The sequence below is a fragment of the uncultured Ligilactobacillus sp. genome, assembly GCF_948826705.1.
Lineage (GTDB): Bacteria > Bacillota > Bacilli > Lactobacillales > Lactobacillaceae > Ligilactobacillus.
The window spans coordinates 1-57,671 of the sequence record NZ_CAQLEL010000114.1 but is presented as its reverse complement, the minus strand read 5'-3'; the positions used below and the strand labels follow the sequence as shown (position 1 = coordinate 57,671).

48 protein-coding genes and 1 pseudogene (1 of these 49 running past the window's edge) are annotated in these 57,671 nt (G+C 38.2%); 43 read left to right on the top strand and 6 right to left on the bottom strand.

Annotation, left to right across the window (positions count from 1 at the left end; genetic code table 11):
• Positions 1-43 carry the end of a DNA translocase FtsK gene (locus Q9Q35_RS08300; protein ID WP_304652944.1) on the top strand. It extends 2,114 nt beyond the left edge of the window, so only the last 43 of its 2,157 coding nucleotides appear in the window; its start codon lies beyond the left edge, outside the window; the stop codon is at positions 41-43.
• A gap of 81 nt (positions 44-124) precedes the next feature.
• Here the strand turns inward: Q9Q35_RS08300 and Q9Q35_RS08295 are convergent, their stop codons facing one another.
• Positions 125-949 (bottom strand): alpha/beta hydrolase, encoded by an 825-nt coding sequence (locus Q9Q35_RS08295; protein ID WP_304652943.1) that lies wholly within the window; start codon positions 947-949, stop codon positions 125-127.
• A 258-nt stretch (positions 950-1,207) separates the two neighbouring features.
• Between Q9Q35_RS08295 and Q9Q35_RS08290 the strand changes: the two genes are divergently transcribed.
• From Q9Q35_RS08290 to murC, 3 genes are all read left to right on the top strand, one after another.
• A complete protein-coding gene (locus Q9Q35_RS08290; protein ID WP_304652942.1) occupies positions 1,208-1,954 on the top strand; it encodes an esterase family protein in 747 nt (248 codons plus the stop codon).
• Between the two features lie 19 nt (positions 1,955-1,973).
• Positions 1,974-3,146: an acetyl-CoA carboxylase biotin carboxylase subunit family protein gene (locus Q9Q35_RS08285; RefSeq protein ID WP_304652941.1), complete on the top strand. Its 1,173-nt coding sequence runs from the start codon at positions 1,974-1,976 to the stop codon at positions 3,144-3,146.
• A gap of 115 nt (positions 3,147-3,261) precedes the next feature.
• The gene (gene murC / locus Q9Q35_RS08280; protein ID WP_304652940.1) at positions 3,262-4,593 is read left to right on the top strand and encodes a UDP-N-acetylmuramate--L-alanine ligase; all 1,332 of its coding nucleotides are present in this window, start codon (positions 3,262-3,264) and stop codon (positions 4,591-4,593) included.
• Positions 4,594-4,678: 85 nt separating this feature from the next.
• Here murC and Q9Q35_RS08275 read toward each other — a convergent pair whose 3' ends face one another.
• Positions 4,679-6,409, bottom strand: a complete 1,731-nt coding sequence (locus Q9Q35_RS08275; RefSeq protein WP_304652939.1) for a glycerophosphodiester phosphodiesterase — start codon at positions 6,407-6,409, stop codon at positions 4,679-4,681.
• A gap of 164 nt (positions 6,410-6,573) precedes the next feature.
• On the opposite strand from Q9Q35_RS08275, the gene Q9Q35_RS08270 reads away from it, so the two are divergent.
• The 9 genes from Q9Q35_RS08270 to thrS all read left to right on the top strand — a co-directional run bounded on the left by Q9Q35_RS08270 (position 6,574) and on the right by thrS (position 17,040).
• Positions 6,574-7,017, top strand: coding sequence for a MaoC/PaaZ C-terminal domain-containing protein (locus Q9Q35_RS08270; RefSeq protein ID WP_076150256.1), 444 nt, complete (start codon positions 6,574-6,576; stop codon positions 7,015-7,017).
• A 31-nt stretch (positions 7,018-7,048) separates the two neighbouring features.
• Positions 7,049-7,750, top strand: a complete 702-nt coding sequence (locus tag Q9Q35_RS08265) for a Bax inhibitor-1/YccA family protein (protein ID WP_137421675.1) — start codon at positions 7,049-7,051, stop codon at positions 7,748-7,750.
• A 94-nt stretch (positions 7,751-7,844) separates the two neighbouring features.
• Positions 7,845-10,517 (top strand): DNA polymerase I, encoded by a 2,673-nt coding sequence (polA, locus tag Q9Q35_RS08260; RefSeq protein ID WP_304652938.1) that lies wholly within the window; start codon positions 7,845-7,847, stop codon positions 10,515-10,517.
• A 19-nt stretch (positions 10,518-10,536) separates the two neighbouring features.
• Positions 10,537-11,367, top strand: coding sequence for a DNA-formamidopyrimidine glycosylase (gene mutM, locus Q9Q35_RS08255; protein ID WP_304652937.1), 831 nt, complete (start codon positions 10,537-10,539; stop codon positions 11,365-11,367).
• The gene (gene coaE / locus Q9Q35_RS08250; protein ID WP_304652936.1) at positions 11,364-11,969 is read left to right on the top strand and encodes a dephospho-CoA kinase; all 606 of its coding nucleotides are present in this window, start codon (positions 11,364-11,366) and stop codon (positions 11,967-11,969) included. The genes mutM and coaE overlap by 4 nt, the downstream gene beginning before the upstream one ends.
• A 17-nt stretch (positions 11,970-11,986) precedes the next feature.
• Positions 11,987-12,457 carry a transcriptional regulator NrdR gene (gene nrdR, locus Q9Q35_RS08245; RefSeq protein WP_304652935.1) on the top strand — a complete coding sequence of 157 codons (471 nt, stop codon included), beginning with the start codon at positions 11,987-11,989 and terminating at the stop codon, positions 12,455-12,457.
• A gap of 17 nt (positions 12,458-12,474) precedes the next feature.
• Entirely contained in the window at positions 12,475-13,845 is a 1,371-nt protein-coding gene (locus Q9Q35_RS08240; RefSeq protein WP_304652934.1) for a replication initiation and membrane attachment family protein, read from the top strand.
• Positions 13,846-13,862: 17 nt separating this feature from the next.
• Complete coding sequence (dnaI, locus tag Q9Q35_RS08235; RefSeq protein WP_304402317.1) at positions 13,863-14,792, top strand: primosomal protein DnaI; 930 nt, start codon at positions 13,863-13,865, stop codon at positions 14,790-14,792.
• Between the two features lie 295 nt (positions 14,793-15,087).
• A complete protein-coding gene (gene thrS / locus Q9Q35_RS08230) occupies positions 15,088-17,040 on the top strand; it encodes a threonine--tRNA ligase (RefSeq protein WP_304652933.1) in 1,953 nt (650 codons plus the stop codon).
• Positions 17,041-17,095: 55 nt separating this feature from the next.
• On the opposite strand, the gene bamE is transcribed toward thrS, so the two are convergent.
• Positions 17,096-17,767 (bottom strand): outer membrane protein assembly factor BamE, encoded by a 672-nt coding sequence (bamE, locus tag Q9Q35_RS08225; RefSeq protein WP_304402314.1) that lies wholly within the window; start codon positions 17,765-17,767, stop codon positions 17,096-17,098.
• Between the two features lie 233 nt (positions 17,768-18,000).
• On the opposite strand from bamE, the gene Q9Q35_RS08220 reads away from it, so the two are divergent.
• The 4 genes from Q9Q35_RS08220 (at position 18,001) to Q9Q35_RS08205 (ending at position 23,445) form a co-directional block, all read left to right on the top strand.
• Complete coding sequence (locus Q9Q35_RS08220; protein ID WP_304402313.1) at positions 18,001-18,714, top strand: hypothetical protein; 714 nt, start codon at positions 18,001-18,003, stop codon at positions 18,712-18,714.
• Between the two features lies 1 nt (position 18,715).
• A complete protein-coding gene (locus Q9Q35_RS08215) occupies positions 18,716-20,458 on the top strand; it encodes an ABC transporter ATP-binding protein (RefSeq protein WP_304652932.1) in 1,743 nt (580 codons plus the stop codon).
• A gap of 151 nt (positions 20,459-20,609) precedes the next feature.
• Entirely contained in the window at positions 20,610-22,838 is a 2,229-nt protein-coding gene (locus tag Q9Q35_RS08210; protein ID WP_304652931.1) for an alpha-galactosidase, read from the top strand.
• A 1-nt stretch (position 22,839) separates the two neighbouring features.
• Complete coding sequence (locus tag Q9Q35_RS08205; RefSeq protein WP_304652930.1) at positions 22,840-23,445, top strand: YitT family protein; 606 nt, start codon at positions 22,840-22,842, stop codon at positions 23,443-23,445.
• Positions 23,446-23,464: 19 nt separating this feature from the next.
• On the opposite strand, the gene Q9Q35_RS08200 is transcribed toward Q9Q35_RS08205, so the two are convergent.
• Positions 23,465-24,301: an AraC family transcriptional regulator gene (locus Q9Q35_RS08200; protein WP_304652929.1), complete on the bottom strand. Its 837-nt coding sequence runs from the start codon at positions 24,299-24,301 to the stop codon at positions 23,465-23,467.
• Positions 24,302-24,339: 38 nt separating this feature from the next.
• A complete protein-coding gene (locus Q9Q35_RS08195) occupies positions 24,340-24,777 on the bottom strand; it encodes an Rrf2 family transcriptional regulator (protein ID WP_304652928.1) in 438 nt (145 codons plus the stop codon).
• 143 nt (positions 24,778-24,920) lie between these two features.
• Between Q9Q35_RS08195 and Q9Q35_RS08190 the strand changes: the two genes are divergently transcribed.
• The 9 genes from Q9Q35_RS08190 (at position 24,921) to Q9Q35_RS08150 (ending at position 35,778) form a co-directional block, all read left to right on the top strand.
• Positions 24,921-25,112, top strand: a complete 192-nt coding sequence (locus tag Q9Q35_RS08190) for a DUF6007 family protein (protein ID WP_304652927.1) — start codon at positions 24,921-24,923, stop codon at positions 25,110-25,112.
• A 105-nt stretch (positions 25,113-25,217) separates the two neighbouring features.
• Positions 25,218-26,549: a M20/M25/M40 family metallo-hydrolase gene (locus Q9Q35_RS08185; RefSeq protein ID WP_304652926.1), complete on the top strand. Its 1,332-nt coding sequence runs from the start codon at positions 25,218-25,220 to the stop codon at positions 26,547-26,549.
• Positions 26,550-26,681: 132 nt separating this feature from the next.
• Entirely contained in the window at positions 26,682-28,376 is a 1,695-nt protein-coding gene (locus Q9Q35_RS08180; RefSeq protein WP_304652925.1) for an oleate hydratase, read from the top strand.
• A gap of 414 nt (positions 28,377-28,790) precedes the next feature.
• Positions 28,791-31,472 carry a sigma 54-interacting transcriptional regulator gene (locus tag Q9Q35_RS08175; RefSeq protein ID WP_304652924.1) on the top strand — a complete coding sequence of 894 codons (2,682 nt, stop codon included), beginning with the start codon at positions 28,791-28,793 and terminating at the stop codon, positions 31,470-31,472.
• A gap of 122 nt (positions 31,473-31,594) precedes the next feature.
• Positions 31,595-31,903 (top strand): PTS sugar transporter subunit IIB, encoded by a 309-nt coding sequence (locus Q9Q35_RS08170; protein WP_304652923.1) that lies wholly within the window; start codon positions 31,595-31,597, stop codon positions 31,901-31,903.
• 11 nt (positions 31,904-31,914) lie between these two features.
• On the top strand, positions 31,915-32,244 hold the full coding sequence (locus Q9Q35_RS08165) for a PTS lactose/cellobiose transporter subunit IIA (protein WP_304652922.1): 330 nt from the start codon (positions 31,915-31,917) through the stop codon (positions 32,242-32,244).
• On the top strand, positions 32,241-33,377 hold the full coding sequence (gene eis / locus Q9Q35_RS08160) for an enhanced intracellular survival protein Eis (protein ID WP_304652921.1): 1,137 nt from the start codon (positions 32,241-32,243) through the stop codon (positions 33,375-33,377). Before Q9Q35_RS08165 ends, eis begins: the two co-directional genes overlap by 4 nt.
• Before the next feature lie 33 nt (positions 33,378-33,410).
• A complete protein-coding gene (locus Q9Q35_RS08155; RefSeq protein ID WP_304652920.1) occupies positions 33,411-34,673 on the top strand; it encodes a PTS sugar transporter subunit IIC in 1,263 nt (420 codons plus the stop codon).
• A 16-nt stretch (positions 34,674-34,689) separates the two neighbouring features.
• Complete coding sequence (locus tag Q9Q35_RS08150) at positions 34,690-35,778, top strand: DUF871 domain-containing protein (protein WP_304652919.1); 1,089 nt, start codon at positions 34,690-34,692, stop codon at positions 35,776-35,778.
• 177 nt (positions 35,779-35,955) lie between these two features.
• On the opposite strand, the gene Q9Q35_RS08145 is transcribed toward Q9Q35_RS08150, so the two are convergent.
• Positions 35,956-36,552: a tyrosine-type recombinase/integrase gene (locus Q9Q35_RS08145; protein ID WP_304652918.1), complete on the bottom strand. Its 597-nt coding sequence runs from the start codon at positions 36,550-36,552 to the stop codon at positions 35,956-35,958.
• 121 nt (positions 36,553-36,673) lie between these two features.
• Here Q9Q35_RS08145 and Q9Q35_RS08140 point away from each other — a divergent pair, with 121 nt between their 5' ends.
• From Q9Q35_RS08140 to Q9Q35_RS08060, 17 genes and pseudogenes are all read left to right on the top strand, one after another.
• The gene (locus Q9Q35_RS08140) at positions 36,674-37,549 is read left to right on the top strand and encodes a restriction endonuclease (protein WP_304652917.1); all 876 of its coding nucleotides are present in this window, start codon (positions 36,674-36,676) and stop codon (positions 37,547-37,549) included.
• Position 37,550: 1 nt separating this feature from the next.
• A complete protein-coding gene (locus Q9Q35_RS08135) occupies positions 37,551-40,784 on the top strand; it encodes a DEAD/DEAH box helicase family protein (RefSeq protein WP_304652916.1) in 3,234 nt (1,077 codons plus the stop codon).
• Positions 40,774-41,838 (top strand): Eco57I restriction-modification methylase domain-containing protein, encoded by a 1,065-nt coding sequence (locus Q9Q35_RS08130; RefSeq protein ID WP_304652915.1) that lies wholly within the window; start codon positions 40,774-40,776, stop codon positions 41,836-41,838. The genes Q9Q35_RS08135 and Q9Q35_RS08130 overlap by 11 nt, the downstream gene beginning before the upstream one ends.
• 434 nt (positions 41,839-42,272) lie before the next feature.
• Positions 42,273-42,740: a DNA starvation/stationary phase protection protein gene (locus tag Q9Q35_RS08125; RefSeq protein ID WP_304652914.1), complete on the top strand. Its 468-nt coding sequence runs from the start codon at positions 42,273-42,275 to the stop codon at positions 42,738-42,740.
• Positions 42,741-42,869: 129 nt separating this feature from the next.
• The gene (locus Q9Q35_RS08120) at positions 42,870-43,142 is read left to right on the top strand and encodes an AbrB/MazE/SpoVT family DNA-binding domain-containing protein (protein ID WP_304652913.1); all 273 of its coding nucleotides are present in this window, start codon (positions 42,870-42,872) and stop codon (positions 43,140-43,142) included.
• Positions 43,142-43,477 (top strand): type II toxin-antitoxin system PemK/MazF family toxin, encoded by a 336-nt coding sequence (locus Q9Q35_RS08115; RefSeq protein ID WP_304652912.1) that lies wholly within the window; start codon positions 43,142-43,144, stop codon positions 43,475-43,477. The genes Q9Q35_RS08120 and Q9Q35_RS08115 overlap by 1 nt, the downstream gene beginning before the upstream one ends.
• A gap of 169 nt (positions 43,478-43,646) precedes the next feature.
• Positions 43,647-44,156 carry a hypothetical protein gene (locus Q9Q35_RS08110; protein WP_304652911.1) on the top strand — a complete coding sequence of 170 codons (510 nt, stop codon included), beginning with the start codon at positions 43,647-43,649 and terminating at the stop codon, positions 44,154-44,156.
• A 71-nt stretch (positions 44,157-44,227) separates the two neighbouring features.
• Positions 44,228-44,374, top strand: a complete 147-nt coding sequence (locus Q9Q35_RS08105; RefSeq protein WP_304652910.1) for a hypothetical protein — start codon at positions 44,228-44,230, stop codon at positions 44,372-44,374.
• 63 nt (positions 44,375-44,437) lie between these two features.
• Entirely contained in the window at positions 44,438-44,635 is a 198-nt protein-coding gene (locus Q9Q35_RS08100; protein ID WP_304652909.1) for a hypothetical protein, read from the top strand.
• Positions 44,636-45,245: 610 nt separating this feature from the next.
• Entirely contained in the window at positions 45,246-46,205 is a 960-nt protein-coding gene (locus Q9Q35_RS08095) for an ABC transporter ATP-binding protein (protein WP_304402214.1), read from the top strand.
• An 18-nt stretch (positions 46,206-46,223) separates the two neighbouring features.
• Positions 46,224-47,162, top strand: a complete 939-nt coding sequence (locus Q9Q35_RS08090) for an ATP-binding cassette domain-containing protein (protein WP_304402213.1) — start codon at positions 46,224-46,226, stop codon at positions 47,160-47,162.
• Positions 47,163-48,122, top strand: a complete 960-nt coding sequence (gene opp4B / locus Q9Q35_RS08085) for an oligopeptide ABC transporter permease (protein WP_304402212.1) — start codon at positions 47,163-47,165, stop codon at positions 48,120-48,122.
• Between the two features lie 8 nt (positions 48,123-48,130).
• A complete protein-coding gene (locus Q9Q35_RS08080; protein ID WP_304402211.1) occupies positions 48,131-49,021 on the top strand; it encodes an ABC transporter permease in 891 nt (296 codons plus the stop codon).
• A 15-nt stretch (positions 49,022-49,036) separates the two neighbouring features.
• Positions 49,037-50,782: an oligopeptide ABC transporter substrate-binding protein gene (locus Q9Q35_RS08075; protein ID WP_304402210.1), complete on the top strand. Its 1,746-nt coding sequence runs from the start codon at positions 49,037-49,039 to the stop codon at positions 50,780-50,782.
• Positions 50,783-50,938: 156 nt separating this feature from the next.
• A pseudogene (locus tag Q9Q35_RS08070) lies at positions 50,939-51,070 on the top strand (type II toxin-antitoxin system mRNA interferase toxin, RelE/StbE family); the annotation flags it as partial.
• Between the two features lie 444 nt (positions 51,071-51,514).
• Entirely contained in the window at positions 51,515-55,198 is a 3,684-nt protein-coding gene (locus tag Q9Q35_RS08065) for a helicase-related protein (RefSeq protein WP_304402209.1), read from the top strand.
• The coding region (locus Q9Q35_RS08060; protein ID WP_304652908.1) for an Eco57I restriction-modification methylase domain-containing protein at positions 55,182-57,671 on the top strand (2,490 nt) is incomplete at its 3' end. The genes Q9Q35_RS08065 and Q9Q35_RS08060, both read left to right, overlap by 17 nt.

Here is a 57,671-nt window from a genome sequence, read left to right as displayed (position 1 = left end):
CTTTTTGACTCAAGAAGGCTTGGATAAATTGCGCAGTGTATAATAAAAAGACAAACGCTCAGTAAATATAATGAGGTTTGCCTTTGTTCTGAGACTGAGGAATACTCAGTCTTTTTTTATACTGTTATTCGTTAAATACAAAATTTAAAAATTCTGGGAAATGTTTAGCCCAGTAAAATTCACTATGGGATTCAGCTGCAAAAATATTTAGTGAGATATTATCCATCGAATGCCCTGTCCGTAAAAGCGTCTGATAGTAGCGCAAGGCCTCATTGATATAGGCTTGGGCCTGCTTTTCGGGCGCCAAAACTTCATCATCACCAGCATCATTTTCGCTAGCTCCTGTTTGAATATAGACCTTATTGCTAGGCAGCAAGGGATGAGAAGCGATAAACTGCGTGAATTTTGCTTGGTTCAACCAGGCGGCGCTAGAAAAAACACCTAAATTGCCAAAGATCTCAGGGTATAGTGAGCCAGCATAGGCTGTGATATAGCCACCCATTGAACTTCCAGCTAGTAATGTGGTTTCACGTTGAGGTAATGTACGATATTTTTTATCGATAAATGGCTTGACAGTATCTACTAGCCAGTCAACATAAGCTCGACCTATGCCTCCAAAATTACCTGTACCATCTGGTGTTTGAAATTCAGTCTTCCAAGGTGAATATTCATCGAGGCGGTGTTCATCGCTATTGTCGATCCCGACAATGATCATTTGTGGTAGTTCGAGATGTTGTTTGATCAAGGGAATGACCTTCCACGAATAACCTGAAAATGCTTCGCGACTGTAGAAAACATTTTGCCCATCGTGCATATATAAAACAGGATAATGACGATCATTTTGAAAATAATCTCGGGGAAGTAGTACTCGGATCCTGCGCTCGTTTGAAAAATAAGGCACAAATAGATAGTGAGTCCGTAGCTCGAGATAGTAACTGTTTTGAGGCATGATATAGCTGTTCCTTTCCCAATTTCTTGCATATATGACCAAGATATACTGAAAAAAACTTTTTGTCCAGCTATGATCAAAATTTTATTTATATAAAAATAAAATGATAAAAACAGTATTCACATTAGTTAAAATTTGTGTTAATATTAACAAAAAATTAAATAAAAGTTAGTTAACACTGGGTAAAATGAAATTTATTTTGGTGTCTTAAGTGATATTATCGCTTGAAGTGACTAAGGTAAAGTGGAGGAAAATTACATGCATTTTGAGGAATGTCAGTTACATAGTAAAGTTTTAGGACGTTCGATGAATTTTAATGTTTATGGTCATGCGGGGAGACCGATCTTAGTTTTTCCTGCTTCTGGTGGTAGTCATAATGAATATGGTGATTTTGGGATGATCGCAGCGTGTCGTCCTTGGATAGATAGTGGTCAGGTGCGCTTTTTTACTCCAGATTCATTCGATAATGAAGCTTTTGAGGCTAATGAGAAGAGTCCTCATGATCGTGCCTTGGCGCATATGGCTTATGAGCGCTTTATCGTTGAAGAATTAGTACCACTGATCTATGACAAGACCCAATGGGACAAAAGTCTGATGGTAACTGGTTGTTCAATGGGGGCATATCATGCGATGAATTTTGGGCTCAAATTTCCTGAGATCTTTGATACCGTCATTTCGTTAAGTGGGCTATATGATCTGCGGTTTGTTGTAGGTGATTATGGTGCTGATGAACTAGTTTACTACAATTCACCGACTGATTATCTGTGGAATTTAGCTGATCCATGGTTTTTGGAAAAATATCGTCAAAATACTTATATCATCTGTACAGGTCTAGGACCTTGGGAAGAAGTTGATGAGACCCGCAAACTTGAAGCAGTTTTTAAGGCTAAGCAGATCCCAGGCTGGTTTGATTACTGGGGAGAAGATGTTTCTCATGACTGGGTCTGGTGGAAAAAACAGATGCCATATTATTTAAGTAAATTATCCGAAACGGGCCAAATTTGAGTAGAAGGGACAAGGTATAATGAATTTTATTGTTATTTCGCCCCATTTTCCTGAAAATTTTGAGCAATTTTCAGTGAGTCTTAGCAATAATGGGATCACAACATTGGGGATCGGGGATAAAGCCTACGATGAGTTGACACCAAGTTTGCGCAATGCGTTGTGTGAGTACTACAGAGTCGATGATATGGAAGACTATGATCAGATGTATCGAGCAGTAGCGTACTTTGCGTTTAAATACGGTAAGATCGATCGCTTGGAATCACATAATGAATATTGGCTATTTCAGGATGCTAAATTGCGGACAGATTTTAATATCCCAGGCTATAAGAGTGATGAGATGGATAAGATCAAGTATAAGTCAAAGATGAAACAAGTCTTTTTTGATCATGATATTCCAGTTGCACTGGGAAAAGTTTTTCAGACCGCAGAGGAAGGCTGGCATTTGCTAGAACAATTCGGTTATCCAGTGATCGTTAAACCCGATTCTGGAGTCGGAGCTAGTGACACGTATAAGATCAATACTCCCGAAGACTTTGCTGATTTTTTGACCAAACGTACTCTTGATGTGACTTATTTTATGGAAGAATTCATCGAAGGCGACATCATAACTTTTGATGGTCTGACAGATCAAAATGGACGTGTTGTTTTTTATTCCTCACTCGTTTACCAAGAGCCTGCTTTAGATACGGTCCATCGCACGGGTGACATGTATTTTTATGAGACACGTGACATTGACAAAGATCTTTATGAGTTAGGAATGAAAAGTGTGACTGCCTTTGATATCCGGGAAAGATTTTTCCACTTCGAGTTCTTTAGAACAGCGGATAACAAGCTCTACGCCTTAGAGATCAATTGCCGTCCCCCGGGTGGGCCTTCGATCGATCTGATGAACCATGCTCATCAGTTGAGCTTATTTGAAGAGTATGCTCATTTAGTTAAAGAAAATAAATTCTATGGAGATAGTACTTGTCCGTATTACAGTGTCTATATTTCGCGAAGTAACAAGCTAGATTATCGCCATGATCTAGCTGAGATCAAACAAAAATATGCAGATGAGTTAAAAGAGATCCAACATGTACCAGGAGTGTTTGCTGAGATCATGGGAGATGTTGGCTATATTTTCAATACGGAGACTAAAGAACAAATGCATGCGATAATCGAATTTGTCGGTGCACTCAAGGAACAAGCATAAGAAATGAGCTGATCAAAATTTTGATCGGCTTTTTTGTATGGCTATGACTTTAAAAAGGTTTGTGATCTATGGTAAACTTAGCTTAATTGTTAATTAAGAAAAGAGGATATTTACCATGAATATGGACACCACATATTTTTTTGTAGGCATCAAGGGGACGGGGATGAGTGCGTTAGCCCTTATTTTAAACGACAAGGGTTGTAAAGTTGCCGGTTCAGATATTGAAAAATACACATTTACACAACGTGGCTTAGAACAGGCTGGAATTGAGATTTTCCCATTTGACGAAAAAAATATCCATGACAAGATGACGATCGTTGCTGGTAATGCTTTTGGCGATGATCAAGAAGAGATCAAAAAAGCACATGAATTAGGCTTAAAAGTCATGCGTTATCCTGAAGTTGTCGAGATGTTGATCGAAGAGACGACAAGTATTGGGGTCGCTGGTGCCCATGGTAAGACGAGTACTTCAGGCTTGTTGGCACATGTTTTAAGTGGAGTCTCACCAACAAGTTATTTGGTCGGAGATGGTTCAGGTAAGGGGATCCCTGATGCACGTTTCTTCGTATTTGAAGCTGATGAATATCGTCGCCATTTTGTGGCATACCATCCAGACTACACGATCATGACCAATATCGACTTTGATCACCCTGATTATTTCACCGGGATCGAAGATGTTTGTGATGCCTTTGAAACATTGGCTAAGCAAACTAAAAAAGGACTCTTTGTCTGGGGTGAAGATAAATATCTTCGTAAACTAAAAGCAGATGTACCAGTATATTACTATGGGACTGAAGCTAATGATGATGTGCGGGCTGAAAATATCAAACGTACGACTAAGGGCTCAACTTTTGATGTCTATTTACATGATGAATATCTAGGTAACTACGAGATCCCAATGTTTGGTAAGCATAACATCTTGAACAGTCTAGCTGTTATCGCTGTTTCGCACATGGAAAAAGTCGATCAAGAAGAGATCAAAAAAGAATTATTGACTTTCAAAGGAGTCAAGCGTCGTTTTACTGAAAAGCGCGTTGCTGACATGGTGATCATTGATGACTATGCTCACCATCCATCTGAGATCACTGCGACTTTGGATGCTGCGCGACAACAGTATCCAGATAAGAAGATCATCGCAGTCTTTCAACCGCATACTTTCAGTCGGACAGTCGCATTGATGGATGAATTTGCTAAGAGTTTAGATCTAGCCGATAAAGTCTATTTGACCGATATTTTTAGTTCGATCCGTGAACATGACGGTAAAGTTTCTGCCAAAGATCTAGGTGAAAAGATCACTAAGGGTGGCGAAGTTTTAGCTTTAGATAACATGTCACCATTACTTGATTACCATGATGATGTCGTTGTCTTCATGGGTGCAGGTGATATTCAAAAGTATGAATATGCCTATGAAAAATTATTGAGCGATCTTAGCTTGAATAATAACTAATAAAAGAGTGCAAGACAATAATAGTGCCGTATAATGACAAAGGCCTCACTATGATGCAAAAGATCGCATCATAGTGAGGCTTTTGTCATTCAGGTAAGAGAATGATAGAGTCTAACAAACGTTTAGCATAACTGGTATTAGCATTGAAGTCGTGGTAGACACGTTTTGCTTCAGTGACATTATCGGTGATGATCCCATCTACATCCAAAAAGGCTGCATTTTTTAGATCTTCTTCGCTATTGACAGTCCAAGAATAAACTTGTTTAAAGCTGATTTTAGCTTGGGTGACAAAGGAGTCGTTTAAAGTTGTTTTTTCCATCGTGTATCCATTAGCTGGTGTTTGTGGAAAGATGAAATTATACGGTAGGATATAGTAGGCATTTAGCGTAGGAGCATATTTTTTAGCACTAGTGATAACTTTATAGTCAAGTGATTGTAGCTCATGTTTATTTTGTTTGAGAGTAGCACCATATGTGTCAAAGAAATTCTTTAACATATTTTTTGAATCACGTCTGGTTGTCTTGATCTCGACTAATAGTTTTTGCTCGTATTGTTTGGCAACGCTCAAATACTCATCAAAACTAGGGATCTTAGCTTGATAGCCATTTTCGTGTACGGTCAAATCAGTTAGTTGTGCTAGTGTCAACTCTTGAGGGCTAGTATCAAGATCGGCGAGTTGTTTTAGATTTTCATCGTGCATGACGACAAATTTATGGTCTTTGGTTTCTTGGATATCGATCTCGATGTAATTTGGTTTGGCTTGGGCAGTCTTACGTAGAGCAGGGATCGTATTTTGGACACCGTTTTGGGCATCGACTCCACGATGTGAGATGATCAATGGTGTTTGGCCTAAATGAACTAAATAGACCCCGTTACCTAAAAGAGCTCCAAGTGCAAATAAAGCAAACAATGGCTTAGCTATCTTGCTTAACCAACTTTTTTTAGTGCTTTTGTAGGTCGCTAAAGTAACGTTAGCTGGTAAAATGAGTTGCAAAAGAGCCACGCTAGCCCAGACAGAGATCAAAAATGAGCCGATCTGCAGTAAGGTGACATTGATACTTCCACCAATAAGTGCACTCAACGGAGAAGTCTGATCAAGTCCAAGCTGGATCGAATATAAAATACCGATCAGCCCTAAGTTGGTGATAAGCGCAATAAGTGAGATCTTTAGGAGTTTTAGCGTATAAGCCCAAAACTTGTTTTTAGTCAGTTGCCAACTCTGCACGAGAGCTGTTTTGATCTTGACTTTTTCAAAAAGCATCAGGGGTAAAACAAAGAGCAAGCGGATGCTAAAAATAAAGATCGCTAAATAAAAAATACTGATCAAAGTTGCATAAAGGGGCTTTTGTAAGAGAAAATCCAAGATAAATTCAGGGATGACTACTTTACTCAAAAGCGGCGAATTAAAGAAGATCCCACTAAAGGGCACGATCAATAAGAAATAGCCGGCAAAAAAGAAGATCCCTAGTGGGTCGAGCTGGCGTAGTTGCTGGGCAGTGTCTTTTAAGATCGCTCGAAAGCTGAATTCATCTTGTCTTATCCGAACAACACCGTTTAGGATGAGTGCAAATTGTCCAAAGACACAAATGATCAAAATGACCAATTCCAAAAGTAGACCTAAGGTGATATAAGGATGGCTCGTAACGAGTGAAAGAGCATTGGTATAAGATAAATAGGGGATCGCACCTAAATTCAATAGTAGCGAAGCCCACGCATTAAAGAGAGGGATAACACCGATTTCAAGTGAAAGTTCGACCACTAAAAAGAGGATCAAATAATTTTTCCAATGTATGCTAAAATCGCGTTTTAAACACATCATATCACTCCAATTTTTAAATTTTTATTATATTGTACCCAATATAGTACGTTGAAACAATAATTATTACTAAATCTAGGTATTTTGATCTAGACCTAACGATTGAGCAAAAAGAAGTGGTATGCTATCATTAAGGCAGACCACTTAGAGGAAGGTGAAGCTATATGCCTGATGATGTGCATCGGCAGGGCAAAACGATCGCTGAGATCAAAGAAGGCGATTCATTGACTGTAACGGAAAGTATCTCAGAACGAGATCTGTTGATCTATTTGGGACTGACTAACGATAATAACCCACTGTATATTCAAAATGAATATGCGCAAAAATTAGGACATGCTGGTCCAGTTGTACCCCCAGTGTTGTTGAGTGGGATCATTACGAGCTCGGTCTCAAAATTATTACCCGGACCTGGGAGTGAAGTGGTGAATTTTTCAGCTAACTTCATTCGACCAGTCTATCATGATGAGATCGTCACATTCAGTTTTGAAGTGATCAAAGTTGATATGATGAAAGAGGTTGTGATGATCTCAGTTGAGGGTAGTAACCGTCAAAATGAACGCGTTTTAGATTCAGTTGTCATGGCTCGGCCTCCGCGTCAGCAAGATTAGCTACATTTATGATCGAAAGAAGGAGAATTTTATGAATAACAATCCCGAAGTTTACGGTAATAGTAATGCCGGCTTGAATAGTTTTTTTACTAAGATGTATGGGTATATGAGTGCTGCAGTGGCAGTTTCGGCGCTAACGGCTTTCTTTGGTTCGTTTAGCCCAACTGTGATCCGATTTATGAGTAATCCGATCGCCTTATTTGCAGTCTTTGGGGTCCAATTAGTTTTGGCTTACTCCATGTCATCGCTTAAGTCACAACGTTCACCATTAGTCAGTGCTTTAGGTCTGTTTGTCTTTGCAGGCTTGGAAGGTCTACTCTTTAGTGGGATCTTCATCGTCTATACTGCCCAAAACATTACAAGTGCTTTTGTTTCTGCCTTTGTGATGTTTGCTGTTTTATCCTTTATGGGATCAACAACTAAAAAAGATCTCTCAGGGATCGGCCGTCAAGCTCGGGCTGCTTTGATCGCGTTTATCATCGTATCGTTGATCAACTTGTTCTTGCAAAGTCCAATGATCACTTATGTCTTTTCTTTTATCGGCCTAGTGATCTTTGCTGGCTTAACAGCTTGGGATACCCAACGTTTACGTCAAATGTATCTTCAAATGGGCTCACAAGTAAATGTTAATAATTTGGCCTTGATGGGTGCTTTACAGCTCTACTTAGATTTTATCAACATCTTTATCTTCTTGTTGAATATCTTTACCGGTGCTGGTGGCAACCGCGACTAGTCAACCGAGTCTCTTCGACTTTTCGGAGAGGCTTTTTTTATTTCTATGCAAAATTTGTTAAAATAAAAGAAACTAGATAAGAGGACGGATCGATATGGCAGAAGATAAGAAAATGTTATTAGTGGATGGTAATAGTGTGGCTTTTAGAGCCTTCTTTGCTCTCCACAACCAATTAGAGCGCTTTGTCAATCATGCTGGGCTGCATACTAATGCGATCTATGGCTTTAAATTGATGTTAGACAAGATCTTGGGTGATGTTTTACCGAGTAATGTTTTAGTTGCTTTCGATGCTGGTAAAGTGACTTTTAGAACGAAAGCTTATGCTGATTACAAAGGTGGACGTTCCAAGACCCCGACTGAATTGTCAGAACAGTTTCCTTACATTAGAGAATTGCTCGATGCTTATGGGATCAAACACTATGAATTACCAGAATATGAAGCTGATGATATTATCGGGACGATGGCAGCTCAAGCAGAGAAAGCGGGGTATCAAGTCACGATCGTAACGGGTGACCGAGATCTGACCCAGTTGACAACTGACAAGACGACGGTTGCGGTGACGATCAAAGGGGTAACTGAGATCGAAGAGTATACGCCAGCTCATGTGGTCGAAAAATACGGCTTGCAACCAGCACAGATCGTTGATATGAAGGGGTTGACGGGTGATAGCTCAGATAACTACCCTGGGGTGACTAAAGTCGGTGAAAAGACAGCGATCAAACTTTTAAAACAATACGACACGATCGAAGGGATCTATGAAAACATTGAAGCGATGAAAAAGTCCAAGTTAAAGGAAAACTTGATCAATGATAAAGAGATCGCATTTCAGTGTAAAGATCTTGCAACGATCAGAAAAGATGCTCCAGTAGCACTCACTTTAGCACAGACAGCTTGGCCAGGCGCTAAAAAAGAAGATCAGCTCAAGTTCTTTGAAGAGATGGATTTTAAGAGTTTTATCGCTCAATTACAAGCTAATTCGAACGACGATATCAGTGCAGGATCTACTTTGAGTAAATTAAAGGTCGAGACTTTGGATGAAGCTAAAGTCGAAAAGTTAGTTTATGATAAAGATTCTGATATCAGCTTTTATCTTGAACTAAGCGATGATAATTACCATACGGCTGACTTTTGGGGCTTTGGTCTTAAGATCGACGACCGATACTACGCAGCTAGAGATGTTGAGCTTTTGAAGTTACCCAAACTAAAGCAGTTGCTGGAAGATCCAGCGATCGAAGTTGATGTGTTTGATGGTAAACAGACCTATGTAGCTCTAGAGCGTCTAGATATTGAACTAAAAAATATCAATTTTGACTTACTTTTAGTCTCATATCTGCTAAATACAAGTGATAACAGCAATGATCTGGGTAATTTAGCCAAGCGCCATGATCACTTCGATGTTTTGACTGATGAAGAAGTCTATGGAAAAGGGGCCAAGCGCAAAGTCCCAGCCGATGATACGACATATTTTGAGCATTTAGCGCATAAACTAAAAGCTATCTCAGATCTAGAAGATAAGTTGATGAAAGAGCTAGCTGAAAATGAGCAAGAAGATCTTTATTTTGAGATCGAACGCCCACTTTCTTTAGTCTTAGCGCAGATGGAGATCGCTGGGATCAAAGTCGACCGTGAACGCTTAGATATCATGCAAAGTGAATTTAAGGAACGTTTGAGTGAGTTAGAACAACAGATCTATAACGAAGCTGGTGAGAAATTCAATATCAATTCACCTAAGCAACTTGGGGTGATCTTGTTTGAAAAATTAAAATTGCCGGTCGTCAAAAAGACTAAAACAGGTTACTCAACGGCTGTAGATGTCTTAGAAAAATTACGTGGGATGTCACCGATCATCGATGATATTTTAGCTTACCGTCAATTAGCTAAATTACAATCGACCTATGTTGAAGGCTTATTAAAAGTTATCGCAGCTGATGGTAAGGTCCACACACGTTATACACAAACTTTAACGGCAACGGGTCGTTTATCATCAGTTGATCCTAATTTGCAAAACATCCCCGTTCGTTTAGAAGAAGGGCGTAAGATCCGGCAAGCTTTTGTACCAAGTCATCCAGATTGGGAGATCTTTGCTTCTGACTATTCTCAGATCGAGTTACGGGTCTTAGCCCATATTTCAAAGGATCCACATATGCAACAAGCTTTCAAGGATGATTTTGATATTCACGCTAATACTGCGATGCGTATTTTTGGACTAGACGATCCAAGTGAAGTTACGGCTAATATGCGTCGCCAAGCTAAAGCGGTCAACTTCGGGATCGTTTATGGGATCAGTGATTTTGGTTTGGCCCAAAGTATCGGAAGTACGCGTAAGCAGGCAAAAGAATTTATGGAGACGTATCTAGCCTCATTTCCTGGAGTCCATCGATACATGCAAGATATCATTGAGAGCGCGCGCCAAAAAGGCTATGTTGAAACACTTTTCCATCGTCGGCGGTATCTTCCAGATATCAAGAGCAGAAATTACAACTTGCGCTCATTTGCGGAACGGACTGCGATGAATACTCCGATCCAAGGGAGTGCAGCTGATATCATCAAAGTTGCAATGATCAATATGCAACAAGCCTTAAAAGATGCGGGCTTAGAAGCCAAGATGTTGTTACAAGTACACGATGAGTTGATCTTTGAAGCACCTAAAGCAGAGATCCCTAAATTAAAAGAGTTGGTACCAAAGATCATGGATTCGGCTGTTGAACTTTCGGTCCCATTGAAGGTCGAAAGTGCTAGTGGTAAGACGTGGTTTGAAACTAAATAATATAAGATGAGGTGAAAAAATGCCAGAGTTACCAGAAGTAGAGACAGTTCGTCGCGGTTTGGAAAAATTAGTTTTAGGCCAAAAGATCGCACGAGTCGAAGTTTTATATCCTAAGATGATCGTTGGTGATGCTGACGATTTTAGAGATAAATTAAAAGATCAAACACTTGAAAAGATCCAACGTCGGGGGAAGTATTTGCTCTTTAGATTTTCAAATGATCTTACCGTCGTCTCCCATTTGCGCATGGAAGGTAAGTTTTATGTCAAAGAAGCGATTGATCCAGTCGATAAGCACACACATGTCATCTTTTATCTAGCCGATGGCCGTCAGTTGCGCTATAACGATGTCCGTAAATTTGGGCGGATGCAATTAGTCAAAACGGGCAGTGAAGAAAAGCTGCCTGGTTTGGCCAAATTGGGGCCTGAGCCAGTAGATGAAACTTTTAAAGTTGCTGATTTTTATCAAAAGCTACAAAAAAAGAAGAAAAATATCAAGACTGCCTTACTTGATCAGACCTTGGTCACTGGGCTAGGCAATATCTATGTTGATGAGGTATTGTGGCAAAGTAAGATCCATCCTGAGACGTCATGTCAAAAATTGACCTTAGAACAAGCATCGACACTGCATGATAATATCATCACTGAATTAGCTAAAGCGATCAAAGCTGGTGGAACAACGATCAGAAGTTACACGGATGCTTTCCAAAAAACGGGCGCTTTTCAATTTGAACTAGATGTTTATGGGCGAACCAATGAGCCGTGCAAACGTTGTGGTACAAAGATCCAAAAGATCATTGTGGGACAACGGGGCACGCATTTTTGTCCGCATTGCCAGCAGGTGGTAAAATGACATATATTTTAGGCTTGACTGGCGGGATCGGAATGGGCAAAACGACGATCAGCAATTTTTTACAAACATTAGGTTTTAAGATCCTCGATGCTGATGTGATCGCCCGAAAAGTCGTTGAACCAGCGACTCCTGGTCTAGCTGAACTACAAAAAACATTTGGACCTCAGATCATCCAAACTGATCAGACTTTAGATCGGGCTAAGCTCGGTAAGATAGTCTTTAGTGATCCTAAGAAATTAGCTCAACTAGACCAGATCATGCAGCCATTGATCAGAGCTGAATATGAAAAACAGCTGACCTTAGCTGAGCAAAAAGGCTGTAAAGTAGTTGTGATCGATGCCGCTTTATTATTTGAAAATGGTTATGCAGATCATTGTGATGCAGTTATCAATGTTGAAGTTCCTAAAGCAGTCCAATTAAAACGGATCATAGAACGCGATCATTTGAGTGAAGAGGCGGCACTTGAGCGGATCACTAGTCAGATGTCTGCTGAAAAAAGGCGAAAATTGGCTACAATTACAGTAGATAGTTCGGGAACAGTTGAAGAAACGCAAGCGCAAGTGATAAAATGGCTAGAGATAAATAATTTAATCGAAAATTAGGCAGCGAGGTAAAGATTATGAAGTGTCCAAATTGTCATCAAAATGGATCACGTGTAGTGGATAGCCGTCCCGCCGACAATGGACATGCCATTCGGCGCCGGCGGGAATGTGAAAATTGTGGTTTCCGTTTTACTACATTTGAAAGAGTAGAAGCAGCGCCACTATTAGTTATTAAGAAAAATGGTGCCAGAGAAGAATTTAATCGTGAAAAAGTTTTGCGGGGTGTCATGCGAGCGGCTGAAAAACGACCCGTTGCAATGGATGAGATCCAAAATATCGTCGATCAAGTCGAAACAAAGATCCGTGCCGTCGGAGGTAATGAAGTTTCCAGCCAATTGATCGGTGAATATGTGATGGAGATCTTAGCAAATGTCGATGATATCGCCTATATCAGATTTGCTAGCGTCTATCGTGAATTTAAAGATATGGCATCTTTTGCAAAGGAATTGCAAGACTTGATGGCACGTGACAACGAAAAAAGTAAGTAGTAGGGGGATGTTAGGCGATGAGTGAAGGATTAAGGCAGATGTCGCCTAAGGATGGTTACGTTGTCAATACTAAAGCCCATATCGGTTCGACAGAGTTCAAAGTCATTTTAAAGCTCTACCAGCCGTTGATGGGCGTCAATGCTTATGGTATTTATTCACTATTAGCGACTAAAGTAGCTCAAACACCAGATCTGTTAGCGCGCCGGATGCATAAAGAGCTATTGGATATTTTGAGTTTAGGTTTACGTGACTTTTACGAAGCCCGGATCAGATTAGAAGCACTTGGACTATTGAAGACATTCGTTCAAAAAGATGAACTTGGTCAAGTGTTTATCTATGAGTTACAAGCCCCTTTGAGTGCCGAAGATTTCTTTAAAGATGATCTCTTGAGCATGCTTTTAGCCGATTCATTAGGGCAGATCCAATATGATGAGTTGAAACAAGAATTTGTCAAACCAGCTTTCACATATGCTAATGCTAAAGAGGTCACCAAGTCGCTTCTAGATGTTTTTACCGTGAAAAAAGATACGTTGCTCAAAAATTCACAGGTAAAAGCGCCAGCTAAACCGACTAAAAATTTTGTCGATTCAGTCGAAGTTGATCTTGATGTGGAATACTTAAAAGAGCTTTTAGCCCAGTCTTTTGTGCCTGCAACTGAGATCAGCCGTTCACTTGAGACCTTAAAGTCGATTGCTTTATTGTATGGTCTAAATGAACTAGAACTCGTCAAATTGCTTGAACAAGCGCTAAATGTCAAGGACGATAAAGTTGATCTTGAACTTGTCAAAAAATTAGCCACACAGCAATTTGATCGGCAATTTAAAGAGATAACCCCTAAAGAGTCTAAAGTGACTGCATCGATCGATCCGGAGGTAAGTGCGGAATTGACGCAAACTGACTTAGCACTGATCGCTGTTTCAAAACAATATCTGCCACTTGAATTTATCGAAGAACTCAAACGGCAAAAGAACAGTTTTGTGACTAATCTAGAGCGTTATACGGTCAAAAATTTGGTGGAAAAACAAGTGTTGCCAAATGCAGTGATCAATGTCTTGTTACACTATTATTTGATCGCGCAAAATAACACGATGCTAGAAGATAAAGTCGCTAATCGTTTTACTAAAGCCGCAGCAAAATTGGCAGAAAAAAAGATAACAGCTCCAGAAGAAGCCATGCTTTATATGCGTAAGGCTAACCAGAAAGCACGAAAAGAACAGCAACAAAAGCCATATTATGCGCGAAAGCAACAGATCGTACAAAAAGAAACGCTCCCTGAATGGGCAAAAGATAAAAAAGAAGGATCGAAAGCTAAGCCAACTAAAGAAGATAAACAGGTATTAAATGCCCAGATCGACGAATTATTGGCACAACTAGAACAAAGTGAATAGAAAGGTAGGTGGCTAGGATGGAAGATCTAGGTAAAAATTTGACTGAGCAGATGCAAAGAAATAATTGGAATGAGCGCTATCAAAAACTGATCACTGAGATCTTACAAGATACCGAGGTGCGTACTTTTTTGGCTGAGAACAGTCAAACTTTGACACAAGAAGATGTGATGAAAAGTGCGAGTAAACTATATGAATTTGTAACTTTAAAAAAGCAGATAGCTCAAGGTAAACAGACTTTTGCGCCAGGTTATCTACCAACACTTGCGATCAGCAATCATCGGATCGAAGTCGTGTATGTCCCTACAGCTGAACTCAAAGCTAAACGAGAACAAAAAGCCTTGGAAGCGCGCGTTAAGACGATCAATTTACCGCGTAGTGTTCGGAAAGCACAATTAAAAGATTATGAGCGCAGTGATGAACGCATGGAAGCTTTAAAAGCTGCCTTATCTTTTATCACTAGTTATACAAAAGATCCTAAAGAATTTCACAAGGGCTTGTATCTAGAAGGAAGTTTTGGTGTAGGTAAGACCTATCTTTTAGCAGCGATCGCTAACGATCTAGCTAAGAGGGGTTATCAAACGACTTTGGTGCATTTCCCATCGTTTGCAGTTGAGATCAAAAGTTCGATCGGTAAAAATCAAACGACAGAGTATATCGATAGTTTAAAAAAGGCACAAGTCTTGATGATCGATGATATCGGTGCTGATTCTTTGAGCAGTTGGCTAAGAGATGATGTTTTAGGTGTCATCTTACAATACCGGATGCAAGAAGAACTACCGACCTTTTTTAGCTCTAATCTCTCATTGGCACAGCTAGAACAGCAGTATTTGACGGTCAATAATCGTGGCGAGGCTGAACCATTGAAAGCTAAGCGCATTATGGAACGGATCAAGTTTTTGGCCGATGAGTACCATGTTGTAGGAAAAAATCGCCGAAATCCGGAATAATGACTTGAAATTGAAGAAGTTTCGTGCTTAAATAGGAATTACATTAAGTAAAAGACAAACGGCAAATCAATTCAGGGAAAGAGACCCTTGACTGCAAGTCTCTTAAAGAGGAGCTTACCACTTTTATCACGATAGCCTACTGCAAAGGTAGGACGGCTCGTTTCCGTTATCGACGATCAAGAGAGGGTCAACTGACCTTGAAATTGGGTGGAACCGCGTTAAAGACGCCCCTAGTGTTAAATGTAGCACTAGGGGCGTCTTTTATGTCTTGGTAAAAATCAAGGAGGATCATATAATGTCAGAGATCAATGTTAAGTTTCCAGATGGTGCTGTAAAACAATTTGCAGCTGGAACAACAACACAAGATATCGCAAAATCTATCAGTATCAGCTTAGCTAAGAAGTCTGTTGCAGGTAAATTTAATGGTAAATTAGTGGATTACAACGAACCTTTAAACGAAGATGGTGAGATCGAGATCATCACTAAAGATTCTGATGAAGGGATGAACGTGTTATGGCAAACAGCTGCTAATGTTTTAGCTAGTGCTTTGCATAGCCTTTATCCAGAAATGAAGTTTGGTCAAGGTGAAGCCTTAGAACACGGTTTCTTCTTTGATACAGACAATGCAAGTGGTCAAGTGGCCGAAGTTGATTTTGAAAAGATCGAACAAAAGATGCAAGAGATCATCAAGCAAAACTTACCGATCGAACGTGTTGAATATACAAAAGAAGAAGCTTTGCAATTAGTTGCTGGTGATCAATACCAGACTGAATTAGTCGAAGAGATCGCTGCCGATAACGCTGGTAAAGTCGTAGCTCATAAGTTGGGTGATTTCAATGACTTCTCATTTGGACCACAATTGGCTTCAACTGGTGCGATCAAGGTGTTCCAACTGCTTTCAGTGGCCGGTGCTTACTGGAAAGGTGCTTCAAGCAATCCAATGTTACAACGTATCTATGGGACAGCATTTTACAAGCAAAAAGATCTTGATGCTGAATTACAACGCCGTAAAGAAGCACGTGAACGTGACCACCGTGTGATCGGTAACAATTTAGATCTCTTCTTTGTTGATCCTAAAGTTGGTGCAGGTCTACCATACTGGATGCCAAATGGGGCTACGATCCGTCGTACGATCGAACGCTATATCATCGATAAAGAAGTTGCTCGTGGTTACGAACATGTTTATACACCAATTTTAGCTAACGTTGATCTTTATAAACAATCAGGTCACTGGGATCACTACCGCGAAGATATGTTTCCACCAATGGACATGGGTGATGGCGAATTACTTGAATTGCGTCCGATGAACTGCCCATCTCATATTCAAGTTTACAACCACCATATTCGTTCATATCGTGATCTTCCATTGCGGATCGCTGAACTTGGGATGATGCACCGTTACGAAAAATCAGGTGCCTTGACAGGTCTTTCTCGTGTACGTGAAATGACATTAAATGACGGGCATACTTTCGTGACACCAGATCAGATCGAAGAAGAATTCAAACGCACTTTACAATTGATGGTCGATGTCTATAATGACTTTGATATCAAAGATTATCGTTTCCGTTTGAGCTACCGTGATCCTGAAAACACACATAAGTACTATGATGATGATGAAATGTGGGAAAAATCACAACGCATGCTCAAAGCTGCGATGGATGATCTTGGCTTGGAATATTTTGAAGCTGAAGGCGAAGCTGCTTTCTACGGTCCTAAATTAGATGTTCAAACCAAGACAGCTCTCGGTGGGGAAGAAACACTTTCAACGATCCAATTGGACTTCTTGTTGCCAGAACGTTTCGACCTCAAATATACAGGGGCTGATGGTGAAGAACACCGTCCAGTTATGATCCACCGTGGGATCGTATCAACGATGGAACGTTTCACAGCCTACTTGACAGAAATGTATAAGGGTGCTTTCCCAACTTGGTTAGCTCCAAAGCAAGTTGAGATCATTCCAGTCAAGAATGAACTTCACTTAGATTATGCACGTCAATTGAGCTCAAAATTGGGTGCACATCAGATCCGTGTAAGCATCGATGATCGTAATGAAAAGATGGGTTACAAGATCCGTCAAGCTCAAGTGATGAAGACACCATATACTTTAGTTGTTGGTGACCAAGAAGTGGCTGACGGTACTGTGACCGTTCGTAAATACGGTAGTGAAAAGACTGAAACAATGACCCAAGATGAATTCAGAAATCTTATCTTACACGATATCGAGACCTACAGCCGTAAAGAAGACTAGTATAGCCCTAAAAAGGCGAACGGAAAAGATCCGTTCGCCTTTTTTGTCTACACTTTTACTTTTGGGCTTTCCATTCAAATTTGGTCAATTGATCGTTGTCAGAACTACCGATCTTATGTCCATTTTCGTAAAATTCAAGGTCAAAGTCTTTTTTATTATAGTGATGTAAAAAGGATCTTCCCAAGTCGGCGATCTTTTTAGCGATCACATCTTTTTCATGTGCTGGAGTGGTGTTAAAGCCATCAACAGTAGTGACCTTTAGTTCATCATCACCATCAAAAGTGACTTTTTGGACCATCGTGCTCCAAGCAAATTCTGTTTGACCAGCTTTGGCATATTCTTTTGCTTGCTTGAAATAATTGCTAAAAGCGGTATTGATATTTTGTTTTATGGTCTTCTTAGTTGCTTTTTTGACGACACTGTTTTTAGAACTGATCACGGTTCGATCACTGATATTTTCTAAAGTGTCTTTTTTAAAGATCAAAGAAACACTTTTTTGATCTTTGAGCGGATAAGTCCAGACACTATCTTCATATTTATCGTGTGCTGGTTTACCTAAAGTATCGATCATCTGGCGTTTGTTCATGCCAAGTTTGACCTGTTTGAAATTTTTTTTAGTCATCGTATCAGCTTGGATAGTTTGAGTCGTTGTTTGATAAGTGACAGTTTCTACAAGTCCTAAGCTCAGACAAGTCAACCCAAGCATCAGTCCATGATTTAATTTCATAACGCTCACCTCTAGCTTTTATCTTAATCCTCTTAAATAAAAGTCGCAAAGATTTTAACCTGTTTTTGTCATATTAGACAAATTGAATAGTTGAAAATCATCTCATAAGGTATTTTAGAAAAAGTTTATTGTCAATTTTGACAATTCTATGTGTGTAACAAAAAAGATGGTAGTATGTAATCTATCCATAGAGGATATGGGTAAAATATTATCAATGACTAGGGGGAATACTCATGGTTTTTACTTACTCTGATGGAACAAAAGTTGGTGAGCATGAAAAGCATTTACGTAAAGTAGGAAGTTTTTTGTTTGAAAATCCGTATATGGTTACTTTTGTATCAAAAGAAGATACCGTAGAATTTTTAAACTATGAAACAACAGAGAGAGTTTTTTTAAATGAAGGAATGATTCTGAGTACCTGTGGTCTATTAAAAACAAATAGTGCACGAGTAGAAATTCGTAATAGAGATGGGGATTTATATCGATTAGCAAGTAATAGCGAATTTAGTATTGAATATACGGTTGAAGGAATAAGACCAGTTTTTTATGGTAAAGTTCTATATGCTTCCGAAGATACTATTACCTATTCTCCAGAAAAGAATAGAGGACCTATCAAACATGATTACAAAAGAAGTGGTGGTGGAAAATATCGAACTAGCTGTTATATGTTCAACTTTGGAAAAGGAATTGTGGTTATTGACAGTTTAGGGCCGAGTGAAGATGTATATTACAATTTAAGTGGTCCATTAGCTGTATATGAATATGATGAAATGGGCAGACAGTTTACTATTTTTACAGCAGAACCTTTTCAAAAGATACGACTTAGATTTGACAACGGTAAGAAATTGCGTGAACGTTATCAAGTCTTAGAAAAGTCTCGAATTAGTAATTCTAGATTAAGTTCGCTATATCAACATTTTATTTTTCAAAATTCATGGGGATCATAAGATGGAAAAGGTAGTTAGTTATTTCAAGCTGTTATTTCAAACTTATAAGATGTTTTTTAAGGCAACTTTGACGATCGCCTTGGTCGTAGTGTTTTTGACACCATTAGAAGCTTTGGCACCGGTCTTAGGAGTACGTTCGGGACAACAGTTGATCGACAATTTGAGCTTGCAAAAACCGTATCTGTATTTTTTCATCATTTGGACACTTGCGACCTTATTGAGTCAAATTTTGCCAGTCGTAGGTACTAATTTTCAAGGGATGTTGACTGATAAGTTGACTGGCTTTATCAAGTTATCTTTGATGCGTTGTTCACAACAGTTGCGTTCGTTAGAATTGTTTGATGATAGTGATTTTTTTGATGAACTTGAGATCCTAAACGATGGTGCAAGTTGGCGACCAGTCAATTTGATCGTTTTTGGGGTCGCAATATTGCGTGAAGTGGTCACTTTAGTAGGGATGTTATGGCTTTTAGGAAAATACAATTTTTGGTTGGCTTTATTATTACTGCTAGCGTTAGTCCCTCAAACTTTAGTTGCATATCGGATCCAACAAGAAGCTTTTGAAACGATGGTGACGCGGAGCAAGCAAGCTCGTAAGTTGAATTATTTGAGTTCACTTTTATTAGAGCGAGCTGACGCAAAAGAAGTTCGATTATTTGATATGTTTTCTCCTGTGATCAAGCGCTATCAAAAATTATTTCAGCTAGCTCAAAAAAATGTCGATCGTATTCGCCGAAAGCAGATGTTGTTGGCGTTGATCTTTTTGAGCATAACGGTCGCTGTGAGTGCTGGAGGTTTTTTATGGTTCATTGTTCAGGTCAAACAGCATACACTTGGGGTCGGGAGCTTATTGTTATATATCTCAGTGATCGCCTATCTAGTCGAAGGAATGGCTCGTTTAGTCGAAGATTCGAGTTTATTATATGATTCGCTGTTGTGGGTCGAGAAATATCAGCATTTCTTAGCGTTTAAGGAAAAGCAAGTTTCAGGTACGTTGGATTTTAGTGGGGATTTTGAACGGATAAGATTTGAAAATGTTTCTTTTACTTATCCATTTTCGACTACTGAGGTTTTAAGTGATCTAAATTTTGAGATCAAAGCTGGTGAAAAGATCGCGATCGTTGGCGAAAATGGTTCAGGCAAATCGACATTGGTGAAATTATTACTGCGTTTTTATGATCCCACTAAAGGTCATATCTTGCTCGATGGGACTGATCTATGTGAATATCGCTGTGAAAGTTATCGTCAAAAACTCAGTGCAGCTTTTCAAGATTTTAGTCGTTTTAAACTAAGTGTCAAAGATAATGTATCAGCTTTAGCGCAGACATCGGATAAAAAGGTCCAAACTTGTTTGGAGCAAGTCGGCTTCGCAGAGCTAAACGATAAATTGCAACAAAATTTGAGCAAAGAGTTTGATCATGGGATCGAACTTTCTGGTGGTCAATGGCAAAAGATCGCGTTAGCACGATGTTTGCACAAAAAAAGTGTCATGTACTTCTTAGATGAACCGACGTCAGCTTTAGATGCGCGCAGTGAACAAGAGATGTACCACACTTTTTTGACTAAAGATCAACTTCAAACAGTTTTATTCGTGACTCATCGGATGTCTTCAGTGACCTTGGCTGATCGGGTATTGTTCTTACAAGCAGGGAAGATCTCTGGATTAGCTTCACATGAGCAGTTATTGCAAGATAATAAAGATTATCGCGAATTGTATGAATTACAAAAGAATGCTTATTGCTAAAAAGCAAGTCACAGAGCTCAAAGAATGAGTTTTGTTGATTGGTAACGCTATCATTTGTCCGCGTTATGCGTTGTTTAAGTCGCAAATAGCGGAGTATCGGTGGATAAATTTCGTTATGCTTAAAACAGTTAAGTCATAAGGAGGAATTTAAATGCCGATCACATATAATAAACAAAGTCGTGAGTTTCATCTCTATAATGATGAGATAAGTTATCTGATCAAGATCTTAGCCAATGAACAGTTAGGTCAATTGTATTTTGGAAAACAGATCCCCGATCGAGCTGACCACGATTATTTGGTAGAAAATAAGTATCGTCCGGTCACATCCTATGTTTTTGATGATGAATATTCGTTTTCATTAGGGAATTTAAAGCAAGAATATCCATCGTATGGAACGACTGATCCACGGCACCCTGCATTTACGCTACAACAACCAAATGGCAGTAAGATCACAGATTTTAAGTATGTCTCACATGAGATCTATGCTGGTAAAAAAGCATTAGTCGGCTTGCCGGCAACTTATGTCGAAAATAATGCAGAGGCGACGACACTTGAAGTCACCTTGTATGATGAAGTTATCGAAGTATATATGTATTTAAAATACACTATTTTTGAAAAATATGCTGCGATCGCGCGAAGTGTGAGTTTTAAAAACGTGGGTAAACATGAGCATAAACTACAATCGGCGTTGAGTTTGAACTTAGATCTGCCAGATGCTGATTATGAATGGTTACAATTTTCAGGTGCATGGGGGAGAGAAAGATACTTGCATAAATCTCCCTTAAGACCTGGGATCCAAGCGATCGACAGTACTCGTGGAGCCTCCAGTCATATGCAAAATCCATTTGTGATCTTAAAACGTCCGCATACGACCGAGGAGATGGGTGAAGCTTTAGGCATCAGTTTGGTGTATAGTGGTAATTTTTTAGCACGAGCAGAAGTCGATGAATATGCAGTAACACGTTTGCAGATCGGCTTGAACCCATTTCAGTTCAGTTGGTGTTTGAAACCAAACGAGACATTTCAAACCCCTGAAGCGGTCTTGGTGTATAGTGACGCTGGCTTAAATGATCTGAGCCAGACCTTTCAACGTTTATTTGCGACAAGGCTAGCACGTGGATACTGGCGTGAGCGCAAACGCCCGATCTTGATCAATAATTGGGAAGCAACGTATTTTGATTTTACAGAAGAAAAGTTATTGGCAATCGCAAAAAGTGCTAAAAAACTAGGGATCGAGCTATTTGTATTAGATGATGGTTGGTTTGGGAAAAGGACCAAAGAAACTGCTGGCTTAGGTGATTGGTATGTTAATCATGAGCGCTTAAAAGATGGGATCACCGGGTTAGCTAAAAAGATCCATGATATGGGCTTGATGTTTGGCTTGTGGTTTGAACCCGAAATGGTCAATAAAGACAGTGACTTGTATCGACAACATCCTGATTACATCATTGAAACTCCAAAGCGACATGCATCACACGGGCGGAAACAATATGTTTTAGATTTTTCTAGAAAAGAAGTCGTAGACAACATCTACGAACAGATGGTCAAGATTTTAGCTGAAAGTGAGATCGATTATATCAAGTGGGATATGAATCGCAATATCACAGAATGCTATTCCAAAGCATATCCAGCAGAACAACAAGGCGAGATCATGCACCGCTATATGCTTGGCGTGTATGACCTTTATGAACGTTTGATCACGCGTTTTCCTAAGATCTTATTTGAATCTTGTGCAAGTGGTGGAGGTAGATTTGATGCTGGGATGTTGTATTACGCTCCACAAGCTTGGACAAGTGATGATACCGATGCGATCGAACGGCTAAAGATCCAATATGGTACAAGTTTTGGTTATCCCCAAAGTATGATGGGAGCTCATGTCTCTGCTTCTCCAAATGAACAATTAGGGCGTACTACGCCACTAAAAATCAGAGGTGATGTTGCCTTTTTTGGTGCATTTGGTTATGAGCTTGATCTGGCTACTTTATCACCAACAGAGATGACAGAGGTCAAAAAGCAAGTCGCTTTTATGAAAAAATATCGAGAAACTTTCCAATATGGAACATTTTACCGGTTAAAGAGCCCATTTGAGGGCAACATTGTCTCTTGGATGGTAGTCTCTCATGATAAGACACAAGCTTTGGTAGGTTATTATAAGATCTTAAATGATGTCAATTGTGAATTTAGACGTTTGAAATTGCCAGGCTTAGCAGCTACTAAAAGTTATCATGTCAGCGAAGAAAATGGCGCAGATCTAGGTGATTTTACTGGTAGTGAATTGGCAAATATCGGTTTGGTCACAACTGATGCTTCAGCTGGTGAAAATCGAGAGACGACAGATTTTTATGGGAAGATATTTGTTTTAGAAGAACGAGATAATTGATATGTTAAAAGAACGAAAAAAGAGTTTGATGGCAGTTAGTGGTGTGATCTTATGCGGCCTTTGTGTTGGTATATTGCAAAAAGCTGATCTAGGGCTTGATCCATTCAGTTGCTTTGTGACTGGGATCGCCAATATCTTTGATAGTAGCTATGGTAGTTTTTACTTGGTGGTAACATTGTTGCTGTTATTAGTGGGAGCAAAGATCAAAAAAAGTTACTTTGGTCTTACTACATTAGCTAACTTATTACTGACAGGCTTTATCGCAGATTTTGCAGTAGCTATGTTGGATCATTTGTTCATTGAGCCTACGTATCTTGTGAGGGTGGTCTTGTTATCAGTAGGATTGATACTGATGTGTTTAGCTGCTTCGTTATATTTTACAGCGGATCTAGGTGTTTCTGCTTATGATGCGTTAGCGTTGATCTTAACTAATGAGTATCGATTGGCATCGTTTAAGTGGTGTCGGATATTTACCGATGGGTCATGTGTTGTGATCGGTGTATTATTAGACGCTACAGTGGGGATCGGTACACTACTGACAGCCTTTTTCATGGGGCCTTTGATCCAATTATTCAACGTAAAGATCTCACGCCCACTATTGGGATAAATAAAGAGAGTTAATAGTCTTAACTAGACATTAACTCTCTTTGTTGTTGTTTGAAATTACTTGGTGTTAGACCATAAGTTTGTTTGAAAGCACGTGTCAGTGAATCAGGACGTTCATAGCCACAAGCTTGGGCGATCTGTAGTAATGAAAGATCAGTTGATTCGATGAGATGGCGTGCTTGCGTTATTCGATAATTTTTTAGATACGCTTGGATCGTCATGCCAGTTGCACGCTTGAACCTTTTTCCTAAGTAGCTACGATCAAGTCCGATCTGGTCAGCTAAAAAATTTGCTGAGACTTGTGGGAAACTTTGTGATATCAAATAGATGGCTTGTTCAACGTATGGATCCAACGTATGTGTCGGTATTTTAGAAATAACAGTCTTAGCAGTGGAAATAATACTCAAATATTCTAAGAGATAACTGAGATCTAGCAATTTTTGCGTGTTTGAAGTTTCTTTTTGTGTAAGCAAAAGATTGCTCAAAGTGAGCAAGCGTTTAGCATTAGGCAAGCTAAAGATCGGATCATGTTGATTTATCGGAAGCTGTTGCATCAGTTGATCAGCGAAACTTCCTGCAAATCCGATCCAAATATAAGACCAGGGTGTATTTTTATCGGCGATGTAGGTAGTCTCTTGACCAGGCTCGATCAAAAAACCTTGCCCGGCGTGTAAGCGATAAGTCAGCTGTTCAGTTTGAAAAGTACCTAAACCAGCTAAGATATAATGAATGAGATAGTAATTTCTGACTGCAGGACCGTATTTATGGGAGCTCAAAGTATCCGAACGTCCAACGCTCAACAGGCGTAATTGATCATTTTTTGGAGGGATAAAATTCATTGTTACTGCTTTTTCCATATGAACACCTACTAAAAAGTTACTATGATCAGCTATAGTCAAATATCAGGGAGATATCTTTTTGCATCATCCAAGACTTGAGCTAAGGTGATCTTCTTTAATTCATTTTCCATTGCTTGTTGAACACGAAGCAATTTGTCATCTAAGATATTATGGATATTTTTACCTACAGGACAAGCGGGATTTGGTGAATCGTGGAAGCTAAATAAAGCTCCATTTTTAACACTATCGACCGCTTGATAGACGTCAAATAAGCTGAGTTGCTCGTATGGTTTGGTGATCGATGCCCCACCTTGTCCGCGCTTGACTGTGATGAGATCAGCTTTTTTGAGCTGGGATAAGATATTGCGGATGATCACAGGGTTGACCTGGATACTTTTGGCTAAAACATCACTAGTTACTTTTTCTTTTGGACTAGCAGTAGCGATATAAGTCAAGATGTGCATAGCGATCGTAAAACGGCTTGAGATCTGCATGAATATCACCTCTTTAAATATAACTTCAATATAGTCAACTATACTTTGTGGGAGTTGTGATGTCAATGGTTACAACATTACAGTCAATAATTATGTTATAATAAGATTAGAATTGGATGCGTTATCACGATGAGGAGAAAACTATGAAAACTGAAAATGATATCTTATATAATGTGATCGGTTATATCATTTGTGATCTATTTTTGTTTTGGTATTTACCTAATGATACCTGGCTTGAGATCGGGATAAACATAGTTATAATAGTTGTGGCGATGTTTGGTGTATATGCGATCTTAGATGTTATTTTAAAATGCCTGCGAGGTAGGGAAAATTAAGTGAGCTAGGTGCTTGTCAGAAGCGCCTTTTTTGATTGACAACGAAAAATATATTAAATATACTTTAGAAAAAAATGAAATGATCTTCTAAAGGAAGTGAGTAACATGAAAGAAAATTTACGTGAATTTGCGTTAAAACATTTGCCTGACTATTTTGAGCTGTTGCGTTTGCGTTCGATCTCAGCTCAGCAAAGAGATATTCCTGAGACGGCAGAGTATCTGGTGAAAATTTTTAACGAGTTAGGGGCAACTCGAGTGGAGAAATTAGGGAGCACAGAGCACGCACCAGCTATTTTTGCTGAATTTGCTGGTAATGATCCGACAAAAACGATCTTGTTTTATCAGCACTATGATGTTCAGCCACCAGAGCCTTTGGAAAAATGGGAAAGTGATCCTTTTGAACCGACGATCAGAGATGAAAAACTTTATGCCAGAGGAGCTTCCGATAATAAAGGAGAGCTCATTTCACGTCTAGTTTTAGTGGAGTATTTTAAAGCAAACGGTGGTCTGCCTGTCAATGTGAAGTTTTTTGTCGAAGGTGAAGAAGAGATCGGCAGTCCGCATGTAGCGCAGATAGTTCAGGAAAATAGAGAAAAATTAGCTGCTGATGCTTGTATCTGGGAAGGCGGTGGTAAAAACTACGTCGACAATTACCAGATCGTCGGTGGGATGCGAGGGATCACCGTCTTTGATGTTGAAACGACAACAGCTGATATCGATCTACATTCATCGTTAGCTTCATATGCAGAAAATGCTGCTTGGCGCTTAGTTCGTGGCTTAGCTACTTTACGTGATGATACCGGCAAAGTTTTAGTCGAAGGCTTTTATGATGATGTCGAACCGTTGAGCAAGGCAGAAGAAGAAGCGGTTTTTGCCTATGATTTTGACTTAGATGTGGCGATCAGTCGGGCAGGTTTGAGGCGGACCGTCAAAGCTGAGCACAAATTAGCTTTAGTCAATGAACCAACGATGACGATCAATGGTTTGACCGCTGGCTACCAAGGTAAGGGTGTCAAAACGGTAATCCCTCATATGGCTTCGGCAAAATTAGATTGTCGATTGACGCCTTCACAAGATCCTAAAAAGATCGCACAGTTGATCCAAGTACATTTAGATAAAAATGGCTTTTCTGATCTGAAAGTCAAATATCGTTTAGGTGAAAATGGCTATCGTTCACCGATGAGCGATCCATTCATCCAATTAGTCCTTGCTAAGGCCAAAGAGTACTATGGAAAACAGACCAAATATCTCCCCAATTCAGCTGGTGGTGGTCCAGCTGAGGTCTTTGGTAATGAACTGAATTTGCCGATCGTGATCTTAGGGGTCTCTTATGCCGGAAGCCAAGTGCACAGTCCCAATGAGCATATTCGGCTCCAAGATTTTGGGGATGGAACTCAACTTTTAGGGGATATTTTGGTAGAATTTGGTAAAAATTAAATTATTTTTTGAGCTAAATGGTTTATTTGCGACAAAATAAGATTTTTGTCGCTTTTTTAAGTGTCTTTATCTGTATTTTTGTCTCAAGAGAACTATAATGGAGGTGAAATTTGATAGATGGGGTGATAGGATATGTTAAAAAGTAAAGCAGTTATGGTCGGTGCTGGGATCGCAAATATGGCAGCGGCTGTTTATTTGATCCAAGAAGGACATTGGAAAGGCGAAGACATTACCTTCTATGCCCTCGATCTACATGGAGCAAATGATGGTGCAGCAGCTTCTGTTGCCGCCGAACAATATTGGAATAAGAACCATCCAATGGAAAACACCAAAGGCTATGTTGCACGTGGTGGTCGGATGTTGAATTATCGGACGTATGTTGATCTGATGGATCTGTTAGATCGGATCCCTTCAGTAACAGAGCCTGGTATGACGGCGGCTGAAGATACGCGTGATTTTGATAGCAAGCACCGAACATTTGATAAAGCACGGTTGATGCAAGGTGGTAAAGGGATCATTGATGGTCACAAACTAGGCCTGAATAATTTAGACCGCATGCTGTTGACCCGTTTGATCATGTTGCCTGATGATAAGGAAGAAGAATTGGACAATGTTTCGATCGCAGAATACTTTAAAGATGATCCACATATGTTCCAAACGAATTTCTGGTACATGTGGGAAACGACATTTGCCTTTCGTGTCGAATCATCGGCACAAGAATTACGGCGTTATATGCACCAAATGATCTATGAATTTACTCAGATCGAACACTTAGTTGGGGTCAATCGGACACGCTATAATCAATTTGAAAGCATCATGTTGCCTTTGATCAAGTACCTCGAAGGACAAGGATGCAAGTTTGTAATGAACAGTCGGGTCGAAGCTTTTGATTTCAAAGAGACTTCGATGCAAGATGAGATCACTGTTACTGGTTTAGAGATCTTAGATACAGCTACAAACGAAAAGAAGCATGTTGCGATCGATAGTGATACAGCTGTCTTCTTTACAAATGGATCGATCACTGATTCAGCAAGTCTAGGTGACTTCAACACGCCAGCACCAGAAAATATGGACTATGGTGCAGCTTCATCATTGTGGAAACAAGCAACTGAGCATTTTTATAACTTAGGTAATCCAGATAAGTTCTTTGCTGATCGTAATGCTTCTGAGTGGGTCAGTTTTACTTTAACGACTAAAGATCACTTATTATTAAATGAGATCACCCGGATCACGACCCAATTACCAGGGAATGCGCTCAATTCATTTCTATCGACTGAACCGATCACACCTCTAGGACAAGAAGACGTCAACATGTCGATCGTCGTTCATCACCAACCACACTTCACGACGCAAAAACCAAACGAAACTGTTTTGTGGGGCTATTTCCTCTATCCAAGACGGAGAGGTGAATTTGTCGATAAGCAATATATCAAGATGACTGGTAAAGAGATGTTGCAAGAATTGCTCGGGCAACTTTCTAAAGTCGATCCCGGTCCTGTCAATATCAAAGAAAAAGAAGCAGCGATCATGGATAGTGTGGTAAATTGTATCCCAGTTTATATGCCATATGCTTCTGCTTTGTTCAATAATCGGGCTAAGAGCGATCGGCCAGAAGTCATCCCAGAACATTCGACAAATCTGGCCTTTACGGGTGAATTTGTGGAACAACCATATCAGATGGTCTTTACTGAACAAAGTGCTGTTCGTTCCGGTGAGATCGCCGCTTTCCACTTTGCGGGCGTACCGATGAGCAAATTGGTCAAAACACCACGTTATGATAAAGATCCACGTGTCTTGATGCGGGCAGCTAAACGGATGTTTGAATAAGCTTAGCGCCTAGTAAATAATAAAAGAGCACCATGATGAAGATACATCAGGGTGCTCTTTTTTGCTCTGCATATGGCATGGACTGTATTTCAAAAAGTCGGGATCATTGTAGCACTAGCATTTTTAATGGTTTTATCCGTTAGTGTGATGTTAGACGTTTTTTGGCTGAAGCGATCGGCGATTATGCTATATCCATTGCGCTGGATCTTGGATAGAAGAAATACTGGATCTATTTATAAAAAAGATAAGATATTTAGGTAAATTAGTGCAATATAAAAAACAGAAAATATATTACGTAAATAAATTTAAAATCGTAGCCAATGTGGTTACGACTGTTGTTTAAGCCTATTTGCTAGTAATTCAAAAAGAAAAGGGTTACAATATAATTGATCTAGACCAATAGGAGGCGTGTTTTTGAGATCTAGAAAAGAAGAAGTATTAGAAATATTAATTAAAAACCATAATAAATTTACCGCAAAAGAATTGGCGGATGAATTACAGATCGATCGGACCAATGTCAGTCGTTATCTCAATGAGTTGACCAAAGAAGGCGTGGTCCAAAAAATTGACGGTCGTCCCGTAAAGTTTCAAAGTACAACGGTAGTGGTCAAAAAACATATTGATTTTGATAACTTGATCGGTCGCAAAGATTCGTTAAAGAGTCAGATCCAAAAGGCTAAGGCGGCTATCTTATATCCGCCGCGAGGATTGCATACTCTTATTTTTGGTGAGACGGGGACTGGCAAGACGATGTTTGCGGAATGTATGTATCGTTTTGCGCTCACGGCACAGGTATTAACTAAAGATGCTCCGTTTATCACATTTAACTGTGCTGACTATGCGCAGAATCCACAATTACTTTACGGACATATTTTCGGGGTCAAGCGTGGAGCCTTTACGGGTGCTGAAGAGACACGCAAGGGTTTGTTAGAGCAGGCTGATGGCGGGATCTTATTTTTAGATGAGATCCACCGCTTACCCCCCGAAGGTCAAGAGATGTTGTTCACCTTTATCGATAAGGGGACTTTTCGGTCGTTAGGTGATGAGAAAGAAAAACAAGCGTCAGTTCAGATCATTGGAGCAACGACAGAGACCAGCTCGCTTTTTTTGAAGACCTTCAATCGTCGGATCCCGATGCAGATCGAATTACCTGCTTTAGCTGAGCGCTCACTTGATGAACGACTAGCGATCATCAAGGAATTTTTACAGCAAGAAGCCAATCGTTTAGTCCAAGAGATCACGATCGATCGGCGCAGTCTATTGGCGTTTTTGTTGTATCGAGCTGAGGGTAATATCGGACAGTTGAAACGTGATCTAAAATTAGTCTGTGCGAAAGCTTTCTTGCACTACCAGACAAGTGATACGAGTGAAAAACTAGCGATCACAGAAGATGATCTTCCGTTGATCGTACAAAAGGGGCTTTTACGTCTCGCTGAAGTTCGTGAAAAGGTCTTGCCACTTTTAGATAATAAGCAATTGGCCTTGACATTACGCCCTGGAAAACAAGAGGTAGTCTGGGAACAAGATCCTAATCAAAATATGGAAGTCTATGATTCGATCACCTATAAGTTAGAAAAATTGAGTCGTGAAAATCTATCTGAGATCGATCTAGGTGAATTGATCGCTAAAGATGTCGAGCGCTATTTTGAGACTTATATTGAAGAATTAGCCCACACCAATGTTTACCGTGAGATAATCTCAGATGATCTTTGGAACTTAGTCAATGAACTTTATGATCTAGCTGCTAAGAAGCTAAAGCGAAAATATGATGAAAAAGAGCGGTTCACCTTTGCGTTACACCTCAATTCGACGATCGAGCGCATTTTGAATGGGCGGTTTATCTCGCATCCTAATCTTAATGATGTCCGACGTAACTATTCCAAAGAATTTCAGCTTGCGATCGAATTTTCTGCGCGGATCGAAGAAGCTTATGATATCACGATGCCATTAGATGAGATCGGTTTTATCACGCTGTTTTTGACTAATGATAATACTATAAATGCGACTCCTACAGCTGATCAAGTGGAAGTCTTTGTGGTGATGCATGGGCGTTCCACTGCTTCTAGTATGCTCGAAACAGTCCAAGAACTTCTAGGAACGACTAAAGGCAAGGCGTTTAACATGCCGTTGACATTAAAAAGTGAAGCAATGTATCGCCAGATCAAAAAATATATTCAAGCAGACCAAGCTAGATTTTCAGCAGGGGTCATTTTGTTGACCGATATGGGGTCTCCCAATGATTTTGGTAAATTGGTCGAACATGAATTGGGAGTTCGAACAAAAGTGATCTCGATGACAAGCACGATGATCGTCTTGGAGAGTTTACGCTTAGCTATTCTAGGAAGATCGTTAGCTGAGATCTATAACAGTGTAACAGCAATGTTAAAAAATGTTGGACAACTAGAAGCTCCCCAGCTTAAAGCAAATAAAAAGAAAGCGATCATTGTGGCTTGCTTTACCGGTGAGGGTGTATCTAAGCGACTAAATGAGATCGTTTCACAAGTTGTTGATCTGAATGAATTTGAGGTCATTCAGCTACAGTCACTCGAGCGCGAAGGGTTTAAACAACGTATCGATCAGATCATGTTACACCAAGAGATCGTAGCGATCGTTGGGACGCTCAAGTTGGATTATCAAAATATTCCCTTTATCCCTGCTACCGATCTGTTTGAGCAGGGCAAGATCTTAGAATTTCAAAAACTTCTGGGAACTAAGATCAGTTTACAAGAGATGGCGACTTCATTGACTCAAGAATTTTCAAAAAATATAGATCCTAAGTTGCTTTTAGAGCTGAGTACTAAAGCGTTGCAAGCGCTGTGTCGCGATGAAGGGATCGTGATCGAAAATAATGCTTTACAGGCTTTGAGTTTGCATATCGCTTTTTTGGTCGACAAGTTAAAGAAAAATGAGCCACGCCCCTTATTTAAAGATGTCACATTTTATCGTCAAAAACAACGTCGATTATTTGAACAGGTAACTTCACACTTGAAAGTTTTGGAAGAGACTTTTGCTGTTTATTTTGATGAAAATGATATCGCATACATTGTAAAGACGATCGCAGATGATCGGCTCGATCTAAAGTTACACAGTGTGTAGATCTAAGTTTTTTGTGTGTAACGCAAAAAGCCTATCATATCGCGCTTTTTTAACATAAAAAGTTGGCACAGAAATTGCTATATATAAAGTGTACAGTAAAAAATTTATGAGAGGTGTTTAAAATGAAAAGAATCATGTTAGTTTGTGCAGCGGGAATGAGTACGAGTTTGTTAGTGACGAAGATGCAAGCAGCGGCAAAAGAAAAAGACCTGGAAGCTGAGATCTTTGCGGTTTCAGCTACTGAAGCTGACGAACGCTTAGCCGATACTAATGCCCCCGTTGATGTCTTATTGTTAGGACCACAAGTGCGGTATATGCAAAATGAATTTGAAAATAAATTAACGATCCCAGTTGCTGTTATCGACATGCGTGATTACGGGACGATGAATGGAGAAGCTGTTTTAAAGACTGCGCTTGGACTGATGGAATAGGGGGAGCATAGATGGAAATGCAATTAGAAACGCTGATGGGCTTGATCATTAATGCTGGCAATGCTAAAAGTGATGCGATGGAAGCGATCCAAGCAGCTAAGGCAAATGACTTTTCAAAAGCCAAAGAAAAATTAGCTGCAGCTGATCAAGCTTTATTAAAAGCACACCATTCACAAACAGAATTATTAAAAGATGAAGCTAGTGGTAAGGAGATGACGGTCACATTGCTTACGGTCCACAGCCAGGATCATTTGATGACAGCGATCACTTTTAATGATCTGGCCAAAGAGATCGTTGAAGTCTATCAGCATTTGGCAGCTAAAGAAGGTGATGGAAAGTGAAATTAGCGCGCGATCAAGCTACTTTGGCTAAGATCACAGCTTTGATCGAGTATGCTTTTCAAAAGAAACATTCACTCAATACTGATCCAGTGTTTTTGGCTCGGTATGAACATGCGGATGCCTATGGAGCGTACCAAGCTGATGAATTGGCAAATTTGGTCATGGCAAATCAGTTTGAGGTCCAGTGTTTTTCTAAAAGTCTCAAAATGGCAGGTGTGGGTTATGTGGCGAGCTATCCTGAGTATCGCGGTCAAGGTACGATCGCTAAGCTTATGGGTGAACTTTTGTGCGACCTATATGAAAATGGAGTAGCTATTTCTCAGCTGGCACCATTTTCAGAAAAATTTTATCGTCAGTTTGGCTATGAAAATACGAGCCAAAAGAAGAACTATCAGATCCCCGCAACTGCTTTTGCTCATTTCAAAAGTGAGCGCCAGGGTTTTGTCAAACGTGGAACTTGGCAGCAACTTGGAAAGTCGATCAAGGATATCTATCAAAGCTTGCTACCAGGACAAAGCGGGACCTTGATCCGTGAAAATTGGTGGTGGGAACGCTTGGCTGCATATTACCCCGATCGATTTTATGCGGTAGCATTTGACGATGAAAAAAGAGCTGTGGGTTATCTTATTTATCGTATGCAGGGGGAGACCCTAGTCTTAGATGAGCTGGCATATCAAAACGACTTTGCTGTGCGGAAATTGTTGACTTATGTAAAAGCGCATACATCGTCGTTTGAAAAGGTCATTTATTCTGGTCCAGTACAAGCACTACTTGAAAACTACTTTGGTGAGCAACAAGAACTTTTGACCACGCTAAGACCATATATGATGAGCAGGATCATCGATATCAAGCAAGTCTTGCAGGCTCTACCGTTACAGCAAAAAGTGATCGTTGAAGTGACAGAAGATAGCTATTGTCCATGGAACGTGGGAAGCTGGCTGATCGATCAAAGAACATGTCAAAAAGTCAAATGTACTGGTGATGTGCAGGGCTCGATACAGAGCCTGAGTGAGTTGCTGTTAGGGGGCTTGACCTTAGCTGAAGCTGTTTTTTTAGGAAAAGTAAATGTGACAAAGCAATTTGCCAGTGATCCTTTTCCTAAAGGGCAACAAAGTTTTTATGATTATTTTTAAAGCAATTATTAAAAGAAATGAGAGGGATTTCAGATGGATAAATTCATTAATTTCATGGAAAAACATTTCATTCCATATGCATCAAAGATCGGTAATCAAAGACATTTGATCGCGATCCGGGATGCGTTTACAGTTACGATGCCATTGATGATCTTGGGTGCTTTAGCGGTAATGATCAATAATTTACCGATCCCAGCATTCCAAAACTTCATGAAGAGCATTTTTGGTGGATCATGGACCGGTTTTGGAGCCGCTGTTTGGAACGGGACCTTTGGAGTCTTGTCAGTCTTTATCGCCTTTTTGGTCGCTTATAATTTGGCTAAGGGCTACGGCAAAGATCCGATCGGTGCTGGCGTTGTCTCAGTTGCATCATTTTTCACATTAGGTGCTGCTACAAGCGGGATGAACTCATCTGGTCTGTTTATCGCCTTGCTTGTCGGGATCGCTGTTGCTGAGATCTTTACCCGTTTAGTTGGTAATAAAAAATTGATCATCAAAATGCCTGATGGAGTACCACCGGCTGTTGCAACTTCATTTGCTTCACTCTTTCCAGCCATGATCACGATCGCACTCTTTGGATTGATCGCAGCGATCGTAGCTGCCTTTGGGGTAAAAGATATGTTTGCTGCTTTCTATGCAGCTGTTCAAGAACCATTTATGGGGTTGGCTAATTCTTATGGTTCAGCCTTGTTTATCGCTTTTATCACCCCATTCTTGTGGTTCTTTGGGCTACATGGTGCCAATATGATCGATCCTTTTATGCAAGCGATCAATGCGCCAGCGATCGCAGCCAACGCCGATGCCTTAGCTGCTGGGAAAACTGCACCTTATATCGTAAATAAACCTTTTATCGATTCATTTGTAAATATGGGTGGTACTGGGGTAACGATCGGGTTGATCATTGCGATCTATTTAGTTGGACGTAAAAATAAACCATACATGGTGGTCAATAACTTGGCTGCGGCACCAGGGATCTTTAATATCAATGAGCCTTTGATGTTTGGTTTGCCACTGGTCTTGAATCCGATCATGTTCATTCCATTTATTTTGACACCAATGGTCTGCGTTACAACAGCTTATTTTGCAACAAGTTTTGGTTGGGTCCCAGTGGCTACGGTAATGCCACCTTGGGTCACACCACCGATCATCGGCGGTTTCTTGGCAACACAAAGTTTTACGGGCGGTCTTTTGGCAGCGGTCAACTTGGTGATCGCAGTCTTGATCTATATGCCATTTGTATCATTAGCAACACGTCAAGAACAAAAGAAAGTCAAAGCAGCTGAAGCTAAAGCTTAAGAAAAGAGGCAAAAACTTGAAACGTGAAATCGGAATTTCGGTCTATCCAGACCACAGTGATCCTAAAAAAGACCGTGAATATATCAAAAAGGCCGCTGAATTAGGCTATACGCGGATCTTTATGAGTATGCTCGAAGTAAAGGATAAAGCAAAGGCCAGCCAAAAGTTCAGTGAGATCATAGGGTATGCTAAAGACAAGGGCTTTGAAGTGATCTTAGATATTGCGCCAGCGATCTTTGATAAATTAGGCATTTCATACGATGATCTGAGCTTTTTTGCCAAATTAGGTGCTGATGGGATCAGACTAGATGAAGGATTTGATGGCAATAAAGAAGCAATGCTGAGTTATAACCCTGAAGGTCTAGCGATCGAGTTGAATATGAGCAATAATGTAGCGTATTTGGAAAATATCTTGTCATATGAAGCTAATGAACCCTTTATTTATGGATGTCATAATTTCTATCCGCAGGAAGGTTCGGCTTTGCCATATGATTTCTTTGTCAGTTGCAGTCAACGTTTCAAGCGTCATGGGATCAAAACTGCAGCTTTTGTGACAAGCCAAAGTGCTAAAGTGGGGCCGTGGGATGTCAATGATGGATTACCTACGCTTGAGATGCACCGCCACTTACCACTTGATCTGCAAGCACGTCACATGTTTGCTACGGGTCTGATCGATGTGGTGATCATCGGTAATGCCTATGCTTCAGATGAAGAATTAGAAGCACTAGCAGCGATCGATCGGTATAAATTGAGTTTAGGGATCGAATTTGTCGCCAATGCAACTGAGCTTGAGAAAAAGATCGTGACTGATCCCAAGCATTTTCGCCGTGGAGATATCACTGCCCAAGCGATCCGCTCGACGATGGTGCGGGTAAAATACGCCGATGAGCCTAATCCTGCGCATGATAACATGAGAGAATTTCAAGTAGGTGATGTTGTAGTTGGAAATGATGGCTTTGGTAAATATAAAAATGAGTTGCAGATCGTTTTAGAACCACATCAAGATCCACGTAAGAATCTCGTAGGTAAGATCTTGCCAGAAGAATTGATATTACTTGATTTTGTCAAGCCTTGGACTAAATTTTGTTTTGTTCCCAAAAACTGAGCGTTTGAGGTGCAAGTGATCGATAAACTATGTGTGAAATAGCTGGGAAGTAATAAAAATTTAAAATATCTATAATATATTTATTGCCGTAGCTGATCTAGCTGCGGCTTTTTTAAAAAAGGCGTCATTTTCAACTTTTGACGCCTAATGATTCACCCCATATTATACATAATAAAGCTAGTCAAAATCAATTTTATCTAGGATGTTTTCACGGGTAGTTTGATCGATCCCTAGATAATGTAAAGTTGATTGTTGGCTACTATGATTTAATAATTGCATAACAAAACCGATATCAAAGTTAGTTTGTTGGTAGACAAAATACGCACCTGTTTTCCGCATTGTATGTGTACCTAAGTAATCGATACCTAAGAGATCGCCTGTTTTAGCCATGATCTTATAGTATTGTTTACGTGTCAAATGTTTGGCTGGGTCAGTAAAAGATGGGAAAAGCCAGACTGATTCGATCTGTTGGTCTTTTAACCAGAGGCGATAATCTTTAAGATCTTGTGTTACTGGCTTTAAATAAATAGTATTTGGCTTATTAGTTTTCTGATCATAGATATGAGTTCTCATCTTTACTTGTCCATTTTTGTTATAAACATCTGAATATTTTAGTGATAAAACATCACTTACTCGTAATAATGTAGCTTTACCTACTTGAAAAATAGTATAGTTACGACGCCCTGCTCGGAAATGCTCAAGTAGGGTCTTTTTTACTTGAGAAAGTACGATTTTATTTTTGATCGGTTGTACAGTATAGAATTTGTGTTCCATAGCTCAGTCCCCCTCATTCATAGGATTTAGATAGTTATCGTACCATTTTTATAACCATTAGTTGAAAATGACGCCTGTAATAAGTATTAAATGATGATCTAAAAGTGATGGAGGAACTTAAGTGGATGATTTTTATGAGAGAAATAGTATACGAGAAAAATTCCCGAAGATCTTAGATATTTTATTACTAGATAGAACTAGATCAACTACTAGATCTCATCAAAATATAATTTGGGCAAATAGTAATTATCGAAGTAAAGGTAAAGCATATTCTCAAACTTCTCAGATAAAATCGAGTCTAATAACGGGAAAAATGAAAGACGTTATTAGATCAAGAGCATTTAAATCAAAAGATATTCAAAAAGCTAGGACAAAGCAAAAGGCTGAGGTTTTTACACCTACTTGGGTGATCAAACAACAGATCGATGAAGTAAGTACTGCTCAGCGAGATGATCTAGATAGTCATATAAAAATAAAGTGGTTAGAAATAGCTTGTGGTGAAGCGCCTTATATCACTACTAGATATGATATGAAAACAGGAAAATTTATTGAAGTATCTAAACGAGTAGGTGTCTTAGATCGAAAACTGAAGATGGTAAATGAAAAGATAGCTGGATTTTTAGCTTGGCAAAATGCTGTTGAATTGGCATATAAAACGATTTATGGCTTTGAGTGGAATGGTGATTCATTGCTACTTGCTCGTGAAAATTTACTGTATACATATATCGAAAATTATGTATTTAAGTGGCAAGTTTATCCTGATGAAAAATCTCTTGAGAAGATAGCAGTCATTATCAGCTATAACATCTTTCAAATGGATGGTCTGAAATATATTATTCCACTTTCTGAAAAGAAAGAAAAAATTCACAGTGGTCAGCTATCATTATTCGATGATCCAGAGCCAACACAATGGATCATTAAAAAAGGGATCAGGGTAAAAGTTATGAACTGGGAAAAAAATAAAATGGAATTTTTTGATAAAGGGATCGGTGAATAAGATGGACAAGACAAAAGTGCAAACGACAAAGACGATATATCCACAAATTTACGCTTATATTTTACCTGAGATCAAACGTAAACGAGGATGGATAAAAATCGGGTACACTGAAAAGAAAAATGTAGATGAGAGAATACAAGAACAAACCAAGACAGCAGATGTGGAATATCAAAAACTTTGGTCAGCTCCTGCAAAATTCAATCAAAAAGATAGGTGGTTCAAAGACCATCAATTTCATGCATATTTAGAAAAATATAAGCATATAAGAAAACAAACTGGACATGAATGGTTTTATTACAACGGGACCCCGACTAGATCTTGGGAAGATTACAAAGATTACATCGATCTGGATCTTGAACAAGCAAAAGAAGAATTAACATACACTCTTAGGTCTGAGCAAAAAAGAGCCGTTGAAAAGACATTAAAATATGCAAAAGAGCATCCACAAGGAGAATTTTTGTGGAATGCTAAACCAAGATTTGGAAAGACATTGACCACATATGATCTGGCTTTGAGATTAAAAGCAAAGACTGTTTTAGTGGTGACCAATCGACCGGCGATAGCAACGTCATGGTTTGATGATTTTGAAAGATTTATTGCCTGGCAGACAGATTATAAATTTATTTCCAACTCAAGTAGTTTAAAACATCGAGCGATCATGAGTAGAGAGGACTATCTTGCTAGTTTGGGGGATGAAAAAGGCGCTCAGATAACATTTGTTTCCCTTCAGGATCTAAAAGGGGCTAAAAGTTTTGGGGGTGTCCATGAAAAACTTGATTGGATCGCAGATCTAAAATGGGATATGTTAGTGATAGATGAAAGTCATGAAGGCATTGCTACGTTAAAAACAGATATTGCTTTTGATAATATCAAGCGCAAGTTCACGTTGTATTTGTCAGGGACTCCTTTTAAGGCACTCGCATCTGGAAAGTTTAAAGACGATCAGATCTACAATTGGACATATGCCGATGAACAAAAAGCAAAAGCAAACTGGCAAGATGTTGAGCAAAATAATCCATATTCAGATCTGCCTCGGCTGAATCTTTTTTCATATCAAATGAGCCCGATGATCACAGAAAAAATTGAGCAAGGGGCACAAATAGATGGTAAAAATATGGATTATGCTTTTGATTTAAATGAGTTCTTTGCAACTAAAGATAATGGAGATCTTGTCTATAAAAAACAAGTGCTGAAATGGTTAGATACTCTGGCAAAAAACGAAAAGTACCCATTTTCAACGCCTGAATTGCGGACCGAGTTAAAGCACACATTTTGGATCTTGGATCGGGTAGCGAGTGCTAAAGCTTTAATGAAACTACTAAAAAAGCATGAAGTATTTAAAGATTATAAGATCGTTTTGGCAGCTGGTGATGGTAAAGTGACAGACGACCAAAAAATAAATGAGAGCTCCTTAACTAGGGTAAAAGAAGCTATTCGTAAAAATGATAAAACGATCACATTATCAGTGGGACAATTAACAACTGGGATAACTGTACCAGAGTGGACTGCTGTATTGATGCTCTCGAATATGAGATCACCTAGTCTTTATATGCAGGCCGCTTTTAGGGCACAAAATGCGTGGCGTTACGAAGAAAATGGTTTGTCCAAACGTAAAGAAAATGCCTATGTCTTTGATTTTTCACCAGAACGTACGTTGATGATCTATGATGAATTTGCTAACAACTTATCTAATAGATCATCTGAGGTTTTAGATGTTGATAAACGCCAAAGGAAGATCAGACAATTATTGAATTTCTTTCCTGTGATCGCTGAAGATAGTACAGGTAAGATGACAGAACTCGATGCAAAACAGGTGCTGACGATGCCTAAAGTACTGAAAGCAAAAGAAGTTGTAAAACGAGGCTTTATGTCCAATTTCTTGTTTAAAAATATATCGGGTATTTTTTCTTCCCCAGAGGCTAAAGAGATCTTAGAAGACCTAAATCCACTACCTAAAAATAAAAATGTTCCTCAAAATAATCGTGTAAAAGTCGACACAAAAGAAATTGAGTTGGATGAAAATGGAGCAGTAAAGATTCGTCCGGAGATAGTCATTGGTGAAAATAAAGCACACTTTGGAGAAAAGGTATATAAAGAAATGGAAGAAGAGATCGAGAATTCGGAAAGTGCCAAACTCCAAACGTTAGCTAGTCAGATATTTAAAAAGCGTACATTAGAAGCAACTAAAGCTCTAGCAAAAGAAAAGGGATTGACGACTAAACAAGCAGAGAAGATCACAAACTTAGGAGCTAAAGCAGTGGCGCGTGAGGTAGAAGAGATCCAAATAAAAAATAATATCAGAAAAAATAAGGTGAAAAAAGAATTTGAATTACGCAAAGCTGAGGCACAGCTGGATAGCAAAGCCTTGCAAAAGATCGAAGAGCAGTTACAACAAAAAATTCAAAAAGTAGAAAGCGAAGTTGTTACACAAGTTAAAGAGACTTTACAAAAGTATACGCTAAATTCTACTGAGAAGATCATGCAAAAGGTGCAAAAAAAAGATAAACAGCAAGTAGAAGACGATGTGCGCTCACGTTTGCGCGGTTTTGCTAGAACGATCCCTTCATTTTTGATGGCTTATGGGACAGAGAATACCACATTAGCTAATTTTGATAAAAATATCTCAGATACAGTATTCAAGGAAGTGACAGGGATCTCACTTGAACAATTTAGAGTATTACGGGATAAGTATCGCTTTTTTGACGAAATCGTGTTTGATGAGTCGATCCAAGCTTTTTTAGCTAAGAGAAAGGAGTTAGCTAACTACTTTGATGAAAATTTAAAGGAAGATATCTTTAGCTATATTCCCCCACAAAAGACTAATCAGATCTTTACGCCAAAAGAGACAGTCAAACTGATGGTAGCTGAATTGCAAAAAGAAGAGCCAAACATTTTTAGTGATCCTGATAAAACATTTGCGGATCTATATATGAAATCTGGGTCATATATTACTGAGATCGTCAAACGCTTATATATTGGGTTGGCAGATGTAATACCAGATCAAAACAAGCGGATCAAGCATATCTTAGAAGAGCAAGTTTATGGTTTTGCTCCAACGGAGATCATTTATCGGATAGCTCACAATTATATCTTTGGTTTTTATGATGAAGTTGATAAGATCGATGATTCACATATCGTTTTACTAGATACGACTTCATTTGCTTGCAATGAAGCTAGCGGTAGTTTAGCTGAAAAATGTGATGAATTATTTGGAGGAAGTAAAGATGAAATTTGATATAGTTATTGGAAATCCGCCTTATCAAGAAAATGACAATGGAAAGCGCGATGATGGAGCAGCTAATGCATCTGCAAGCCCGATATATAACCATTTCTTTTATTTAGCAAGAGAAGTGGCACTAAAAAAAGTGAATCTTATTTTTCCAGCAAGATGGCTCAATGGGGCAGGAAAAGGCTTAGGTGATTTTAGGCGAGATATGTTACAAGATCAACATATTAGATCCATGTCAGTATTTAAAAATGCAAGTATGTTATTTCCAAATACCGATATAAAAGGTGGAGTCTTGTATTTGACTTATGACAAAGAATATATCGGACCTGCCGATATCAGTGTTATCGATCATGACAAACAGCGATACGAGTTTAAGAGTTATTTAAATTCGGCTGGTTCAGGCGTATTTATTCCTTATGGTGAATTGGTAAGCATTTTTGAAAAGGTCTCGAAAGTAGCAGATATAGATAAAAATAACATTCAATCTATAACTTCAGGATTAAAACCATATGGATTAAGAACAGATTTTTTTAAAGATCCATATAAATATAATCTCCCACCAATTTTTGGTACACCACAAAGCGCAGATGATATTGAAATTATAGGTTTGGATAGAATGAAAAGGATGAGTAGATATATATCAAAAGATTATCCACTTCCTAAAGGTAAAGAAACTATTGCTGAGTGGAAAGTATTTGGACCGTACGCCTATGGTTCAGGAGAATTTGGCGAATGCGTATCAGAGTTACTTATAGGGAGACCTGGTCAAATTTCGACCGAAACGTTCTTAGTGTTTGGACCGTTTGATTCGGAATATGAAGCAAACGCATTTAAAAAATATTTTTATACCAAATTTTTTAGAGCATTGGTGGGAATTTTAAAAACTACTCAGCATAGTACTACAACGTATGGCTTTGTACCACTTCAAGACTTTACCAAAAATTCAGATATAGATTGGTCGCTGAGTATTTCAAAGATCGATCAACAATTATATGAAAAATATGGACTAGATCAAGAAGAGGTCGATTTCATCGAAAGTAAGGTCAGATCTATGGAATAGTGAGCTTCTTCAGGCAAAATATCTTGGTGAAGGCTACTTGATCCTAGTTATTTTATTCTCCAGTTCAAATTTCTGATAAATTACTGACAAAGTAAAATAGTTCTATGATCAATGTTGCCTGAGGATAGGATTTTATCGCTCGTTTATCGCTAATTTATCGCTCGTAAAATGAGCGATAAACTGTTCCTTGGAGCATGAAAATATAAATACTACAGTAACTGCTAAACTGATCCAAAAGTCAATAGCAACAGCACGCAAGCATTTAGCTAAATTTGTAAGTTTAGGTCTTTTAGTGGCACAAGGAAGTAATAAAAATCGCAGTTATCATAAGGTGTAGAAGTACCCAGTTCAAATTTTAGAATTTCTGATAAATTAATGTTATAGTAAATAATGTAGAAACATTCTAATTTATTTTGTCTTGGGAGGAATTTTACATGAAGTATGGAGAAACAAAGAAAGTTTTGAACCAACTTGTAGCAGATTTGAGCCAAATGTCGATGGTCATTCATCAAACACATTGGTATATGCGTGGCACCAACTTTTTGAAGTTACACCCATTGATGGATGAATTTATGGATGAGATCAATGATCAACTCGATGTGATCTCAGAACGTTTGATCATTCTTGACGGAGCCCCATATTCAACGCTTCGTGAAATGGCTGAGCATACGGGGATCAAAGATGAACCTGGGAGCTATGACAAGACGATGGCTGAACATCTAGCTAAATTACTAGAAGGTTACCGTTATCTTGAAGCTTTGTATCAAAAGGGCATCGAAGTCAGTGATCAAGAACAAGATCACAGCACACAAGATATCTTTATCGGTTTTAAGACTGATATCGAAAAGAAGATCTGGATGGTAAGTGCTGAATTAGGCAACGCACCTGAGATCGATAAATAATATACTGATCAGACACCATGTTATCGTGATAGCATGGTGTTTTTTTAGAACTATTTTGTTGCTGGTTCTAAGAAATAGTGCTACAGTTTCAGTAGAAAATAAATATAAGGTATGTGAGGAGGGATTGTTGTGGATGTTGATAACGTTGTAACAGGAAAGATATCATCAGAAGGGGAAGTGGTAATTCCTACATCTATTAGAAGATTATTGGGGTTAGATAAGGAAACTGAAATCTCTTTTGAAGTAAAAAACGATGAGATCCGTATTAAGAAATTACCAACAGCAATTGATTGGAAGGAGTTAGTCGAACAGATTCCTGTTGAGGATGTTGAAATCGATGAGGACGGGCACTATGATCAAAAAAAATCACCTGATTTTCATGATTGGATGGTTAACGGCTGATGAAACCAATGGACATCTATATTGCTAATGTTCCCTTTGATGGGAAAAGTGGTAGTAAAGTTCGACCTGCTTTGGTAATAAATGTTGGGCCAGATAGCGTAATGGTCTTTAAAATCACAAGTCAGTATAAAAATAAGTCTGAAATAATCAAGAAACTTTATTATCCGATAAAAAAATGGTATGAGGCAGGTCTTTCAAAAGAGTCCTATGTTGATACACATAAATTATATCGAATATCTAGAAGTTGGATTCTTAAACAGCAACCAATTGGAAAATTGGTAGATTCAGATGAGATAGGTTTATTTGAATTTATTAAGAGATCAAAAGACAAATAATTTACTGGACAAGATACCATGTTATCGCGATAGCATGGTGTTTTTATGTGCATAAATAAAGTTATATTTAGTGTCTGAGATTATTTAACTAAAGTCAATTCATCTTACTTGAAAACTTGGATAGAGAAGTCCAAAATAAGGTCAACATCTTGGAAGCGGGTATAATACAATGCCAGAAGAAAAGTATTATGATAAAAAAGAATTTATTCAAAAGATCGATCAGTTCGTGGATATCAAAATGTGTAAAAAGACTGAATCAGAGATAGCGATCGCCAAAAGTGACCAGAGACTAATGGAGTGTTTGCACCGGATCAGAGTAGATGGACATGTGGAAGTAGACGCTGAGAAGCAAAATTGGTTTCTCATAAATATGCTCACTCGGCTTGCCAGTGTAGGGTATAGCTATGAAGAGATCATTGAGATCATAAAGAAATCAACAAAACTTGAAACCGAGCAGATCGAAGAATACTATATGGACTATACTTATCTCACATTGAGAATAAAAGATGATATGGAAGCATTCAATAGATATCATACTGAAGAAGAGATAATAGAAAAAAGCATTATTTACTTGGATAGTAAAGCGTACAGTCGTGAAGAAATTATTGAAAAAATAGATGCAATGATGGATGTTGGTAAAAAACGAGTTGCTGATGTCTATGATTTAGTGATCCCCTGATTACAGGGATGTGGTCGTAACAAGAGTAAGTAAGAACATGAGCAAATGATCAGAAGGATATAAATATTTACTTGAAGGAAAAGTACGGTAATATTTCTAAGGGGGATGTGTTATTGCAAGACTTCGGCCTACAAAAGGTGATGTATCCAAGTGAAGCTTGCTTTTATGATCCTGAGTGGAAATTATTATTTGACGGAAAGTTGTATCAAGGTCAATAATGCATAGTGTATAATTAAAGTGTAAGCGATTGCTGTGTTTGTAATTACAAGGGGGCCTTGAATATGAAAGATAAAATGAATATTGCTATTGTAGTTGCTATTTTTGTTACACAGTATTTTTATAGTTTATTTATTGCAAAGTTGATGCCTTCTGCTGAAGTGAACTTAGTCGTCAATATTTTAGTTAGTTTGTTAGTGATCGGGAGTGTTGTTCTGGCATTTAAAGGATCAGGAAAATGGAAAGTGAGAGATACTGAATAAAAAATTGGCACTCGGACTTGGGGAGGATAGTTTATGAAGAAATACTTGGAGATCGTAGAAAATGCTGGAGTTACCTTGTTCGTTGCTTTTATTTTTGTTGGCATAATACATCTTTTGGGGATCGATTTCAATATAAAGAGATATATTTATATGGTTATAGGAACGATATTTGTTATGTCTTTAATTGATATTATTAGGATAAAGCGTTCACGATAGAACCATAGTTGTTGGCTCTTTGTCAACCACTGTATAAAGAGTAAATATTTTTAGAGAAGCTCTGTGAGAATGGCTAAAGCTGTTTTCACAGAGCTTCTTATATCTTTTGTTCAACTTAGGAGGGCATTTTATGTCTATGCTTAAAAAAGTTTAATTTTATCTAGAATAAATCTCATAAAAAATTATAGTTTTTTATATTGGGTTTAACGGTTAACTTGCAATTCGAAGATCAATTATTTTTTATAATTAGTATTAATGCTATTAATTTAAGTAAAAGTAATATATTTTTAAATTTAATTTTGGTTAAAAAGTTATTGTAAAAATCAAGTGTAAGGTTTATTATGGATTAAAAATAAATGAAAGGAGAAGTGATAGAGTGAGAGACATATTAGTTATGGCTGGAGTCGATGTCGATTTTAAACTCGATGGAACTTTTTATAACGCCGTCGATAAAGTAGATCTAACTGTCAAAGAAGGTGAGACATTAGCGATCGTGGGCGAATCGGGGTGTGGTAAAAGTACCTTAGCAACAAGTATCATGGGGCTTCACGATCAGGTGACGACCAAAGTGAGTGGAAGTATCAAATTTGAGGACAAAGAGATCTGTGGTATCACAACAAAAGAACTAGAAAAGATCAGAGGAGCACAGATCGCTATGATCTTTCAAGATCCCTTAGCTGCATTAAATCCTTTGATGCGGATCGAAGAGCAGATCAAAGAAAGCTTGGATCTACATACAAAACTTTCAGAAAAAGAAAAACAAGCACGAGTCTTTGAATTGTTGCGTAAAGTTGGGATCGAGGATGTAAAAAGGACAGCAAGACAGTATCCGCATGAACTTTCAGGTGGGATGCGCCAACGTGTCATGATCGCTATTGCAGTTGCGTGTGAGCCTAAGTTGATCATTGCTGATGAACCAACAACGGCTTTAGATGTAACTATTCAAGCACAGATATTAGATCTATTAGAGTCAATAAAAAAGGAGAAAAACTCAGGGATCATATTGATCACGCATGATCTAGGAGTGGTTGCTCAAGTAGCTGATCGGGTAGCGGTCATGTATGCTGGGCAAGTAGTCGAAAGTGGGACAGCCAGTGACATTTTCAATGCGCCAAAGCATCCCTATACACGTTCGTTACTTCGTGCAATGCCCCAAGCTAAAACGCCCACAGATGAGTTGTATGTTATCTCAGGTAATGTTCCTTCTTTAAAGAAGATAGCAACTACTGGGTGTCGATTTGCGCCAAGGATCGATCCTAAAGCAAATGTCCGTCATGAAAAAGAACCGAAATTACATGAGGTGACGCCCGGGCATTTTGTACGCTGTACTTGCTATTTGGATCTTCAATTTTAGATGAGGAAGTGATGTAAATTGGAAAAATTATTGACGATCAAAGATCTAAAAGTTTATTATCCGATCAGATCGGGGATCTTAAATAAGGTAACTGGTCATATCAAAGCAGTAGATGGGGTAGATCTCAGTATTGAACCTGGCAAAACGTATGGGATCATTGGTGAATCTGGTTCTGGCAAATCGACGATCGGAAAAACGATCGCTGGTTTAGAAAAAGCAACTTCAGGACAGATCAAATATCAAGGAGTAGATGTTTTACATAGTAGGGCGCGTAAGAAAATAAATTATAACAAGGATGTCCAAATGATCTTTCAAGATTCGCTGTCAAGCTTGAATCCTAAAAAGAAGATCAAAGATATCATCGCACAGCCGTTGAAAAATTTTGAACGGTTATCTGAACTTGAATTGAAAAAAAGGATCAAAGATATTATTGAGGTCGTCGGTTTAGATGAAGATAGTTTACATAAATATCCACACCAATTCTCTGGTGGTCAAAGACAACGGATCGATATTGCAAGGGCGATCGCGACACGACCTAAATTGATCATTGCAGATGAACCTGTTTCGGCGTTGGATCTTTCAGTTCAAGCACAAGTTTTGAATTATTTGAAAAAGATCCAACAAGAATATCAAGTGGCATATCTCTTTATCTCTCATGATCTAGGGGTCGTATATCATATGTGCGATACATTAGCGATCATGCACCGCGGGCGTTTTGTTGAAGTTGGTGAGCGTGAAGATATCTATCAAGATCCACAACATATCTATACTAAAAGATTGTTAGCCGCGATCCCGCAAGTCGATATTGCTAAACGCCAAGAAAATAAGAGCAGACGTCAACAAATAGAAGAAGAATTCCTAAAAAATATGGCTTCTGGATATGATGAAAATGGGCGCCCCTATCCGTTGAAGAGATTGAGTGCTACTCATTTAGTCGCTAAAAAAGGAGATGAGTAGATGGCAAAAACGATCATACGAAGATTACTTATCATGATCCCAGAACTTGTGATCTTGAGTATCTTGGTCTTTATGTTGGCTAAATTGATGCCAGGCGATCCGTTTACTGGCCTATTGACACCACAGACTTCAGCCGAACAGATCCATCAGTTGAAAGTGCAAGCAGGTCTTTATGATCCTTGGTATGTTCAATATTGGCATTGGATAGTCCGCATGTTTCACGGTGATCTGGGGATGAGTTATCAGTTCAAATCTCCTGTTGCTAGTCTGATCGCTGAGCGTGCGACTAATACATTATGGTTATCATTACTTACAGTCATTTTGAGTTATGCGATCGCTATTCCGTTAGGTGTTGTTGCGGGACGTTATGAAAATAGCAAGAAAGACAAATTGATCCAATTTTACAGTTTTGTGGTCTATGCGATCCCAGCTTTTGTCTTTTACTTGTTAGGAGTGTATATCTTTGGCTATAAATTACATTGGTTCCCGACTTCTGGTTCAGTCAGTGTCAATGCTGAAGAGGGGATGAGCTATCTTTTTTCGCGGATCGATCATATGATCTTGCCAGCTGTATTGATGGCATTGTTGTCGACGACGTCTATTATCCAGTATCTCAGAAGTGAGATCATCGATAATACCAATCAAGATTTTGTTAAGACTGCAAGAGCCAAAGGCGTTTCTGAGCGATCAGTTTTTTGGAAGCATATCTTGCGTAATTCATTATTACCGATCGCGGCATTTTTTGGTTACTCGATCACAGGTTTATTAGGCGGTTCGATCTTTGTCGAGACGATCTTTGGTTATCCAGGGATGGGGTTATTGTTTATGGATTCGATCGGTAGTCGTGATTATTCAGTCATAACAGCTTTAGTCATGTTGTATGGGGCATTGAACCTATTAGGGACGTTGTTGTCTGATATCGTCTTGAGTATCGTTGATCCAAGGGTCCGGATCGAATAGGAGGTGACATGATGGAGAAAAATATGGTAGCTCAAAAAGATGACTCTGCTTTTCAAATGGTCAAGCGAGAGTTTTTAAGAGATAAATGGGCATTGACGTGTTTGGTCTTATTGAGCATCGTGTTGTTGACGATCTTTGTTTGGTCGCTTTTCCTCGATCAAGATAAAGTCATGACAGTCGATATCTTGCGACAATACGAGCGTCCTGGAGTAGATGGGATGTTGTTAGGAGCTGATCAAGGCGGACGAGATGTCTTAGCGATGTTGATCTTAGGCGCAAAAAATTCGATCATGATCGGCCTAGCTGTGACGGTCTTGATGCTTGTTATTGGGATCTTGTTTGGTGTTATCGCAGGCTACTATGGTGGCATAGTTGATAATTTGATGATGCGTTTTTTGGATTTTATGATGACTTTACCGATGTTACTTTTAGTCATCGTTATCGTTTCGATCATTCCACATTATACGATGATGACTTTTGTGTTAGTCATGGGAGCATTTTATTGGGTCAGCACCGCACGTCTCATACGCTCAAAAGCGTTATCAGAAGCTAGAAAAGACTACATCAGTGCAGCTAAGACCTCGGGGACGAGCGATCTTAGGATCATTTTTGGCGAGTTGATCCCTAATCTGAGTTCGATCATCGTAGTTGAAGCCATCTTGAGTTTGACAGCTAATATCGGGATCGAAGTTGGTCTGACTTTCTTGGGATTTGGCTTGCCTGATTCAGTCCCGAGTTTAGGAACTTTGATCAGTTATGCACAAGATCCAGATGTTTTGACCGCCAAATTTTGGGTCTGGCTTCCCGCTTCATTACTTATTTTATTTATCTGTGTTGGTATCAGTTATGTTGGCAATGTTGTCAGAAGGACTTTGGATGCTAGACAACGTTTAGGTTAAAGAGGAGGAATTTTTATGAATAAAACACGTAGCGCAAAATGGATGGTGACTGCTTTAACTACAGTAACTATTTTAGGTGGACTCTATCTGAGTTCAACGACGATCAAAGCAGCTCAAGATCTAAAGACTGAATATAAGAACACAGCTCCTGCTAAAAAGGGTGGGACGTTAAAAGTTGGTTATGTTAACGATGGTTCGTTTAAGGGCGTTTTTTCGCCAGAGCTTTCAAATGATGCAGCAACTACTGACGTCTCTCAATTTGGACAAGTTGGTCTGTTTAATACCGATAAGAATTATAAGATCAAAAAAGGTGGTCTAGCTGATTTAGATATCGATAATGAGGCAAAGACTGCGACAGTCAAGATCTCAGATAAGACTAACTGGTCAGATGGACAACCAGTTGTGGCGAGAGATCTGGTCTTTGCGTATGAGATCTTAGCTAATAAAGAGAGTGGTTCTGCTAGATATAGTGATGAATTGGCGCATATCGAAGGAATGGAAGAATACCATGATGGTCAAGCAGATTCTATCTCTGGTCTAGAGATCAAAGACGACAAGACATTGGTGATCCACTTTAAAGAAATGGCACCAACGATGCAAACATCTGGTGCTGGTTATATCTGGGAATACGCCGAACCCTACCACTACTTAAAAGATGTCGCGATGAAAGATCTAGCTTCAAGCGATAAAGTACGGAAAAAACCGTTATTTTATGGGCCATTCAAGATCAAAAAGATGGTCAGAGGAGAATCGATCGAGTGGGTCCCAAATACCTACTATAAGTCAAAACCAAAATTAGATAAGATCACCGTTGAAACAGTAGGGACTTCTCAAGCAGCAACGGCAATAAAAGCTGGGAAGTACGATGTCTTACTCAATCAAACACCAGATATTTACAATAGCGTCAAAGATAATAAAGATACAGTCGAACTTGGGAAAAAGATGCTTTATTATAGCTACATGGGCTTTAGAGTAGGAACTGTCGATAAAGATGGTAATAGTGTCATGGATAAATCAGCAGTGACAAATGATCGTGCTTTGAGACAGGCTTTAGCTTATGCGATGAATATTGATCAAGTCCAAGAAAAATTCGGTTATGGTCTCTCTTATCGTGCCAATACAGTCGTGCCTGAAGCCTTTGGTAAGTGGAACGATAAAGATGCTAAAGGATTTAAGTACAATATGAAAAAAGCTAAGGCACTTTTAGACAAAGCAGGATATAAGGTCCAAAAAGATGGTTATCGGACACGTCCCAACGGTAAGAAATTGACTTTGACTCTATTAGCAAACAAATCGACGAAAAACTTCGAAGCTTCCCTGACAAACTACATCCAAAAATGGAAAGAGCTTGGAGTACGTGTCAAGTTGATGAATGGCCGTTTACAAGAGTTCAATACGACAACAGAGAAGCTACTCAGTGGTTCAAAAGATTTTGATATCTGGTTGGGAGCATGGTCGACCTCTTCAGAACCAACTGATGTTGCAAGAACATATTCAGCTAGTTCAGCATATAATATGGGGCATTTTGTAACTAAAGAAAATACTGAATTGATCAACTCATTGAGTTCAAAGGAAGCATTTGATGAAAATTATCGTAGAGAACAGTTCTACAAGTGGCAAGAATACATGAATAAAGAAGCCTATATCGTACCAGTTTCATTTACGCACGATACGATCACAGTTTCAAAGAAAGTCAAAGGGATGACTTTAGATGTTACTAAAGCAAATGATTTTTGGAAAGATGTTGCATTGACCAAATAATTTTATAAAACACTGTGTCAATTGATGCAGTGTTTTTTTGTGAGTGGATACTTGACTAAAAAGTAGTTTTTGCTATTGCAGTTACTAGGGGAATAGTAGTGTATAAAGTCAAATTTATAAATAAATTCAAAAAAGCTATAAGTTACGGAAAAGTATCGTAACTATCAATTAACTGGTGAGTTTATCAGATATTATAAATGTCATATTAAGCACAATCGGTTGCTGATATATCTTGTAGAAGATGACATTGTGATGATCAATACTGGACCACATTCAGACTTATTTTAGTTGCTCAAGTTGAGTGGCTATTTCTTTATTTGTTCGATAGAATGTAAAGTTAATTTTATAGAAGAAAATGATATAGATATGCCTTTACAAGGTGTTGACTTGTTGCCTCTAAAACTCATTATAGTGGATTTGATCAAAGTTTTGACGTTGCATAAATTGGTGTAATTAATATTTATTGAGGAAACGTAGGAAAATTTTGCTGACTGAAGTACTAGAGACAATGAATTATAGTAAGGCGCCAACTATTGGTATAGAATTAATGTTGGCAAATAGAGATTGTGACATAAGTATTTTTTCGTATTATATATATTTTGAACAGAGTAATGATGTTTAAATGAAATTATTATTTAGTTGGTAGTATAATTTGCATAAGTAATATATACTAATTTCAGAATATATAGAGTAGTAGCAACATTTTGCTGTAGTTGAAAGTAGGGAGAAATATTGGCACATTATCCACAATTTATAGATAATAAAAGAAAAACGTTAGCAAATGTTTTACGTGAAATTGCACCTGACTATAAGGTTTTAAGAATAGCAACTGGTTATTGGGATTTAGCTGGTACATTAGAAATAATTGATAAGATAGAAAATTATGAGAAGATTAATTTACTCATTGGACAGGAACCGTTGGCTGATCATTTACAAAAGAAATATAATATCTTAGCTGATGAAAATTTATTGTTTCCAGATAATTATATTCGTTCTGATCTTGAAGAATATGGAGATGTAGCCGAAATTAATGAGCTTCGCGAAACTGCACGAAAATTAGTAGAACTTATAAAGAAAAAAAGATTAGAAGTAAAAATTTTTAGAAAACCACGTTTACATGCAAAAACGTATATTTTTGGTGATTTGGGGGAGGGACATTCTGTAGGGATTATTGGCTCTTCAAACTTTACTAAGGCAGGATTGACTACAAGTCAAGAATTGAATTTTTTGACAGATGATTATAAGATCGTCGAGTTTGAACCTAAAACTAGTAATCAAGAAAATGGACATATTACGTGGTTTGATGAACTTTGGAACGATTCTGAAGCAGAAGAGTGGTCTGGTGATTTCACCGAAATCATAAGCAATAGTCCAGTTGGAAATAAAATGTTTGGACCGTATGATGTGTATATAAAAACATTAATGGAAGTTTTTCCCGATGAATTAGTTGAGGTGGAGGCATTCGATAAGGATATAGAAGATGTATTACATGAATTTCAAAAACAGAATGCATTAAGTTTACGAAGGAAGTTAGATACGATGGGTGTTGCCATGTTATCAGATTCAGTCGGTTTAGGTAAAACAATAACTGCAGCAGCAATAATTAAGCAGTATATAAGGGATGGTAAAACCAATATAGCAATAATTCCACCAGCATCTTTAAAAAGACAGTGGGTAGATGAACTTGAAAGTGATAGATGGGAACTCAGCGAACATCGAGATTTTGAAATTTATACTCAACAAGATAAGCGAAAATTGGATGAGCTCATTGAAAAATCGAGAAAAAGAAAAAACGGTAAAAATGAAATTGATCTATTTGTTGTAGATGAAGCACATAATTTAAGAAATACAAATTCCACTAGATATAGACAGATATTAGAATTGTTTCAGGAAAATCCTAATTCAAAAGTGTTACTTCTTACAGCTACTCCGATCAATAATTCATTGATGGATTTTGCAAATCAAATTCAGCTAGGATCAAAGGGAGACTTGGTTTCTGTAAATGTTCCATATACTACAGGGAAATCGGATTTAGAATACATTGATTTTTTTGTAGCATTGAAAAGAATTCAATCTCAAGTAACTAGAGCAGAAAGAGCTGGGGAAAAAATAGATTGGGATATTTATAAAAATACACTTACATCTGGAATTAGACATTATTTGGTACGTTCAACGAGACAAGGGGTTATCAAGAGAAACGCTATAGAACCAGTAGATCCAGAAAGTGGAAAATTATTTCCAGATACGCGTGTAGAACAGTTTGTTTATAGTTATAGCAAAGAAGATACTCTGTTACTAAAGGGCGCAATTGAAGCGGAAATAACACGAACTTTTGAAGGATTAGATCCCAGAAAACTAAATTTAGATTTTGTTAGTGAACTTACTCAAAGAACACAACATCCCATAGACTTATTTGCTTCCATCAAGGAATTACAGAAAAAAGATATTAGAAAAGTGGTAGAAGATAACGATATACGCCCAAACTATGGAAATCAAAGAATTTTCACAGATGAGATGTCGGAAACTTTGATACCTTTAATCTTTCAATTGATCAATTTTTTAGGTTTTGTACCGTATAAGCCTGAATCGTACTTAAAAAAAGTATATGCTAAATCTATCCCAGAAATTCGTGCAACAAAACTAACTGGAACTCAAAGATCACAATTAGCAATTCATAATATGCTTTATGTTACATGGTTAAAACGCTTAGAATCTTCGATGATGGCATTACTAAAATCATTAAATAACTACCAGCATAGGATCGAATTGTTTGAAAAATGGCTAAATAAGGGTTTTATAATTAATTTGTCGGATATATCTTTGTTAGAAAATGAATATGGAGAAGATATTGATAAGGCTTTTAATGACTATGAATCCTACTTAATTGAACTTGATGAAGCAATGGATAAAGAGTCTGATGATATAAAAAAAAGGGGGATAGAAAGGAAAGAAGCTGATCCGCAAATTTACAATATAAAACAGCTTCGAAAAGATATCGAGAGAGATAAGTCAATAATTAGTTTACTTATCAAGATTTTGAACTTACTAACAGAACAAGGTAAGGATGAAAAAGTAAATAGTTTCGCTAAAAGTCTCGTTAAACAAATGAAAGATAAAAAGTATGGTAAAAAGGTACTAGTGTTTAGTTTCTTTTCAGATACTATTGATTATCTAAAAGAGACTTTACCAACATTATTGGAAAAAGAATTGCCTAATTTTAGTGAGCAAGCTGTATTTGTCACTGGTAATAGTACCGAAGTAGAGAATATCTCTAAACGCTTTTCACCAAAGAGCAAAAAATATACTTTAAAAAAAGATGAACAAGAAATAAATTATCTATTTGCTACTGATGTACTCTCGGAAGGACAAAATTTACAGGATGCGGGCATATTAGTTAATTATGATTTGCATTGGAACCCCGTGAGGATGATTCAAAGAAATGGACGCATAAATAGATTAGGGTCGCAATATCAAGAAGTTCTGATTGCTAATTCAAGACCGACCGATGACTTAGAATCATATTTGAAGTTAGTTAGAAGATTGGAAAGAAAAATCGATACAATTAATTCAACTGTAGGCAACGATCAAAGTATATTAGGTGAGAAAGAAAACCCAATAGAATTTAATGATATGCTTGAATATTTTGATACAGATGAAAAGAAAGCAAGTAAAGCAGCTAAGAAGTTTGAAAATGAGGGAGATCTATTGGATTGGACTGATGATTACTCATTGGAATTAAGACATTATCTAGAAGAACATAAAGATGATGGTGAGATAAAAAGAATACAATCAATACCGAAGGGAAAGTGGAACTATTTACCTGATAACCAAAAAGGACTAATAGATCCAACTGAAGTTCTGGGATTATATACAACAAGTGGAAAGGTATCTAGCACGGGAGAAAAACTGTCAAATATTGGCTTTGTTAAAATAGTTTCTTCTGGGAAAAGTAGGGGACCTTTTAGCTCAATACGAACAGAGTATATAGAAGAACAAGAGGCATTGAAAAGAATCAAGACTACTTCTGATGACAATAAAACATCTATGGATACTATTAAACTTAATAGAGAAAAGTATGTTTCAAAAGGTAGAACAGAAGTGAGTGCCCAATTTGGCAATAGTAAACCCGTTTTTGATGTTAAACATTCGCATGAAAAAGCTCTCAAGGTTATCAGTCAATATTTTAATATTGATGTATTGGGACTTGTTAGAAATGGTATTCGGAGATCAAATGAAAAAAGAGAATTTGAACAATTAGTTAGAAAGGTAAATAGGGAAGTCAGAGATTCGGGCTCACCATACTCTACAACTATACGTAAATGCGAGAGTTTTATAAATAATTTATTGGATAAAGAAAAACAAGAACAAAAAATAGATAAGATCGAAGGTGTTTTATTTTATGCTCACAACAGCTAAGTTAAATAAGATAGATGAACTTGTTCAAAAACTATCTAATGAAAAAAATGAATGGATGTCTTTAGCAATTGCTATAGATTTATCCGACGAGATACTAAAAGTAATGCTTCCAGACAATGCTGACTGGAGGCAAAAGTTAAGTATAGATGCACAAAATACGGGTAGCTTACCTACACCATTATCACTTGATACTTTTAAAAATCAAAAGCAAGTTAAGTGGTTTAAAGAGCACCCAGAATCCTCTTCTGCTAGGAGTGCGTTTAAATTGTTTTTTGCAGAAGATTGTGCAGTGGAAAGTAATTTCTTTTGGTTTAGTGAATCTGCAACAAAACAAAGAATAGCAACAGCCACAGAATATTCTAAAAATTGGGAAGATTCCGAGCTTACTCGTAAGCCGGAATATAAAGTGGGGATAGATTTCTTCTTAACACCAGATACTAACAGTTTACTGTTAGTATTGTCGAACCATCAAAAGTTACGTGTACTTGAATTACATGGGCATTTAAGTAATACACAAAAATTAATTTTTAAGGATAAACTTGATGGAGCTGCGGCATATACAGGTGTAGAAAACGGAGTACAGCTAGAATTTGAACCACAACGAACGATCCATACCACGTTATGGAATGCTCTTCAACTTAAAGAAGTGAATAAGCAATTTTATAACTATATTGCTGGTCACTTCACAGAGCTCGTGAATATGCTACAAGCTTCTGGAAAGCGACTGGAAGATGCTAAGCAGTTCTCGTCTAGATTATTAGGGAGGTTGCTATTCGTCTGGTTTTTAAGAAGAATGGATATTATAAATGAAAATATCGGTTATTTTGATACAGACGATTTAAGTGCTACAGAGTACTACGAGAATAAGTTAAAAATACTGTTTTTCAAAACGTTGAACACTGAGATCAATGATCGAATAAATGGTGATCTAGTAACTCCATATTTGAATGGAGGGCTATTTGAGGCAAAAGAAAATGATTTTGAAAATGAAATACTTGAATTTCCCGATGATTACTTTAAGAGATTATACGAGCATTTTGATGAATTTAATTTCACGACAGATGAATCTAGTGCAGACTATGAATTAATTGCTGTAGATCCTGAGATGTTAGGACAAGTGTTTGAATCACTACTAGCTTCACAAATCGATGAAAATGATAAAAATGAGCGAAATAATACGGGTTCTTTCTATACTCCACGTGAGATCGTAGGATATATGGTCAAGGAAACACTTCGACAATATCTATACTCAAAAATGGACTCAGCAACTCATAAGGGAATTGATGAATTGTTAGATTTATCAGATTCTCAGTGGCTCGAACGTAAGGGAACATCAAGTGCAGATGTTTGGGGAGTAAATAGCAAAAAGGTTAGTTCAGAAATAAAAGTTGCCTTAGACAATTTTAGAGTGTTGGATCCTGCAGTTGGTTCGGGTGCATTTCCTATGGGAATGCTACAACAGTTATTAAAGACTTATGAGCGTATAGAAAAGAGCTTTGATCCTTATAAACTCAAATTATCTATTATTGAAAATAATATTTTTGGTATTGATCTACAATCAATGGCTGTAGAAATTGCAAGACTACGTGCATGGCTTTCTGTTATCGTTGATGAGAAAGATATATCAAATATAAAACCATTACCAAACTTAGAATTTAAATTTATTGCGGCAAATAGTTTAATCAAGCTCGAAGATGGACAAACTGATTTGTTTGTTGACCCTGATTTTGACTTGAAATTACAAGAGCTACGTGATAAGTATTTTAATGCTAGGACACCACGAACTAAAAAGGAATATCAAAAAAGATATTATAAATTAACACTTGGTCAAGGTGATATTTTTGAAGATGAACGTACACACCAGCTAAAATCTTTCGATCCTTTTAAGAATAGAATGTCAGCTGAATTTTTTGATCCACACGTAATGTTTGGTATTAATAGCGGATTCGACGCTGTGATCGGTAATCCACCATATATTCATTTTGAAAAGATGAGTAAAGCTGATCGTGAGAACTACAAAAAGAAACATAAAAAATATGGTTTTGAGACTTACGCTGCTAGGGGAGATATCTATACGCTTTTTTATGAAAAGGGAGTTCAGCTACTGAAGAATGGAGGAATTTTATCTTTTATCACATCAAACAAATGGATGCGTGCAGGATATGGTCAAAAGCTAAGAAATTATTTTGTTGAAAAAACAAATCCGATAAGCTTGATAGATTTAGGCTCCGGAATCTTTGAATCTGCTACAGTAGACACTAATATTTTAGTGCTTCAAAAGAGTGAAAATATCCATGAATTAAAGGCTATTACGCTAGAAAATGACAGTTTAGAAAATATGAGCGATTATATTCGACAACATAATATTCCGATCGATTACAAAATTGGTGAATCATGGTCTATTTTAAACGAAATCGAACAATCAATTAAACAAAAAATTGAAGCTGTGGGGACACCACTCAAAGATTGGGAT

Excerpts from the sequence above, each read along its gene's own strand:
- Q9Q35_RS08295 (WP_304652943.1), bottom strand. The coding sequence starts at position 949 with ATGCCTCAAAACAGTTACTATCTCGAGCTACGGACTCACTATCTATTT.
- Q9Q35_RS08290 (WP_304652942.1), top strand. The coding sequence starts at position 1,208 with ATGCATTTTGAGGAATGTCAGTTACATAGTAAAGTTTTAGGACGTTCG.
- Q9Q35_RS08285 (WP_304652941.1), top strand. The coding sequence starts at position 1,974 with ATGAATTTTATTGTTATTTCGCCCCATTTTCCTGAAAATTTTGAGCAA.
- murC (WP_304652940.1), top strand. The coding sequence starts at position 3,262 with ATGAATATGGACACCACATATTTTTTTGTAGGCATCAAGGGGACGGGG.
- Q9Q35_RS08275 (WP_304652939.1), bottom strand. The coding sequence starts at position 6,409 with ATGTGTTTAAAACGCGATTTTAGCATACATTGGAAAAATTATTTGATC.
- Q9Q35_RS08270 (WP_076150256.1), top strand. The coding sequence starts at position 6,574 with ATGCCTGATGATGTGCATCGGCAGGGCAAAACGATCGCTGAGATCAAA.
- Q9Q35_RS08265 (WP_137421675.1), top strand. The coding sequence starts at position 7,049 with ATGAATAACAATCCCGAAGTTTACGGTAATAGTAATGCCGGCTTGAAT.
- polA (WP_304652938.1), top strand. The coding sequence starts at position 7,845 with ATGGCAGAAGATAAGAAAATGTTATTAGTGGATGGTAATAGTGTGGCT.
- mutM (WP_304652937.1), top strand. The coding sequence starts at position 10,537 with ATGCCAGAGTTACCAGAAGTAGAGACAGTTCGTCGCGGTTTGGAAAAA.
- coaE (WP_304652936.1), top strand. The coding sequence starts at position 11,364 with ATGACATATATTTTAGGCTTGACTGGCGGGATCGGAATGGGCAAAACG.
- nrdR (WP_304652935.1), top strand. The coding sequence starts at position 11,987 with ATGAAGTGTCCAAATTGTCATCAAAATGGATCACGTGTAGTGGATAGC.
- Q9Q35_RS08240 (WP_304652934.1), top strand. The coding sequence starts at position 12,475 with ATGAGTGAAGGATTAAGGCAGATGTCGCCTAAGGATGGTTACGTTGTC.
- dnaI (WP_304402317.1), top strand. The coding sequence starts at position 13,863 with ATGGAAGATCTAGGTAAAAATTTGACTGAGCAGATGCAAAGAAATAAT.
- thrS (WP_304652933.1), top strand. The coding sequence starts at position 15,088 with ATGTCAGAGATCAATGTTAAGTTTCCAGATGGTGCTGTAAAACAATTT.
- bamE (WP_304402314.1), bottom strand. The coding sequence starts at position 17,767 with ATGAAATTAAATCATGGACTGATGCTTGGGTTGACTTGTCTGAGCTTA.
- Q9Q35_RS08220 (WP_304402313.1), top strand. The coding sequence starts at position 18,001 with ATGGTTTTTACTTACTCTGATGGAACAAAAGTTGGTGAGCATGAAAAG.
- Q9Q35_RS08215 (WP_304652932.1), top strand. The coding sequence starts at position 18,716 with ATGGAAAAGGTAGTTAGTTATTTCAAGCTGTTATTTCAAACTTATAAG.
- Q9Q35_RS08210 (WP_304652931.1), top strand. The coding sequence starts at position 20,610 with ATGCCGATCACATATAATAAACAAAGTCGTGAGTTTCATCTCTATAAT.
- Q9Q35_RS08205 (WP_304652930.1), top strand. The coding sequence starts at position 22,840 with ATGTTAAAAGAACGAAAAAAGAGTTTGATGGCAGTTAGTGGTGTGATC.
- Q9Q35_RS08200 (WP_304652929.1), bottom strand. The coding sequence starts at position 24,301 with ATGGAAAAAGCAGTAACAATGAATTTTATCCCTCCAAAAAATGATCAA.
- Q9Q35_RS08195 (WP_304652928.1), bottom strand. The coding sequence starts at position 24,777 with ATGCAGATCTCAAGCCGTTTTACGATCGCTATGCACATCTTGACTTAT.
- Q9Q35_RS08190 (WP_304652927.1), top strand. The coding sequence starts at position 24,921 with ATGAAAACTGAAAATGATATCTTATATAATGTGATCGGTTATATCATT.
- Q9Q35_RS08185 (WP_304652926.1), top strand. The coding sequence starts at position 25,218 with ATGAAAGAAAATTTACGTGAATTTGCGTTAAAACATTTGCCTGACTAT.
- Q9Q35_RS08180 (WP_304652925.1), top strand. The coding sequence starts at position 26,682 with ATGTTAAAAAGTAAAGCAGTTATGGTCGGTGCTGGGATCGCAAATATG.
- Q9Q35_RS08170 (WP_304652923.1), top strand. The coding sequence starts at position 31,595 with ATGAAAAGAATCATGTTAGTTTGTGCAGCGGGAATGAGTACGAGTTTG.
- Q9Q35_RS08165 (WP_304652922.1), top strand. The coding sequence starts at position 31,915 with ATGGAAATGCAATTAGAAACGCTGATGGGCTTGATCATTAATGCTGGC.
- Q9Q35_RS08155 (WP_304652920.1), top strand. The coding sequence starts at position 33,411 with ATGGATAAATTCATTAATTTCATGGAAAAACATTTCATTCCATATGCA.
- Q9Q35_RS08145 (WP_304652918.1), bottom strand. The coding sequence starts at position 36,552 with ATGGAACACAAATTCTATACTGTACAACCGATCAAAAATAAAATCGTA.
- Q9Q35_RS08135 (WP_304652916.1), top strand. The coding sequence starts at position 37,551 with ATGGACAAGACAAAAGTGCAAACGACAAAGACGATATATCCACAAATT.
- Q9Q35_RS08130 (WP_304652915.1), top strand. The coding sequence starts at position 40,774 with ATGAAATTTGATATAGTTATTGGAAATCCGCCTTATCAAGAAAATGAC.
- Q9Q35_RS08125 (WP_304652914.1), top strand. The coding sequence starts at position 42,273 with ATGAAGTATGGAGAAACAAAGAAAGTTTTGAACCAACTTGTAGCAGAT.
- Q9Q35_RS08115 (WP_304652912.1), top strand. The coding sequence starts at position 43,142 with ATGAAACCAATGGACATCTATATTGCTAATGTTCCCTTTGATGGGAAA.
- Q9Q35_RS08110 (WP_304652911.1), top strand. The coding sequence starts at position 43,647 with ATGCCAGAAGAAAAGTATTATGATAAAAAAGAATTTATTCAAAAGATC.
- Q9Q35_RS08100 (WP_304652909.1), top strand. The coding sequence starts at position 44,438 with ATGAAAGATAAAATGAATATTGCTATTGTAGTTGCTATTTTTGTTACA.
- Q9Q35_RS08095 (WP_304402214.1), top strand. The coding sequence starts at position 45,246 with ATGGCTGGAGTCGATGTCGATTTTAAACTCGATGGAACTTTTTATAAC.
- opp4B (WP_304402212.1), top strand. The coding sequence starts at position 47,163 with ATGGCAAAAACGATCATACGAAGATTACTTATCATGATCCCAGAACTT.
- Q9Q35_RS08080 (WP_304402211.1), top strand. The coding sequence starts at position 48,131 with ATGATGGAGAAAAATATGGTAGCTCAAAAAGATGACTCTGCTTTTCAA.
- Q9Q35_RS08075 (WP_304402210.1), top strand. The coding sequence starts at position 49,037 with ATGAATAAAACACGTAGCGCAAAATGGATGGTGACTGCTTTAACTACA.